At 43.0% G+C, this 57,671-nt stretch carries 55 protein-coding genes (2 of these 55 only partly in view); 24 read left to right on the forward strand and 31 right to left on the reverse strand.

Going from position 1 to position 57,671, the window contains the following annotated elements:
• Nucleotides 1-1,352, forward strand: partial view of an ABC-F family ATPase gene (locus DYB02_RS08795; protein ID WP_005453913.1) — the 3' portion only. It extends 241 nt beyond the left edge of the window; 1,352 of the gene's 1,593 nt are visible here — the last part of the coding sequence; the start codon falls outside the window, past its left edge; the stop codon is at nucleotides 1,350-1,352.
• Nucleotides 1,353-1,714: 362 nt separating this feature from the next.
• On the opposite strand, the gene DYB02_RS08800 is transcribed toward DYB02_RS08795, so the two are convergent.
• Nucleotides 1,715-2,548, reverse strand: coding sequence for a formate dehydrogenase accessory sulfurtransferase FdhD (locus DYB02_RS08800; RefSeq protein WP_005396179.1), 834 nt, complete (start codon nucleotides 2,546-2,548; stop codon nucleotides 1,715-1,717).
• Nucleotides 2,549-2,863: 315 nt separating this feature from the next.
• Here DYB02_RS08800 and DYB02_RS08810 point away from each other — a divergent pair, with 315 nt between their 5' ends.
• From DYB02_RS08810 to DYB02_RS08865, 12 genes are all read left to right on the forward strand, one after another.
• Nucleotides 2,864-3,328 (forward strand): DUF3305 domain-containing protein, encoded by a 465-nt coding sequence (locus DYB02_RS08810; protein WP_005396177.1) that lies wholly within the window; start codon nucleotides 2,864-2,866, stop codon nucleotides 3,326-3,328.
• A complete protein-coding gene (locus DYB02_RS08815) occupies nucleotides 3,318-3,947 on the forward strand; it encodes a DUF3306 domain-containing protein (RefSeq protein WP_029804055.1) in 630 nt (209 codons plus the stop codon). The genes DYB02_RS08810 and DYB02_RS08815 overlap by 11 nt, the downstream gene beginning before the upstream one ends.
• Before the next feature lie 308 nt (nucleotides 3,948-4,255).
• Nucleotides 4,256-5,917, forward strand: coding sequence for a 4Fe-4S dicluster domain-containing protein (locus DYB02_RS08820; RefSeq protein ID WP_029804056.1), 1,662 nt, complete (start codon nucleotides 4,256-4,258; stop codon nucleotides 5,915-5,917).
• A gap of 9 nt (nucleotides 5,918-5,926) precedes the next feature.
• Entirely contained in the window at nucleotides 5,927-6,553 is a 627-nt protein-coding gene (locus tag DYB02_RS08825; protein ID WP_024703673.1) for a TorD/DmsD family molecular chaperone, read from the forward strand.
• 73 nt (nucleotides 6,554-6,626) lie between these two features.
• Nucleotides 6,627-6,827, forward strand: coding sequence for a twin-arginine translocation signal domain-containing protein (locus DYB02_RS08830; RefSeq protein ID WP_005396171.1), 201 nt, complete (start codon nucleotides 6,627-6,629; stop codon nucleotides 6,825-6,827).
• A gap of 10 nt (nucleotides 6,828-6,837) precedes the next feature.
• Nucleotides 6,838-9,693: a formate dehydrogenase subunit alpha gene (locus tag DYB02_RS08835; RefSeq protein ID WP_025503774.1), complete on the forward strand. Its 2,856-nt coding sequence runs from the start codon at nucleotides 6,838-6,840 to the stop codon at nucleotides 9,691-9,693.
• 11 nt (nucleotides 9,694-9,704) lie between these two features.
• A complete protein-coding gene (gene fdh3B / locus DYB02_RS08840) occupies nucleotides 9,705-10,313 on the forward strand; it encodes a formate dehydrogenase FDH3 subunit beta (protein WP_005453840.1) in 609 nt (202 codons plus the stop codon).
• Between the two features lie 14 nt (nucleotides 10,314-10,327).
• Nucleotides 10,328-11,380: a formate dehydrogenase subunit gamma gene (locus tag DYB02_RS08845; protein ID WP_015296735.1), complete on the forward strand. Its 1,053-nt coding sequence runs from the start codon at nucleotides 10,328-10,330 to the stop codon at nucleotides 11,378-11,380.
• A complete protein-coding gene (locus tag DYB02_RS08850; protein WP_005479430.1) occupies nucleotides 11,364-11,780 on the forward strand; it encodes a membrane protein in 417 nt (138 codons plus the stop codon). The genes DYB02_RS08845 and DYB02_RS08850 overlap by 17 nt, the downstream gene beginning before the upstream one ends.
• Before the next feature lie 507 nt (nucleotides 11,781-12,287).
• Entirely contained in the window at nucleotides 12,288-16,475 is a 4,188-nt protein-coding gene (locus DYB02_RS08855; protein WP_029804057.1) for an RHS repeat-associated core domain-containing protein, read from the forward strand.
• A gap of 2 nt (nucleotides 16,476-16,477) precedes the next feature.
• Nucleotides 16,478-17,032, forward strand: coding sequence for an imm11 family protein (locus DYB02_RS08860; RefSeq protein ID WP_021449073.1), 555 nt, complete (start codon nucleotides 16,478-16,480; stop codon nucleotides 17,030-17,032).
• Nucleotides 17,033-17,371: 339 nt separating this feature from the next.
• Nucleotides 17,372-18,592: an ammonium transporter gene (locus DYB02_RS08865; RefSeq protein WP_029804058.1), complete on the forward strand. Its 1,221-nt coding sequence runs from the start codon at nucleotides 17,372-17,374 to the stop codon at nucleotides 18,590-18,592.
• 73 nt (nucleotides 18,593-18,665) lie between these two features.
• On the opposite strand, the gene DYB02_RS08870 is transcribed toward DYB02_RS08865, so the two are convergent.
• A complete protein-coding gene (locus tag DYB02_RS08870; protein WP_005453881.1) occupies nucleotides 18,666-18,845 on the reverse strand; it encodes a hypothetical protein in 180 nt (59 codons plus the stop codon).
• Nucleotides 18,846-18,965: 120 nt separating this feature from the next.
• Between DYB02_RS08870 and cobB the strand changes: the two genes are divergently transcribed.
• Entirely contained in the window at nucleotides 18,966-19,691 is a 726-nt protein-coding gene (gene cobB / locus DYB02_RS08875; RefSeq protein ID WP_005495034.1) for a Sir2 family NAD+-dependent deacetylase, read from the forward strand.
• A gap of 74 nt (nucleotides 19,692-19,765) precedes the next feature.
• On the opposite strand, the gene DYB02_RS08880 is transcribed toward cobB, so the two are convergent.
• The 5 genes from DYB02_RS08880 to potA form a co-directional block, all read right to left on the reverse strand.
• Nucleotides 19,766-20,803, reverse strand: coding sequence for an extracellular solute-binding protein (locus DYB02_RS08880; RefSeq protein WP_005453907.1), 1,038 nt, complete (start codon nucleotides 20,801-20,803; stop codon nucleotides 19,766-19,768).
• Nucleotides 20,804-21,054: 251 nt separating this feature from the next.
• A complete protein-coding gene (locus DYB02_RS08885; RefSeq protein WP_017448550.1) occupies nucleotides 21,055-22,086 on the reverse strand; it encodes an extracellular solute-binding protein in 1,032 nt (343 codons plus the stop codon).
• A gap of 106 nt (nucleotides 22,087-22,192) precedes the next feature.
• Nucleotides 22,193-22,963: a spermidine/putrescine ABC transporter permease PotC gene (gene potC / locus DYB02_RS08890; RefSeq protein ID WP_005389180.1), complete on the reverse strand. Its 771-nt coding sequence runs from the start codon at nucleotides 22,961-22,963 to the stop codon at nucleotides 22,193-22,195.
• The gene (potB, locus tag DYB02_RS08895) at nucleotides 22,963-23,823 is read right to left on the reverse strand and encodes a spermidine/putrescine ABC transporter permease PotB (RefSeq protein ID WP_005457403.1); all 861 of its coding nucleotides are present in this window, start codon (nucleotides 23,821-23,823) and stop codon (nucleotides 22,963-22,965) included. The genes potC and potB overlap by 1 nt, the downstream gene beginning before the upstream one ends.
• On the reverse strand, nucleotides 23,804-24,997 hold the full coding sequence (gene potA / locus DYB02_RS08900; protein WP_005477641.1) for a spermidine/putrescine ABC transporter ATP-binding protein PotA: 1,194 nt from the start codon (nucleotides 24,995-24,997) through the stop codon (nucleotides 23,804-23,806). The genes potB and potA overlap by 20 nt, the downstream gene beginning before the upstream one ends.
• Nucleotides 24,998-25,320: 323 nt before the next feature.
• Between potA and DYB02_RS08905 the strand changes: the two genes are divergently transcribed.
• From DYB02_RS08905 to ttcA, 4 genes are all read left to right on the forward strand, one after another.
• Entirely contained in the window at nucleotides 25,321-26,118 is a 798-nt protein-coding gene (locus tag DYB02_RS08905; RefSeq protein WP_005457395.1) for a hypothetical protein, read from the forward strand.
• Nucleotides 26,111-26,947: a glucosaminidase domain-containing protein gene (locus DYB02_RS08910; protein WP_029845814.1), complete on the forward strand. Its 837-nt coding sequence runs from the start codon at nucleotides 26,111-26,113 to the stop codon at nucleotides 26,945-26,947. The genes DYB02_RS08905 and DYB02_RS08910 overlap by 8 nt, the downstream gene beginning before the upstream one ends.
• A gap of 12 nt (nucleotides 26,948-26,959) precedes the next feature.
• A complete protein-coding gene (locus tag DYB02_RS08915) occupies nucleotides 26,960-27,619 on the forward strand; it encodes a DUF2987 domain-containing protein (RefSeq protein ID WP_005495024.1) in 660 nt (219 codons plus the stop codon).
• Nucleotides 27,620-27,809: 190 nt separating this feature from the next.
• Nucleotides 27,810-28,703: a tRNA 2-thiocytidine(32) synthetase TtcA gene (gene ttcA, locus DYB02_RS08920; protein WP_005477636.1), complete on the forward strand. Its 894-nt coding sequence runs from the start codon at nucleotides 27,810-27,812 to the stop codon at nucleotides 28,701-28,703.
• 95 nt (nucleotides 28,704-28,798) lie between these two features.
• On the opposite strand, the gene uspE is transcribed toward ttcA, so the two are convergent.
• From uspE to ccoN, 10 genes are all read right to left on the reverse strand, one after another.
• A complete protein-coding gene (uspE, locus tag DYB02_RS08930) occupies nucleotides 28,799-29,746 on the reverse strand; it encodes a universal stress protein UspE (protein ID WP_029805425.1) in 948 nt (315 codons plus the stop codon).
• Between the two features lie 179 nt (nucleotides 29,747-29,925).
• Nucleotides 29,926-30,672: a fumarate/nitrate reduction transcriptional regulator Fnr gene (gene fnr / locus DYB02_RS08935; RefSeq protein ID WP_005477663.1), complete on the reverse strand. Its 747-nt coding sequence runs from the start codon at nucleotides 30,670-30,672 to the stop codon at nucleotides 29,926-29,928.
• Nucleotides 30,673-30,762: 90 nt separating this feature from the next.
• On the reverse strand, nucleotides 30,763-31,440 hold the full coding sequence (locus DYB02_RS08940) for a sulfite exporter TauE/SafE family protein (protein ID WP_021822960.1): 678 nt from the start codon (nucleotides 31,438-31,440) through the stop codon (nucleotides 30,763-30,765).
• A gap of 8 nt (nucleotides 31,441-31,448) precedes the next feature.
• Entirely contained in the window at nucleotides 31,449-31,613 is a 165-nt protein-coding gene (gene ccoS, locus DYB02_RS08945) for a cbb3-type cytochrome oxidase assembly protein CcoS (RefSeq protein ID WP_005457379.1), read from the reverse strand.
• Between the two features lie 14 nt (nucleotides 31,614-31,627).
• Complete coding sequence (locus DYB02_RS08950) at nucleotides 31,628-33,991, reverse strand: heavy metal translocating P-type ATPase (protein ID WP_029805427.1); 2,364 nt, start codon at nucleotides 33,989-33,991, stop codon at nucleotides 31,628-31,630.
• 4 nt (nucleotides 33,992-33,995) lie between these two features.
• Nucleotides 33,996-34,472, reverse strand: a complete 477-nt coding sequence (locus tag DYB02_RS08955) for a FixH family protein (RefSeq protein WP_005495014.1) — start codon at nucleotides 34,470-34,472, stop codon at nucleotides 33,996-33,998.
• Nucleotides 34,473-34,561: 89 nt separating this feature from the next.
• Nucleotides 34,562-35,536 carry a cytochrome-c oxidase, cbb3-type subunit III gene (ccoP, locus tag DYB02_RS08960; RefSeq protein WP_005477628.1) on the reverse strand — a complete coding sequence of 325 codons (975 nt, stop codon included), beginning with the start codon at nucleotides 35,534-35,536 and terminating at the stop codon, nucleotides 34,562-34,564.
• Nucleotides 35,536-35,709 carry a cbb3-type cytochrome oxidase subunit 3 gene (locus DYB02_RS08965; protein WP_005396487.1) on the reverse strand — a complete coding sequence of 58 codons (174 nt, stop codon included), beginning with the start codon at nucleotides 35,707-35,709 and terminating at the stop codon, nucleotides 35,536-35,538. The genes ccoP and DYB02_RS08965 overlap by 1 nt, the downstream gene beginning before the upstream one ends.
• A 9-nt stretch (nucleotides 35,710-35,718) precedes the next feature.
• Nucleotides 35,719-36,339: a cytochrome-c oxidase, cbb3-type subunit II gene (ccoO, locus tag DYB02_RS08970; RefSeq protein ID WP_005457377.1), complete on the reverse strand. Its 621-nt coding sequence runs from the start codon at nucleotides 36,337-36,339 to the stop codon at nucleotides 35,719-35,721.
• A gap of 12 nt (nucleotides 36,340-36,351) precedes the next feature.
• Nucleotides 36,352-37,779: a cytochrome-c oxidase, cbb3-type subunit I gene (ccoN, locus tag DYB02_RS08975; protein WP_005477654.1), complete on the reverse strand. Its 1,428-nt coding sequence runs from the start codon at nucleotides 37,777-37,779 to the stop codon at nucleotides 36,352-36,354.
• 256 nt (nucleotides 37,780-38,035) lie between these two features.
• On the opposite strand from ccoN, the gene DYB02_RS08980 reads away from it, so the two are divergent.
• The 4 genes from DYB02_RS08980 to DYB02_RS08995 all read left to right on the forward strand — a co-directional run bounded on the left by DYB02_RS08980 (nucleotide 38,036) and on the right by DYB02_RS08995 (nucleotide 42,181).
• The gene (locus DYB02_RS08980) at nucleotides 38,036-38,392 is read left to right on the forward strand and encodes a hypothetical protein (protein ID WP_005457383.1); all 357 of its coding nucleotides are present in this window, start codon (nucleotides 38,036-38,038) and stop codon (nucleotides 38,390-38,392) included.
• 113 nt (nucleotides 38,393-38,505) lie between these two features.
• Entirely contained in the window at nucleotides 38,506-39,687 is a 1,182-nt protein-coding gene (locus DYB02_RS08985) for an FIST signal transduction protein (RefSeq protein ID WP_021822438.1), read from the forward strand.
• Nucleotides 39,677-41,407: an ATP-binding protein gene (locus tag DYB02_RS08990; protein WP_029806345.1), complete on the forward strand. Its 1,731-nt coding sequence runs from the start codon at nucleotides 39,677-39,679 to the stop codon at nucleotides 41,405-41,407. Before DYB02_RS08985 ends, DYB02_RS08990 begins: the two co-directional genes overlap by 11 nt.
• Nucleotides 41,408-41,833: 426 nt before the next feature.
• Entirely contained in the window at nucleotides 41,834-42,181 is a 348-nt protein-coding gene (locus DYB02_RS08995; protein ID WP_025625195.1) for a phage protein, read from the forward strand.
• 5 nt (nucleotides 42,182-42,186) lie between these two features.
• Here the strand turns inward: DYB02_RS08995 and DYB02_RS09000 are convergent, their stop codons facing one another.
• From DYB02_RS09000 to matP, 6 genes are all read right to left on the reverse strand, one after another.
• Nucleotides 42,187-42,447, reverse strand: coding sequence for a hypothetical protein (locus DYB02_RS09000; protein WP_025625196.1), 261 nt, complete (start codon nucleotides 42,445-42,447; stop codon nucleotides 42,187-42,189).
• A 160-nt stretch (nucleotides 42,448-42,607) separates the two neighbouring features.
• Nucleotides 42,608-42,853 carry a hypothetical protein gene (locus tag DYB02_RS09010; protein WP_025625198.1) on the reverse strand — a complete coding sequence of 82 codons (246 nt, stop codon included), beginning with the start codon at nucleotides 42,851-42,853 and terminating at the stop codon, nucleotides 42,608-42,610.
• Nucleotides 42,854-42,968: 115 nt separating this feature from the next.
• The gene (locus DYB02_RS09015; RefSeq protein WP_021823278.1) at nucleotides 42,969-43,247 is read right to left on the reverse strand and encodes a hypothetical protein; all 279 of its coding nucleotides are present in this window, start codon (nucleotides 43,245-43,247) and stop codon (nucleotides 42,969-42,971) included.
• A gap of 325 nt (nucleotides 43,248-43,572) precedes the next feature.
• Nucleotides 43,573-43,896 (reverse strand): hypothetical protein, encoded by a 324-nt coding sequence (locus DYB02_RS09020; protein WP_005457460.1) that lies wholly within the window; start codon nucleotides 43,894-43,896, stop codon nucleotides 43,573-43,575.
• 112 nt (nucleotides 43,897-44,008) lie between these two features.
• Nucleotides 44,009-44,320 carry a DUF3634 family protein gene (locus tag DYB02_RS09025; protein WP_005494983.1) on the reverse strand — a complete coding sequence of 104 codons (312 nt, stop codon included), beginning with the start codon at nucleotides 44,318-44,320 and terminating at the stop codon, nucleotides 44,009-44,011.
• Between the two features lie 10 nt (nucleotides 44,321-44,330).
• Nucleotides 44,331-44,780 carry a macrodomain Ter protein MatP gene (matP, locus tag DYB02_RS09030; RefSeq protein WP_005494981.1) on the reverse strand — a complete coding sequence of 150 codons (450 nt, stop codon included), beginning with the start codon at nucleotides 44,778-44,780 and terminating at the stop codon, nucleotides 44,331-44,333.
• Nucleotides 44,781-44,990: 210 nt separating this feature from the next.
• Here matP and DYB02_RS09035 point away from each other — a divergent pair, with 210 nt between their 5' ends.
• Nucleotides 44,991-46,628, forward strand: coding sequence for an AAA family ATPase (locus DYB02_RS09035; protein ID WP_029805044.1), 1,638 nt, complete (start codon nucleotides 44,991-44,993; stop codon nucleotides 46,626-46,628).
• 70 nt (nucleotides 46,629-46,698) lie between these two features.
• Entirely contained in the window at nucleotides 46,699-47,217 is a 519-nt protein-coding gene (fabA, locus tag DYB02_RS09040) for a bifunctional 3-hydroxydecanoyl-ACP dehydratase/trans-2-decenoyl-ACP isomerase (protein WP_005390081.1), read from the forward strand.
• 89 nt (nucleotides 47,218-47,306) lie between these two features.
• On the opposite strand, the gene rmf is transcribed toward fabA, so the two are convergent.
• From rmf to DYB02_RS09085, 8 genes are all read right to left on the reverse strand, one after another.
• Nucleotides 47,307-47,480 (reverse strand): ribosome modulation factor, encoded by a 174-nt coding sequence (gene rmf / locus DYB02_RS09045; RefSeq protein ID WP_005494976.1) that lies wholly within the window; start codon nucleotides 47,478-47,480, stop codon nucleotides 47,307-47,309.
• A gap of 171 nt (nucleotides 47,481-47,651) precedes the next feature.
• Entirely contained in the window at nucleotides 47,652-49,376 is a 1,725-nt protein-coding gene (locus DYB02_RS09050) for a DUF3466 family protein (protein ID WP_029805045.1), read from the reverse strand.
• A 7-nt stretch (nucleotides 49,377-49,383) separates the two neighbouring features.
• Complete coding sequence (locus DYB02_RS09055) at nucleotides 49,384-51,303, reverse strand: ABC transporter ATP-binding protein (protein WP_005488209.1); 1,920 nt, start codon at nucleotides 51,301-51,303, stop codon at nucleotides 49,384-49,386.
• On the reverse strand, nucleotides 51,281-51,523 hold the full coding sequence (locus tag DYB02_RS09060; RefSeq protein WP_031810488.1) for a glutaredoxin family protein: 243 nt from the start codon (nucleotides 51,521-51,523) through the stop codon (nucleotides 51,281-51,283). The genes DYB02_RS09055 and DYB02_RS09060 overlap by 23 nt, the downstream gene beginning before the upstream one ends.
• Nucleotides 51,524-51,551: 28 nt before the next feature.
• Nucleotides 51,552-53,675: a bifunctional 23S rRNA (guanine(2069)-N(7))-methyltransferase RlmK/23S rRNA (guanine(2445)-N(2))-methyltransferase RlmL gene (gene rlmKL, locus DYB02_RS09065; protein ID WP_005494968.1), complete on the reverse strand. Its 2,124-nt coding sequence runs from the start codon at nucleotides 53,673-53,675 to the stop codon at nucleotides 51,552-51,554.
• A 496-nt stretch (nucleotides 53,676-54,171) separates the two neighbouring features.
• Nucleotides 54,172-54,714, reverse strand: a complete 543-nt coding sequence (locus DYB02_RS09075) for a cell division protein ZapC (RefSeq protein WP_005494967.1) — start codon at nucleotides 54,712-54,714, stop codon at nucleotides 54,172-54,174.
• Nucleotides 54,715-54,882: 168 nt separating this feature from the next.
• Entirely contained in the window at nucleotides 54,883-55,893 is a 1,011-nt protein-coding gene (pyrD, locus tag DYB02_RS09080; protein ID WP_029805049.1) for a quinone-dependent dihydroorotate dehydrogenase, read from the reverse strand.
• 308 nt (nucleotides 55,894-56,201) lie between these two features.
• Nucleotides 56,202-57,671, reverse strand: partial view of an NAD-glutamate dehydrogenase gene (locus tag DYB02_RS09085; RefSeq protein WP_029845651.1) — the end only. The gene runs 3,372 nt beyond the window's last position; the window shows 1,470 of its 4,842 coding nt (coding positions 3,373-4,842); the start codon falls outside the window, past its right edge; its stop codon occupies nucleotides 56,202-56,204.

Raw genomic sequence — 57,671 nt, forward strand, 5'->3', positions numbered from 1 at the left:
TTATCGACACGGTAATCATGGGTCACAAAGAGCTTTGGGAAGTGAAGCAAGAGCGTGACCGTATTTACTCTTTGCCAGAAATGAGCGAAGAAGACGGCATGAAAGTAGCTGACCTTGAAGTTCAATTCGCGGAAATGGACGGCTACATGGCAGAAGCAAAAGCGGGCGAACTGCTTCTTGCTGTAGGTATTCCAATGGAACAACACTTCGGTTTGATGAGCGAAGTGGCTCCAGGTTGGAAACTGCGTGTGCTTCTAGCGCAAATCCTGTTTGCTGACCCAGACATCATGCTACTTGACGAACCAACCAACAACTTGGACATGGATACAATCCGTTGGTTGGAAGACACGCTAAACGCGCGTAACTGCACGATGATCATCATCTCGCACGACCGTCACTTCCTAAACTCAGTATGTACGCACATGGCTGACTTGGATTACGGTGAACTACGTGTTTACCCTGGTAACTACGACGAGTACATGACCGCGGCTTCTCAAGCTCGCGAACGTCTACTTAGCGACAACGCGAAGAAGAAAGCTCAAATCGCTGAGCTACAAACTTTCGTGGCGCGTTTCTCTGCAAACGCATCGAAAGCAAAACAAGCTACGTCTCGCGCGAAGCAGATTGACAAGATCAAACTGGACGAAGTTAAAGCGTCTAGCCGTCAAAACCCATTCATTCGTTTCGAACAGTCGAAAGAACTGTTCCGTAACGCTCTGATTGTTGAAAACCTAAGCCAAGGTTTTGAAGAGGACTTGTTCTCAGACTTCAATGCAATTTTTGAAGTGGGGGAGCGCGTTGCGATCATCGGTGAGAACGGTGTGGGTAAAACAACTCTTCTAAACACGCTTGCTGGTGTGCTTGAACCTCGTGCGGGTGAGTTCAAATGGTCTGAAAATGCAAACATCGGTTACTACGCACAAGACCACGCGCATGAGTTTGCAGAAGACATGAACTTAACGGATTGGATGGGTCAATGGCGTCAAGAGGGCGACGACGAGCAAGTAGTTCGTGGTTTCCTAGGTCGTATGCTGTTTGGTCAAGACGACATTAAGAAGTCAGTAAAAGTACTGTCTGGTGGTGAGCAAGGTCGTATGCTGCTTGGCAAGCTGATGATGCACAAGCCAAACATGTTGCTAATGGACGAACCAACCAACCACATGGACATGGAATCGATCGAATCTTTGAACACCGCGCTTGAGCAATACAAAGGCACGTTGTTCTTCGTATCTCATGACCGTGTGTTCGTAGACTCGCTAGCAACGCGTATTATCGAAATTCGCGATGGCAAGATTTCAGACTTCAAAGGTACTTACTCTGAGTTCTTGAAATCTCGTGGCGTTGACGCGTAATTACTCATACAGCGCTTGAAAAGTAAAAGCCTCGCTATTTAGCGAGGCTTTTTTAATTGGTCTTAATCCTTAAACTGACCGGTTAGATACGCATATATGCCGACGACACCAAATGTAATGATCATTGAGAGCATAATGCCACTGGGCGTGAGCAAAAAATTCCACAGTTGGTCATTGTCCATAGTTCACATCCTTTGTGAATGAGCTGTAGTTAGCATCAATTAAAACAAGTGTTGTTATTGTTACAACAAACGTTGCTATTTCTGGCTTATATCGCTTAGTTAAGCCTTCATAACGTGATGATTTACTTACCCCAATCGTTATAAGTTTACACTAATCGGCGGTTTTGTAATATGTTCTCGTTAACGAGATGCGCTTTCGCCTTTCACATCAAACTCAATCTTGTCCGCTCCGGTAAATACTTGGAATCGCAAACCTTTCGCACGCGCAATGGTCGTAATGCCAAATTGCTTCGCTAGATCTAACCCCATTTGAGTAACGCCAGAGCGAGAAAGTAGAACAGGAATGCCCATTTGAGCTACTTTAATCACCATCTCTGATGTAAGGCGACCTGTTGTGTAGAAAATTTTATCTTCGCCGGTCTCTTCTTTGAGCCACATCTCACCTGCAAGCGTATCCACTGCGTTGTGACGGCCGACATCTTCCACAAATGACAATACCTCATTGCCTTTGCAAACCGCACAGCCATGCACCGCGCCCGCTTTTTTGTAGGTGTCGTTGTAATGAGTCAACGCTTCAAGTGCGGAGTAGATTTCTGATTGCTTAAGCGGAACTTGAGGCACTTGGTAGTTCTCAAGTTGTTTCATCACGTTGCCATACATGGTGCCTTGACCACAGCCAGATGTGACGGTTTTCTTTTTCAGAGCGCCTTCTAAATGTTCGGTATTTTCTTTAGTAATCACCGCTGCGGAATGCGTTTCCCAGTCAATAATGACGGATTCAATCGCTGCTGGATCAGACAGGAAGCTTTGGTTTTTTAAATAACCCAGTACCAGCGCTTCTGGACGCGAACCTAGCGTCATGAGCGTGACCACTTCTTTCCAGTTCAGCATGACCGTAAGAGGACGCTCGCAAGCGATTTGCTTCGTGAGCTTTTCGCCGTACTCGTCGTACACATCGACTTCTATGGTTTGCAGGGGATTTTCACTGGTTTTAATAATATTTGGTTTCAGCACAGTCGTGTCCTAGTGATTAAGAGCGTTAGGTTGCTACGCATTTAGCTTGCGAAGTGGTTAGCAAAGCAAATCTCGTTCCAAAATAGCGGTTCCCATAAAAATTGCGAGGTTTTATGTCAACAATGCATTAAAACTGCGATATCGCAGTAATGACACATCAATAAATTTGAGTTTCAACTACTTTGGTACTTGAGTATAGCGCTGTGTATAGGATTGATTTGGCGCGGTTATTGCTTTGTAGCGATGAAATGGTTGAAAGCCAAGGTCAAAATGTCCTGTGAGTTTTCAGACCAAAATAGAAAAACTGGGTGAGTTATGTCGGATAAGAAAGATTTCGAGAACAATTACGAGAAGACTGAAGACGCATGGCCAATTGGCGTAGAGCTTGTTGAGCATGAGATCAGTACAGGGATTTGGGTGACAACCCAATGGCAGTTGACGGGATTTGCGCTAAATCCGACAGAAGAGACTCCAGATGTTTGTCTGTTGCAATTGCACAAAGACGAGCGTACAGACTACCGCTTTAACTTAAGCTCTCAGCAACCTAAACTTTTTTTAGTGATGGATAACGTCGAGTCTGGTGAAAAACCAGCGATACAGCTACTAACGGCTTCACAATCTGTCGCGGCGCAATATATGGATGGCGACAACCTTGTACTATCCAACGATATGCCGTTAGCCGTTCAGGCTTGGATGGAAGCCTTCATCGGTCGCCACGGTGAGTTGTTAGAAGTAAGACGTAAGAAACGCAAAGGAGCGGGCAGAGCAAATGGCAACTAGTTTTTTAAGCCGTTGGTCGAAACGTAAATTAGAAAAATCTTCCCAACATGATGAAGAGATCACGCCGATAGCAGAGACGGAGCAATCCGAAGATTGTGTCACAGCGCTTTCAAACGCTGACGAAAGCTCAGACGTTTTGAACGTCAACGAGGTTAGTCAGTCTCCAGACATTACCGCGAGTGTAGAGACTGAAAAGCCCGAAGAAATGTCTGTGGCGCAACTGCTGGTTTCTGAAGCTTCAGAAAGCGTTAAGAAAGCCGCGCTGCGCAAAATGTTCTTGTCCGAAGAATTTAACGTGCGTGATGGCCTAGACGATTACGATGATGATTACAGTAACTTAAAGTCACTTTCTAAAGACGTCGCAGAGACGCTGCGTGATTGGGTTAAAGAAAAAGTGGAAGAAGAACCAGACGCTGAAACGACGCAAGGATCTGAACTTAACGCTGACGATATCGCATCTGAGGTGGTTGAAGACTCAGAACTAAACGCTGAAAAAAGTGCCGGAATTACCCAAGATGAAAATGAACTGTATATAAATACAGTATCTGGTAAAAGTGATACTTTTGCTGAGGAGTCACCGCCTAACGAGGTGAGACAAAATATACCACACAAAGAATAGGTACATTTTGACTAAACACTCAATGAACCGGCTGGGACAAAATGTCTCAACCGGTTTTTTTATCCCTACTATTTGTCGGTAAAATATCTAAGTGATTGAATTTTAATTGATATTTTATTGGCATGACATTTGCTATTTGTTGCTCAATACCAATCTGGTTGAAGTTAGCACGGACGCACTGCGTAGTATTCATCGCCTATAGATGGCGGAATAAGAATGCTCATTGATAAGTTAATCAGCAGAATCTCCGGCGCTAACTACACTAAGAGATGGAAAAGACTATCCATGTTCATAAATGGAATTGAGCAATGCTGAAACAATTATTAGAACAAGCAACTTCCAATAACGGTAAAGCGAGGCTGTACGCTTTCGAAAATACCGTAGAGTTGACCAATCTTATTCCACCAACCGTAAGCTATGAAAGCGGCGGTAATACTTTGATTGTGGGTCCAACGGCAATCATCGAAAGTGCGGCAGCGCAATTGTCGCAAATGAACAGCCTAACGCTGCTTTCTACCGATGGCGAAAAGGGAACAAATCCCGAGCTTTACTACGCCAATTCGGTTCAGGTTTCAGGGTTCTTAGGTACGTTTGAAGTTCTGATTGAAAATCATGGTTCGACCAACAATCTTGCCAAGGTCGCGATCAATAGCGATCGTTTCGATATCGTACTCGATCTTTGCCTAAACAGCTGCATGTCGGAAGAAGTACCAGTACCGGGCTACTACCCAGTTGGTCGTGGCTATCCGAAACTGGCTGAAGCGTTGGAAGAAATTCCAACCTTGATGGGGACGTTCGATAAACCGAAATTCTTCCGTTTAGATACCGATCTATGTGCACACAGCTCTCGTGGCGTAAAAGGTTGCGAACGTTGTGTGGATGCTTGTCCGGCAGGGGCACTATCGAGTGAAGGCAGCGACAAAACGGGCCATCGCATCGAGATCAACCCATACCTATGTCAAGGCGTGGGTACTTGTGCTACAGCGTGTCCGACAGAAGCTATTCATTACGCATTGCCAAACCCCGAAGATACGCAAAAGTTTATTGAACGTACGCTAGCCAACTATGAGCAAGCGGGTGGTTTAGATCCTATCGTATTGATTTGTAGTTCTCGCCACGAGAGTTACAACGTGATGGCACTAAAAGCACTGCCAGATAATGTGATTCCAATTGTGGTGGAAGAACTGCCTTCGGTTGGTATAGATACTTGGTTCGCCGCGCTTGTGAACGGTGCTACTCAGGTGCTATTTGCGGCTTCGCGTTTTATGCCTCAAACCATTATTCGTGTGCTTAATAGCGAAGTAGGTATTGCTCAAGAGCTGCTCGACCAACTTGGTATCGCCAAAGAAACCATCGACATTTTGTATCTAGAGTCATTACGTGAAGGTGCTCCGACACTTTGTACCGAGTCTTTTGATTTGGCATTAGGTGATTTGCAAGGTAACAAACGTCAGCGTCTATTTACGGCGTTGGATGCGTTGTCAGCATCACGTATTCCAGTTGAGAACATTGTTGAACTGCCAGCGAACGCACCTTACGGCACGGTTTCTTGTGAAAGTAAAGATTGTACGTTGTGCATGAGCTGTGTGGCGGTGTGTCCAACACGTGCATTGCATACGGACGGCCAATCTCCGTCGCTTAAATTCGTCGAGCAAGACTGCATTCAATGTGGGCTGTGCGAGAAAGCGTGTCCAGAGAAAGTGCTGACGCTTACTCCTCGTATGAACTGGGTGAAAGAAGAACGCCAGAAAGCGGTTGTGATTCATGAAGAAAAGGCAGCCGAGTGCATTCGCTGTCACAAGCCTTTTGCTCCGCAATCGATGATCGACATGCTGCAAAACAAGCTTCGTGGTCATTCTCATTTCTCTGATGAAGCCGCCATTAATCGCATCGCCATGTGTGAAGACTGTCGTGTGATCGACATGTTTGAGTCGATGGCTGCTGATCCAATGAATCAATTGAAATACTAGGAGCTCGCAGTGGATACACAACAAGAACAAACACTGAGAACGGACATTTATCTCGTTCTATCCGCGCTTTTTCGTAGTGCGCCAAGTGAGGAAATGCTGGCGTTCTTGAAATCGCTAGAAATTGAACCGTCTGAGAGCGCGATGCAAAAAGCTTGGCTCGCACTGCAACAAGCCGCGAACGAAGCGCAGCGAGAAGCGTTAGAAGAAGAATATCAAGATCTGTTTATTGGCATTGGACGTGGTGAAGTTGTGCCATTCGGGTCTTGGCATCGTACGGGCTCGATGATGGAAAAACCGTTAGCGGAAATTCGTCGCGATTTGGAACTTTTAGGCATCGAACGAGAAGAGAACGTGAAAGAGCCTGAAGACCATATTTCTGCACTGTGCGAAGTGATGGCAATGCTGACGGGTGAAGAGGAAGAACTTCAACAAGCGGTGTTTAACAAACACATTGCCCCTTGGTTCCAATCTTTTACGCGCCAACTAGAGAACGCAGAAAGCGTGAACTTCTACAAGCCAGCTGCGCAGCTTTGCGATGCGTTTTTAACGTTAGAGCAAGTGCGCTTTAGCGTGAACACCAAAAGCAGTAAGAGCAAATTAAAAATTGATGTGAAAAACGTCACTGATTACGAGTAATCGAGCAGTACTTGGTCATATCGATAGAGAGGCATGAGTCTCCAAAGATCTACCGTAAGGTAAGGAAGCAATGATGAAAGATAATAAAGAAATAAACACAAGCCGTAGGGATCTCCTAAAAGGCTTCACAACCGCTGCCGTTGCTGGTGCTGTTGTTGCGGGAACCACAAAAGTGGCCGTTGCTTCAGAAACGGTTGAGCCTTCTGAAAAAGACGTGAAGAAGAAAGGGTATCGTGAAACTCAACACATTCGCGATTACTACGACACACTTTAGGAGATAACGGATGAAACTTGTCAAACGCTCCGACAGTGTGAGCAAAGAAACGAACCAGCTTGGCGTATCTCGTCGTGCATTCATGAAAAACACTTCGCTTGCCGCTGGTGGCGCAGTGGTTGGTGCTAGTCTATTCGCACCGGGAATGATGAAAAAAGCGCAAGCAAAATCAGTCGATCCAGAAGCGAAAACAGAAGTGAAACGTACTATCTGTTCTCACTGTTCAGTGGGTTGTGGTATTTATGCAGAAGTTCAAAATGGTGTTTGGACGGGTCAAGAGCCTGCATTCGACCACCCATTTAATGCCGGTGGTCACTGTGCAAAAGGCGCAGCACTGCGTGAACATGGTCACGGTGAGCGCCGTCTTAAATACCCAATGAAGCTTGAAAACGGTAAGTGGAAAAAGCTTTCTTGGGATCAAGCGATCGAAGAAATCGGTAACAAGGTGATGGACATCCGCAAAGAGTCCGGCCCTGATTCGGTTTACTTCTTGGGAAGCGCAAAGCACAGCAACGAACAAGCTTACTTGTTCCGCAAAATGGCATCACTTTGGGGCACTAACAACGTTGACCACCAAGCGCGTATTTGTCACTCAACAACCGTGGCGGGTGTAGCAAACACTTGGGGTTACGGTGCGATGACCAACTCTTTCAATGACATGCACAACTGTAAGTCGATGCTGTTCATTGGTTCAAACCCAGCTGAAGCACACCCAGTAGCGATGCAGCACATTCTGATCGCGAAAGAGAAGAACAACTGTAAGATCGTCGTAGCGGATCCTCGTCGTACACGTACGGCAGCAAAATCGGATCACTATGTCTCACTTCGTCCTGGTTCTGACGTTGCATTCATTTGGGGTGTGTTGTGGCACATCTTCGAAAACCAATGGGAAGATAAAGAGTTCATCCGTCAACGTGTATTCGGTATGGATGAAATCCGTGCTGAAGTGGCGAAGTGGACGCCAGCAGAAGTTGAGCGCGTAACAGGCGTAAGCGAAGACGACGTTTACCAAACAGCAAAACTGCTTTCTGAAAATCGCCCAGGCTGTATTGTTTGGTGTATGGGTGGTACTCAGCATACTACTGGTAACAACAACACACGTGCTTACTGTGTGCTTGAGTTAGCGCTTGGTAACATTGGTAAATCAGGCGGCGGTGCAAACATCTTCCGTGGTCACGATAACGTACAAGGCGCAACCGACCTTGGCGTACTTTCTGACACGCTACCGGGCTACTACGGCCTTTCTGAAGGTGCTTGGCGTCACTGGTCAAAAGTGTGGGAAATCGATTACGAATGGATTAAAGGTCGTTTCGATGACAACGCTTACGGTGGTCAAAAACCAATGAACAGTGCAGGTATTCCTGTATCTCGTTGGGTGGATGGCGTACTGGAAAACAAAGACAACATTCGTCAACGCGAAAACATCCGTGCAATGTTCTACTGGGGTCACGCAGTGAACTCTCAAACACGTGGTGTTGAGATGAAAAAAGCGATGCAGAAGTTGGACATGATGGTGATTGTGGACCCATACCCAACTGTTGCTGCGGTAATGAACGACCGTACCGACGGCGTTTACCTGCTTCCTGCAACAACGCAGTTTGAAACATACGGCAGTGTTACCGCTTCTAACCGCTCTCTACAATGGCGTGATCAGGTGATTGAACCTTTGTTCGAATCAAAACCAGACCACGAAATCATGTACCTGCTTTCGAAGAAACTGGGCTATTCAGATCTTCTGTTCAAAAACATCCGTGTTGAAAACAACCAGCCGGTGATTGAAGACCTAACGCGTGAATTCAACAAAGGCATGTGGACGATTGGTTACACAGGCCAAAGCCCAGAGCGTTTGAAAGCGCACCAACAAAACTGGCATACGTTCCACAAAACCACATTGGAAGCGGAAGGTGGCCCTGTAAACGGTGAAACCTACGGTCTACCTTGGCCATGTTGGGGTACACCGGAAATGAAACACCCAGGCACACACATTCTGTACGATACGTCTAAGACGGTTGCAGAAGGTGGCGGTAACTTCCGTACGCGCTTTGGTGTGGAATTCGAAGGCAAGAGCCTTCTTGCAGAAGACAGCTACTCGAAAGGCTGTGAAATCAAAGACGGTTACCCAGAATTCACTGACAAGTTGTTGAAACAACTTGGTTGGTGGGACGATCTAACTGCTGAAGAGAAAGCGGCAGCAGAGGGTAAAAACTGGAAGACTGACCTTTCTGGCGGTATTCAGCGTGTCGCGATCAAGCACGGTTGTATCCCATTTGGTAACGCGAAAGCGCGTGCGATTGTTTGGACGTTCCCAGACCGCGTACCACTGCATCGTGAACCACTGTACACACCACGTCGTGACCTTGTAACGGATTACCCAACCTGGGACGACAAAGATGCAATCTTCCGTGTTCCTACGTTGTATAAATCCATTCAAGAGCAAGACAAATCGGGCGAGTACCCAATCGTTCTGACTTCGGGCCGTCTGGTTGAATACGAAGGTGGTGGTGAAGAGACGCGTTCAAACCCTTGGCTTGCCGAGCTTCAACAAGAAATGTTTGTTGAAGTAAACCCGAAAGACGCGAACGATCTTGGCTTTAGAGATGGTGATGATGTTTGGGTTGAAGGTGCAGAGAAGGGACGAATCAAGGTGAAAGCGATGGTTACACGTCGTGTGAAACCTGGCTTGGCATTCATTCCGTTCCACTTTGGCGGTAAGTTCGAAGGTGAAGACCTACGTCCTAAATACCCAGAAGGCACGCAACCTTATGTTGTTGGTGAAGCCGCCAACACGGCAACCACTTACGGTTACGACCCTGTTACTTTGATGCAGGAAACTAAAGTAACCCTATGTAACATTCGTAAAGCGTAAGGAGTCTGACAATGGCACGAATGAAATTCCTATGTGACACCAAACGCTGTATCGAGTGTAACGGCTGTGTTACTGCATGTAAGAACGAAAACGACGATGCGCTTGAATGGGGCATCCAACGTCGTCGCGTTGTGACACTTAATGACGGTGAACCGGGTGAAAACTCGATCTCTGTTGCTTGTATGCACTGTACAGATGCGCCTTGTATGGCGGTTTGTCCTGCTGACTGTTTCGAGCATACAGAAGACGGCATCGTACTTCACAATAAAGATCTGTGCATCGGCTGTGGTTACTGCTTGTTTGCTTGTCCGTTTGGTGCTCCGCAGTTCCCGAAACAAGAAGCGTTCGGTGAACGTGGCAAAATGGACAAATGTACATTCTGCGCAGGCGGTCCAAACACTGAACCTGGTTCAGAAGAAGAACGCCAAAAATACGGTGCGAACCGTATCGCAGAAGGCAAACTACCGATGTGTGCATCGCTATGTTCAACAAAAGCACTACTTGCGGGTGACGCAGAGAAAGTCTCTGATATTTTCCGCCAACGTGTGGTAGAGCGCGGCGCGAAAAACGCAGGTTGGACAGACGGAAACGATCTTTCTTACGATGCGACGAAAAGCTAAGTAAGGAGAGGCACATGTTAAACACTCTTAAACGTGCGTCTCTAGCAATGCTGTCAATGATGACGGCATTGCTGCTGACTTTCGCAATGCCTGCTTCAGCAGAGGGGCAATCTTCTAAAGTGGTTCAACAGGAGATAACGCAACTTGCAGGTGCAGATTATTGGCGTGAAGTCAGAGAGGGGCAAGAAGGTTATACCACGTCTAAATCGCCAGAACATGGCGTATTAATCAGTAAACCTGGTGAGACTTGGTACATTCTAAAAGAGAAATGGATGTCTCCTGCTGGTGCTGTCGCGATTTTCGGCAGTATCGCGATGGTTATCATGGCTTACGTATTTGTTGGCCCTTTGATGCTGAGTAAGCCTCGTACAGGCAAAAAGATGAAGCGCTGGTCTCGCTTGGATCGCGCTCTCCACTGGAGTATGGCGTTTACATTCTTAACGCTTGCATTCAGTGGTTTGATGCTGGTTTACGGTAAGCACTTTTTAAAACCGTATGTTCCTACCGAGTTTTGGGGTTTTATCGTCATGCTGGCGAAGCAATACCACAACTACATGGGACCACTGTTCTTCATTTTGCTGATGTTTGTACTCTTGAAATGGTGGCGCAAGTCGATTCCAAACATGACGGATATTCGTTGGTTCATGAAAATGGGTGGCATGGTCGGCAAACACAAAGGAACGCATCCATCAGCAGGGTTCTCAAACGGCGGTGAGAAAGCCATCTACTGGTTGTTGATTTTCTTTGGCGCTATTGTCGCGGTAAGTGGTTTAGTTTTGGATTTCCCAATCTTTGGGCAAACTCGCCGAGATATGGAACTTTCTAACCTAGTTCATGCCATTTCAGCCCTGATTCTGATCTGTGGCTTTATTTTCCACATCTATATCGGTCTATTCGGTATGGAAGGTGCGTTAGAAGGCATGGTGACTGGTGAAGTCGATGAAACATGGGCGAAAGAGCATCACGATCTTTGGTATGAAGAAGTGAAGTCTAAAGAAGCGATGGGCGAAGCAGAATCAAAACCAACGACAGAGAAAGGAGCGAAAGCGAATGAACAAACATCATAACGGGATTTGGATTGCGTATATCCTGAGTTGTTTTACCCCGTTTACGTTTTTGATCTCAGGCGTTATCGCAATTATCTATGCGGGTTACCGTTTGGATAAGGGGGAAGACAGCGACGTAGTGATTTCTCATTACTACGGTCTGATTCGTACCTTCTTCCTCTACCTGACGTTTTTTGTTGTGCTGATTGTCACCGTAGCGACCTCTAACGGTGTGCTAGTCGGGGTGAGTGACTATTGGGTGAAAAGTACGTTGATCGAAGACATCGCTTACTTCATCCCTTGGGTCGGAATGGTATTCGCTGCGTTAGCTATTCTTGTCTGGTTCATCCGTATGTTCCAAGGCATGCAGCAACTGCGTAACAATCAACCTCATACTCCCTCTACAGGTCCAAATCTATAATTGAACCTCAACAACATCAAAGCCGCCTTATTTAGGGCGGCTTTTTTATTGCTTCGGTTATGCAATGGAGAGCCAGAAGCTTGTCGTGACACGCTGGACATGAGCATAACGTTCTATAGTTTGAGTCAACTTCTCTTGTGTGAGACACGGTATCTCAGTCATGCGACTATTGTGAATCTTCTTGGTGAATTTTGTTATCTGGGGAGCGAATCAAATTAACAAAAGAAATTGCTCTCTAAAAGGCAAATCGCTGAGACCTCAGTCTCACTCACACTATTGTTCATTTACTCAAGGCATTTTTAGCCGCTAGAGTACGCGACGCTCAGCAATTCTTTTTTAAAGAGCATCAAATTCGCCTTAGTGCATTCAAGTCAAGGAATAGTCGAATTCTGAAAAGGATCCGGCTTTCACACGTTTGCTTTGTATTCTCAGTACCTGCTAGATGAAAACAAAGCAAACTTGTGAAGTCAGTGGTAGGCAATAGGAAAGGACACACTCGTTACAACTATGATTCCTCAATTTGTTATCCCTCTCACCAACTGCCTTGGTCAAAGCTTTCATTTTTCCAGTCAGCCAATCCCAAAAGGTGAACACAAAAAGTTTGACTCAGAACAGAGTGCGAAGGCGTTTCTAGATGACTTCGTACCGCTTAGCTCAAGCCGTGTTGAAGAGTTGTATCATCTACTTGGTCAGTTTCCCCCAAACGTACCGGATGAAGAACTGACACCAGAGCTTTATGCGGCTGTATTTGCAAAAGCACTTGTGAATGGTTCTCTTTATGTCGCTAGTTTCCCTAAAACAAAGAAAAACGCGACAATATCCAGTGAACCAACACCGGTACCTAAGCAAGTAAAAGCAAAGTCTAAGCAGAACAAAGCACATACATCTTCTAAAACCCAAGCTAAGAATTCAGCCTCTGCAAAGCCTTTACAGACGGGCAGCGAATGTCATGAAAAAGCGGGAGATCCGGTTTCTCTAGTAACGGGCGAAGAAATATTAACACTCAATGATGTAGAGCTTCCCAATGGCTTCGTTTGGTCAAGAACGTATCGCTCATCCAAAGCTTCCCGAAATCAAGGTCTTGGTTACGGTTGGCGACATGCTTTTCAATTTGAACTGAAAGAAGTCACAGATGAAAAGCACAACGTCACCTCATGGGAATTTGTAAGTGATTCTGCTGACGAGATTGAATTTGAACCAGTTGAGCATGGTTCAACAAGTTATCAAGTCTATGTCGGAGCAAGCTGTCATTTCCTAAATCCAAATACACGAATTGTCACTCTCTCTAGTGGTGATCAATATCGTTTTGAGTTGGTAGAAGACATTTGGCTATTAAAACAAATCCGCAATGGAATCTTTTCGACGTTCCAACTTCGTTATTCAAGAAACCACCGCCTAGTAGAAGTTGCACATAACAAGCGACCAGTTCTTGAGTGTCAATATGATAAACAAGGGCGCCTTGTTGAATTGCTGAACGCAAAGACAGAACAAGTATTAACAACATATATCTATGACGAGCAAGACGATCTTGTTGGTGCGACGAATGATTTGGGTTTGACTGAGCGATATGAGTATCAAGACCAACATTTGATAGCCAAACGTGTTCGACCAACAGGGTTTACGCATCACTTTGAATGGTCGGGAGAAGGCTCGAGTGCTAAGTGCATTAGAAACTTTGGTGACTCAGGTATTTATGATTATCGATTCCATTATGAGGGTGCAAAGTCCTCTTATTCTGACTCTTTAGATAATGAGTGGACTTTCATTCATGATGAGCAAGGTCATCTGCTCGAAAAATCGAGCCCGACAGGAAGAACGTGGCAATGGCACTATGATCATTTAGGGCGTAAAGAGAAAGCGGTATTCCCAGATAACTCGACAACACAGTACCAGTACAATCAGCAAGGCCAATTAATTTCCAAACTGCACTCTTCCGGTGCTCAAATTCAATATGGTTATGACAGCTTAGGTAAGCTTGTAAAAACGGTATCTCCTGATGGTGATCTTGAAAAGGCCTATTACAACAGTCTTGGCCAACGAGTGTGGGATATCGATGCTCTAGGTTGCGTAACGGAGTATGAATACGATAAACATGGTCAAGTCGTAAAGAGAGAGTCTGAAGATGGTAAGAAGAGCCGTTGGTGGTGGGATAAACAACAAAGATTAGTCGCTCATGAAGTAGATGGCACTTTACTTCGCTACAGTTATGGCGCTACCGATTTAGTTAATGGGATTGCGTATCCCGATGGATGTGTTGCCCAGATTTCCTATGATGATTACGGACGCCGCACATCGATAAGATATTTCAACGACGAAGACAAAGTCGGTTACAGTGAAGAGTACGCTTATGACGAGTTTAGTCGTGTTGCACAGATACACACACCAGAAGGTGTCACGTCTTATCAATGGGGAGCTTTGGCTCAACAAGAAGCGGTAATCTTCCCTGATGGCAGCCATATTTCCTACGAGTACGATCAACAACGTAACCTAACGAAATTAGTTCGAAGTGATGGTCTAGCGTTTGAGTTTTTGTACGACAGTGAAGGTTTACTATCAGGTACCGTTGGATTTGATGGGCTACACAGCCAATTCAAATACGACTCTATGGGAAGAATCATCCGAAAAGATGTTGCAGATAGGACCGTTTTATACAGCTATGACGATGCTGGCTTTCTTCAGCATATTAAAGCGGGAAATGGAAAAAATATTGTTGAGAATCACTTTAACTATACGTTAGGTGGAAGACTGACTTTAGCCTCTAATCGTCATCAAACTCTACAGTATCAATATTCCTCATTTGGACATTTAACTAAGCGTATTCAAGGTCAATTTGAAATCGGTGAAGAGTTTAACCGAGTCGGACAGCGTGTTTCGCAAACCTTACCTGACAAGACGTCACTTAACTTTTCATACGACACCAATGGTAGGCTTTCCGAAATCCGGTTTAGCGATGACTCATTACCAAAAATTGAGTTCCAATATGATGTTATGGGGAGGCTTTCTGTCACTGAAACTGAGAGTTTCAGAGAGAGCAAACTTTATGACGGTGTCGGTCGATTAGTCGAGCAGCAATGGTCAGGTAGAGAAAAAAAATACATATACAATGCACAGAACCGAATCTCTTCAATTTTAGATAATACTGCAGGGGCAACTCACTATCAGTACGATACCCTCGGGCACGTTACAAAGGTTAGTGAAGCCAGTTCGACTTCAACATTTGAATCAGATAGCTTTGGAAATCCCGCTTTGGCTGATTCTAAGGTAATGAGTGACCGCATTGAAGCTTATGCAGGTGTTCATTACAAATACGACCAACAAGGTAATCAAGTTAAACGAGAAGGCGATGGCACGGTTCAAAAACGTGTGTTTGACGCATTAAATCAACTGGTAGAAGTACATGGTGATTCGAGTATTAGTCACTATGAATATGATGCATTAGGCCGTAGAACAAAGAAAATTACTCAACATGGTATCACGGAGTTTCTTTGGGAAGGTGAGCGTTTACTCGGAGAACGCACTGCCGATGGCTTTCGTTGGTACTTATATCAACCAGAAACCTACATCCCATTGGCTGTGTTAGAAAATGGCTCAATTTATTTGTATGAATGTGATCAGGTTGGTAAACCGGAACGACTAAAAGACAGTGCCGGAAATATCGTTTGGAGTGCAAGTTATGATGTCCATGGATTTGCTTCTATAGACGTTGAAGAGGTGAGAAATCCACTTCGCTTTCAGGGACAGTATTTCGACCAAGAAACCAACTTACATTACAACCTCGCTCGGTATTACGACCCTAAGCTAGGACGTTTTATCCAACAAGACCCGATATCTATTGCTGGTGGCATTAACCATTACCAATATGCAGTCAATCCTATCCAGTGGATTGACCCAACAGGTTTCCTTTGTGAAGAAGGGCTAAAACGCTTACAGCAAATGCTGGCTGATTATCAGGCGCAAAACAACGTTCCCCAAGAGGTTTGCGATCAGATTTTAGAGGCGGCAAAAGAGTCATCCGTCGGAGAAGATGGTGTTCGCTCGCAAGTCAAAATCCGCAAACCCAATGGTAAAAACAATATTCGATATGAATACGATTTAGACCATATTGATTGCAAGAAAAACGAGATTACTTTTTATCGCCATATCAATTATTCAGATGGTATTAAACGCAAAGTTCAATATGTTGTAGGCATAGAAGAAATTGTCCAAATCATCCCCTTGAATAAAAGCCAAAGTGGGAGTGTTGCGAATCCTAATGGCGGTTCTTTAGACAGAGATTGTGGGCTTAAGTTAAATAACGAAATAGTTGGCGGGGTACCTGCAAACCATGCTGGACACCATCAAATTAGTATCAATATTGCTCAGGAATATCCTGTAATGCATAGAGCTGCCGAACTTGGTTACAACATTAACAGAGGTACAAACGGGATTGCACTTCCGACTAATATTGAAACATCTGTCGAAACAGGTCTTCCTTTACACGTGGGTAGACATCTAAGTGCAAGGCACGAAGGTTCAGCTGATGCTTTAGTTCGACGAGAAATGAGAACGTTGCAAACTAAGTATGATCGTGGTTTTATCGATGATATGACTCTTGTAGATGAAATTGGAAAAACAGAAAGTAGAATTAGGAATGCTCTGGAAAAGAATGAAGTTCGATTGCAATTGGATGATCCGCACTGGAAAAGTAGGAAGTAGTAATGACACTTAAAATTTGGACCAACAAGGTAGAGAGAGATTCCGATTTTACTCAAGGCAAAGTAACGGAGCCTAGTGTATTAAGAGGGTTGAATCTGACGGGAGGCGTTGTCCTAGGAGACAAATGGCCAAACGTTACTATTGATGTCATATCAGATGACAAGCCTGCGGATAGTTTTCTTAGTGGTCCTTTATTAATCGTGAGTCGACGGTTAGCTGATTTAATTTCTGAGCACACACAAACGAGTGAAGTTGAATTCCTACCGATTGAGGTTAATTACCACGGTAAAAATTTTGGTGAATACTGTTTTTTAAATGTTCTTGCGATTTGCGACTTACTGGACAGAAATCATTCAATATTTAGTGAGTTTGATGGAGAGATTGATTCAATTGATCGAGTTGTCCTTAAGAAAGACATTGAAACGCAGAAAACTATATTTCAATTGGATGCTATCGAGTGGTTGTTATGTGTTGATGAAAAACTGGCGGAACTAATCGAGAATAAAGGTTTTTCTGGAGTGGCATTTAAGTCAGAAAGTGAATGGCGTCCTTTTTAGATCTCCGCGGGTAGTTTGTTTTGAGCCATCTCTTATGAGGTGGCTTTTTTGCGTTTATGGTCAGAGTTTACTAATTAAACGCGTACATGTTGTGCGCATTATAATGGTGCGTAGACCCTACATTGGTGCATTTGAATAGATAAAATCAATACAAATAAATGTTTTTGATTTCATTTAAGGCTTTATAAAACAATGAATTAAAACCTAATTGTTAGAAGAGTAAATTATGGAACGGTAATTGCTGTGTTAGACGCTTTGTGAATTTCATTCACCAAATTGGTGATGAGTTTAACTTTGATGCACAGGATGAGTGCGCTACAAATAACGGAGATAAACATAATGAGTGTAACTGCTGATCAGGTACATGGCGTTGTACAAACTCTCACACAAAGTTCCGATACACTTTTTCTATTATTGGGTGCCATCATGGTTTTTTTGATGCATGCTGGTTTTGCTTTTCTTGAAGTGGGAACCGTGCGCCAAAAGAACCAAGTAAACGCACTCGTTAAAATTATTGCCGATTTTGGTATTTCTGCGATTGCTTACTTTTTTATTGGTTATTGGGTTGCTTATGGCGGCACGTTCTTTTCTGATGCTCAAACCTTATCTCAAGATAATGGCTACGAGTTGGTTAAGTTCTTTTTCTTACTGACCTTCGCTGCGGCGATTCCTGCTATTGTTTCTGGTGGTATCGCGGAGCGAGCTCGTTTTTATCCGATTCTAATCGCAACATTTTTCACTGTCGGCGTCGTATACCCACTATTTGAAGGAATGATCTGGAACGGAAACTTTGGTGTTCAAGCTTGGTTTGAAAGCACCTTTGGTTATGGCTTTCACGATTTTGCAGGTTCGGTTGTTGTGCACGGCGTTGGTGGATGGATTGCGCTGGTGGCTGTTACTTTTTTAGGGATGCGTAGAGGTCGTATCCGCGCAGGAAAGCATACGAACTTCGCTCCATCTAATATCCCATTTTTGGCACTTGGGGCTTGGATTCTCTGTGTTGGTTGGTTTGGTTTCAACGTTATGTCCGCTCAAACTCTTTCTGGAATCAGTGGCTTAGTGGCGATGAACTCGTTGATGGCAATGGTTGGAGGTATCGTAGCTTCATTACTTGCGGGTAAAAATGACCCTGGCTTTATTCACAATGGCCCTTTGGCCGGTTTGGTTGCGGTTTGCGCGGGGTCAGATTTAATGCATCCGCTTGGTGCATTAGTGACAGGTGCCGTTGCCGGGGTTTTGTTTGTGTATCTGTTTACATACCTGCAAAACCGAACCAAAATCGATGACGTACTGGGTGTGTGGCCTTTGCATGGAGTATGTGGTGCTTGGGGCGGGATCGCTACAGGAGTTTTTGGTCAAAGTGGATTTGGTGGAATGGGCGGTGTTAGTTTCGCGGTTCAAGTTTTAGGGACATTTCTTGGCATTTCCATTGCGGTTTTAGGTGCTCTTGTGGTCTATGGCGCAATCAACGCTCTAACAGGTTTAAGGCTTTCAGAAGAAGACGAGTTTAATGGTGCGGATTTAGCGATTCATAAAATATCATCTACTAACGAAGACTAATTTAATCGAAAAAAGAGCGGTTTGATGCCGCTCTTTTTTAAACTATTTGCTTCAAACCGATATACAAGCCGTTTTAACAGTTGCCTTTTTTAGCTTGACCAGGAGGGCAAAAGCTACCATTGCCATGCGGCCCATGATTGTCATCATTTGTGCTGACTTTTACTTTTACGTCGTCAATTTCACCTTCCACATTTGTCAGCTGACAGCCTGCTAAAGTCGTAAGTAATATAAGCGCCAGAGATACTTGTCTCATTGCGATTCCTCTCAAAATGTAATTCTAATAGTGACCATTACGACCATGGTCTAATCCATATTACTACAGTTGCTATTCTTTCAGTGTTAAGCTAATGAAAAAGAACAACAAGGATAAGTTATGAATTTCCCTTATAGAAATATTGTAGTACTTACTGGAGCAGGTATCTCGGCTGAATCTGGTATTCAAACATTTCGAGCCCAAGATGGCCTGTGGGAGAATCACCGAATTGAAGATGTAGCAACACCTGAAGGTTTTGCTCGAGATCCAGACCTTGTTCAGAGTTTTTATAATCAACGCCGTCAAAAGCTTCAGGATGAAGCGATCAAACCGAATGCTGCGCATCTTGCTCTTGGCCGTCTTGAAGCGGAATTAGAGGGAAAGGTGACGGTCATTACGCAGAATATTGATAACCTGCATGAAAGAGGTGGCAGCCAAAATGTGATTCACATGCACGGTGAGTTACTTAAGGCTCGATGTAGTGAATCTAACCAAGTTATTGAACATACCGAAGATATAAAAACTGGTGAGCTTTGCCATTGTTGTCAAATTCCATCACAAATGCGCCCACACATTGTGTGGTTTGGCGAAATGCCACTGAGAATGGGAGAGATATACGCAGCACTGGAAGAAGCTGATTTGTTTGTCTCTATCGGTACTTCGGGCGTCGTCTATCCGGCCGCTGGGTTTGTGCATGATGCTAAAATGCATGGCGCTCATACTATAGAAATTAACCTTGAGCCAAGTGCGGTTGAAAGTGAATTTGAAGAAAAACGCTATGGTAAAGCAAGCGTTGAAGTACCGAAGCTTGTTGATGAAATTCTTGCTTTGGACACGAAAGCATAAAAACTTAAACCCAACTATCAGATACAAAAAAAGCGGCTCATGAGCCGCTTTTTCACATCTTTAAAACTAACGAATTAGTTGTTTACTTTTAGCTTTTGGAAGTACTCATCGTACATTACGCTCGCTTCGCCAACTTCATCTTGCCATGTACCGCTGTCCATTACTTCTTGCGGAGGGAAGATGCTTGGGTCGTTAGCAAACTCTTTTGGTAGCAGCTCATGTGCCGTCTTAACTGGAGTAGGGTAACCAATCTCTAGTGCAATCTTAGCGGCGTTCTCAGGGCGTAGTAGGAAGTCGATCATCTTATGAGCAGCATCTACGTTTTTCGCGCCAGCTGGAATTGCTAGGCTGTCCATCCAGAAAATGGTGCCTTTTTCAGGCCAGATGATGTCGATATTCGCACCTTCTTGACGAGCCATGTAAGCAGAGCCGTTCCAAAGCATACCAAGAGACACTTCACCTGCAAGGTAAGGGTTTGCTGGGAAATCAGAGTTGAATACCAATACGTTTGGCATTAGCTTTTTCAGCTCTTCATAAGCTGCTTTGATTTCATCTGGGTTCGTTGTATTTGGTGAGTAACCAAGCTTTGTTAATGCAATGTGGAAGACTTCACGAGAGTCATCCATCAGCATTAGTTGGCCTTCCCACTTGCTATCCCAGAAATCGTCCCATTTAGAAACAGACGATTTATCTAGCATATCTGCGTTGATACCAATGCCCGTCGCACCCCAAATGTAAGGGATAGAGTAGTTGTTGTTTGGATCAAATGGTTTATCTAGGAAGTTGGTGTCAAGATCGCTAAAGTGAGAAAGTTTCTTTTTGTCGATCTCTTGCAGCATACCTTCTTTACGCATTTTAGAAACGAAGTAGGTAGACGGTACTACCAAATCGTAACCAGAACCTTGCGTTTTTAGCTTCGCGTACATACTTTCGTTAGATTCGTATGTAGAGTAGATAACTTTGATGCCAGTTTCTTTTGTAAAGTCTTCAAGAACTTCGTTTGGAATGTATTCCGACCAGTTGTAGAAATACAGTTCTTGATCAGCCGCCATTGCAGGGGTAGCGATTAGCGTCGCTGCACATAGAGCGCTTGCGTAGAATTTACTTTTCATTTGTTTTCCGTTTTGTTTAGCGATTGGACAAATCAATACTAGTCGCAGTTATTAAGTTGAGCCAAATCGCAATAAGCACAATCCCGTTTATTTAAATCAATTTATACCGAGCCTTTTTTAGAGAAGCGATAATTCTGTGAAACTGAGCTAAATAAACCTAGCAACGCATAATTATATCAGTCAATTACAAAAATAGGCAGCGTATCGCTGCCTATTTTCAGTTAGTCGATGCCTTAGTAGGCAAGATCAGATTATTGACCCGCTTTCAGCTTCAAGAAGTAGTCTTCATATTTCACTGTCATATCACCAACCGAGTCTTGCCATTCAACACGGTCAAGATCTTCTTGAGAAGGGAACAGCGGTGCTACGTCTTTAAACTTCGAGTTTGATTCTGTAACGGCGGTTAGGTAGCCAGTGTCACGAGAAATTTGCTCTGCGATTTCAGGGCGTAGTAGGAAGTCGATCATTTTGTGCGCTGCTTCTACGTTTTTCGCGCCAGAAGAGATTGCGAAGTTATCAACCCAGCCAATACCGCCTTCTTTAGGGAAGACTAGCTTAAGGTTTAGACCTTCGTTTTGCGCCGCAGCCGCACTGCCGTTCCAAAGCATACCAACGCCAACTTCGCCAGACATGTATGGTGCACCCGGGTTATCAGAGTTAAATACTAGAACGTTTGGCATCAGCTTTTGCAATTCAGCGTATGCTTCGTCGATTTGCTTTGGATCTGTAGAGTTACCTGAGTAACCCAATTTACGTAGGGCAATGTGGAATACTTCACGAGTATCGTCCATTAGCATTACTTGACCTTCAAGCTCAGGCTTCCATAGGTCTGCCCAGCTTTGGAAGTCGTTTGGATCGTACATATCAGCGTTAACTGCTAGACCTGTAATCGCAACAACGTGTGGAATAGAGTAGTCGTTATTTGGATCGTAAGGCTTATCTAGGTAGTTCTTATCTAGGTTGCCGAAGTTTTTCAGCTTAGTCTTATCGATCTTTTGTAGCATACCTTCATCGCGCATTTTTGCTACGAAGTAAGTTGAAGGTACGACTAGGTCATAACCTTGGTTATGAGTTTTTAGCTTTGCGTACAAAGTTTCGTTCGACTCGTAAGTCGAGTAGATCACTTTGATACCTGTTTCTTTAGTAAATTGCTCTAGGATATTACTATTGATGTAAGGACCCCAGTTCATAAATACCAATTCTTTATCGTCCGCTGCCGCTGAACCTGAGAACAGAGAAAGCGCACATGCACTACCAGCTAATAGAGTAGCCCATTTTTTCATTGACGTTAGCTCCAAACCAAACGTTGTCCAAATCATTTTGGACGGTAGATAGAAAAACAGAATGGCATGTAACCATTCTGTTTCGTGATGTTAACGGATGCGGATTTTACTTTACTTTTTCTCTTGCTAGCAACTGAGAAATTACTACAAGAACCAAAGATACAATCAACATGACCGTTGCTAGGGCATTCACTTCCGGTGAAATGCCCACCTTAACCATCGAGTAAATTTTCAATGGTAGGATTTCGTATGTTGGGCCTGTTACAAACGAGCTGATAATTACGTCGTCTAAAGACAGAGTAAAGCTTAGTAACCAACCTGCAGCAACCGCTGGCTTCGCAAGAGGAAGGATGATCTGTTTTAAGATAACCCATTCACTTGCACCAAGGTCTTTTGCAGCTTCCAACATTTTCACATCAAAGCCGTTCAAGCGGCTGTAAACGGTTACCACGACAAATGGTAAACAGAATGTGATGTGCGCAATCAATAGAGTAAAGAAACCAAGCTGCGCGCCTAAAACTAAAAACAGCGCCAACAATGAAATTGCCATCACGATGTCTGGTGACATCATTACAACAAACAGCATGCCGTTTACCGCACCTTTACCTTTAAAGGAGTAACGGAATAGGGCAACGGCCGTCAAACTACCAATAATAGTAGCAGCTGTTGCAGAAAACACCGCGACATTAAGTGAATGCCACGCTGCTTGCATAAGGCTGTCATTGTTCACTAGGGTTTCGTACCACTTGGTTGTAAACCCGCCCCATTTCATACCAAATTTGTTGGCATTAAATGAGTTCACGATCAATACGATGATTGGTAGATACAAAAATGCATATACCAGCGCCATAAAGCTAAATCTAACTGTACGTCCCATTAGTCTAGCTCCACCTTCTTATTCAATAGTTTGCCTGCTCTGTAGTAGGCGTACAGCATGATTGCCATTGCAATAGTAAGTGCGATACTGGTTGCCGCACCGAATGGCCAATCACGAGCGTTTAATACTTGGCTCTTAATTACGTTACCAATTAATAGGTTCTTCGCTCCGCCTAGAAGGTCGGAGATGTAGAACATACCTAACGCAGGAAGAAGTACCAACAAACAGCCACCAATAATGCCAGGCATCGTTAACGGCAAGATCACTTTTGTGATGGTTTGCAGTTTGCTTGCGCCTAAGTCTTTTGCAGCCTCAATGTAGGTGTTGTCTAGCTTCTCGATTGCCGAATACAGAGGCAGAATCATAAACGGAAGCAAAATGTAGACAAGACCAATCATTACCGCTGTTTCGGTATACATAAGACGCAATGGCTTATCGATAATATCCATTGCCATTAATGACTTGTTCAAGATGCCCTGTGTGCCAAGAACAATCTTCAAACCGTAAGTACGGATAAGTGAGTTTGTCCAAAATGGTACAATCACAAGAAACAGCATAAACGGGCGCCATTTCTCAGGCATTTTCGCCACGATGTAGGCAAATGGGTAGCCGATGATTAAACACAACAACGTCGCAATGATTGCCATGTAGAAAGAGTGCATCAGCACTTTTGCGTACAATGGATCAAGTAAACGAAGGTAGTTGTCGAAAGTAAAAGTCAGTTCAATTAAGTTCGCTTCATCACGCGTTAAAAAACTTGTACCGATAATCATTAGGTTTGGAACCAACACGAAAAGTGTTAGCCAACCAACAATTAGGGTAATGATTGCGTTCTGAAGATTAATCTTCTTGCTTATCATTGAGTACTACCTCCCAGCTCTCAACCCAAGTGATAGCGACTTTTTGGCCGAGAGAGTGGTCCACATCTGGATCATCTTCGTTAAAGAACTCGCTAACCATCACACGCATGCCTGAGTCCAGTTGGACAACAGAGTCTAGCGTCATACCTTTATAGGTACGTTCAGTGACGTGACCAACAATGCCTTTTTCTTCAGACTCTTTGATCTCTTCGATACGTAAGTCTTCAGGGCGAAGCAGCACTTGTAGTTTGTCACCTGCTTGTGCTTCTTTGTCGTAGTAAACGACAGACTCAACACCTTCGATTTCCGCACGGATGCGTTTTTCATCAATGCGTTCAAGCATTGTTGCGTTGAAGACATTAATCTCGCCGATAAAGCGAGCAACAAACAAGTTTTTAGGTTCTTCGTAAATTTCACGTGGTGAGCCATCTTGTTCGATAACACCATCGCGCATAACGATAATGCGGTCAGACATCGATAGAGCTTCTTCCTGATCGTGAGTAACAAAGATAAAGGTAATACCAAGTTGACGCTGAAGTTGTTTCAACTCAATCTGCATTTGTTTACGAAGTTTGTAATCAAGAGCAGAAAGCGATTCATCAAGTAGCAGTACTTTTGGCTTATTTACAACCGCACGCGCGATCGCGATACGTTGTTGCTGACCACCAGAAAGTTGGTGCGGCTTACGCTGCGCCATTTTTTCTAGACGGACCATACGTAGCGCTTCCATTACGCGTGGTTCGATTTCTGCCGCAGGCGTTTTTTGCATGCGTAGGCCAAATGCCACATTATCGAATACGGTCATGTGAGGGAATAATGCGTAACTCTGGAATACCGTGTTGACGTGCCTATGCTCTGCAGGAACTTGCGTTACATCTTGGTCATCTAATACGATTTGACCGTTATCTGCCGTTTCAAAACCAGCGATCATGCGTAAAACCGTCGTTTTACCACAACCAGATGGACCAAGAATCGTCAGAAACTCACCATGATTAACATCAAGATTTAAATTACCGATGATTTCCTTTCCATCGAAACTTTTGCTGATACCAGATAAACGAATAACTGGCTTTCCTGCTTGCTGTTTAGCGTTCAACGTCTGTATTTCTCCCACGTTAAAATTGGGTTTACGCCAATTAGTGTGACATAAGTCATTCACTTTTGAGGCGCGCATCATAATCACCAAAATTGTGAAATTAAAGCATTTTCTTATCTTGAAACAGAAAAAATTTTGCAGGCAAAAGTAATCATTCCTTACCATACTGTTTTTAAGAGGTTATTTGCCTTTTAAACACAGTTTGGTAGGGCTTTGTCATTAGCAACAATTGCTTTCAATTTCATAGTTTTGTGAGTGGTCAATTATCAACCAAATAGTAGATATTGCAAGGATAGAACGTCAGTTCTGATTTTAGACGTGGAAAGATTTCTTTATAATGTTGGCCACTTTAATTGACTGGTATACCAGTAAAAAATTCACAAGTTAATCTTGGATAATATATGAATAACGATTTTGAAAAAGATTTCAATCTTGGGGGGAGTGTAGAGCGAGCTTTGTCTGGCGACTACGAACTAAAAGCGAGTGCTGTATTTAGTGAAGCTTGGCGCGCAACCATTCAACACTTTTTATCGTTCTCACCAGCGATTATTCTTTTGCTTTTTGTCCAATTGGGGATTTTCTACATTGCACTTCAACTTCAATTGGGCGACCCAAGTGTCATTCTCGATGCGATAGAAAATCCGGAAGCATTCACCGCTAATATCGTTTCTGCTATTTATATCGCTAACTTTAGTTATGAAGTGATCAGCGCACCAATTTATGCTGGGATCAGTTTGATGGCGATGAGTCATGTAGCAGGGTTAAAAACCAAAGTTCGTCATGTCGGTAAAGGTCTGCAATTTACCGTTCCTGTTATTATTGCAACGCTGTTCAGTTTAACGTTGCAAGGTGTCGCGGGAATGATCCTTCCACCGCTTTCATTATATTTAGCAATGGCGTTTAGTCACTCTATCTTACTGATTTGCGAGAAAAGAGTGCCACCTATGCAATCGTTATTATTATCACTACGTGCGATCAACAAGAAGATTTTTGTTGTGGCAGGGCTTTACATGGGCGTTATGTTGATGTTTATTGTTGCGGCTATGTTCTACGGTATTGGCTTTATTTTTGTCTTGCCATTCTTCTTCCATTTGAAGGGCATCCTTTATCGAGAAATGTTTGGCATCAAACTTAAGATCGTAGCAACACAAAAAAATGATAACGATCACGATGGTAAATCTCAGGTGTTTAATGCCTAAATCTTTAAAATTAATGACTTTACGAGTGGCGGCTGCCTGTATAGCCGCCACTTTTATTTCGGTAGGTCCATATTTGCATTACGACCACCAGTTCAAAAGCGTGAATGATCCTAATGTTGTTCAAGGTCCGGTGAAACATCCTGATTTGTCGCACTTGCCCTACATTGAGGACATTCCAGACTTTAACTCTATCAAAGACGCCAAAGAAAAAAAGGCGGCATTTTTCGATTTCTTACGGCCTAAAATCGCACTAGAAAATCACAGGATTGAAAAAGAACGTGCTTTTCTAAGCTCTCTTGAGATTGGAGAAGTGTCGCCGGACGAAGAAGCTTACGCAGAAAGATTAGCGCAGTTATATGGTTTTCCTCTTCATGATGGTCATGTTGATGAAGCTTGGCTGACTGAAATGTTAAAGCGAGTCAATGTTTTACCAGAAGCATTAGTGCTAACTCAAGCTGCCAATGAATCCGCGTGGGGTACCTCTCGTTTTGCTACTCAAGCAAACAACTTGTTCGGCCAATGGTGTTATAAACAGGGTTGCGGAATTGTGCCTGCTCAGCGTGCTGCAGGAAAAACTCACGAAGTTCAAAAATTCGATTCAGTTCAGCAGTCAATTCATGGCTACTTTATGAATGTGAATCGCAATCCAGCTTACGCTGACTTACGTGATATTCGAGCTATGTTGGCAGATAAGCACAAAAACTTGTTATCCGTGGCGACAGCATCAGAACTCACTCATGGACTGTTGTCTTACTCAGAGAGAGGCATTGCATACGTTAATGACTTACGCTCGATGATTCGTCACAATAACGCCTACTGGACTCAATAAAATAATAATCGAATGAAAAAGTTAAGCTTAATTTTAGGAAGTGCAGCACTCTTGCTCTCGTCACCGATAACGCATGCTCAAGAGTATATGTTTACGTATTCCAAACTGTATACTCAGTTAAAAAATAACACTAAAGAAGGGCATGATGACGTTAAAGTCGGTGTGTTCTTCGTCGATGCCAGAACTAAGCAGCTGTGTACGATTGAAAAAGCATGGATGGAAAAGGAAGAACACTACGAAGAGTTTGTGATTCCAGCGTCGAAAGAACTGCCATTACCGATCGACAAAAATCTAAAATCCGCAAATCCTTTGGTATTCGTACACACCCCTAAAGATAGCCGATGTGACTATTCTTTAGTTGTTATGACGAAAGAACCGTTACAGGGTAGCGTTTCTTACGAGCAACTGAAGCCATTAATGCCTCAAATGCAGAGCATGTTAGAGGATTTAGGGGGGATGTTTGCTGGATGGTTCACACCTGAAGTACAAGGCGTCACAATGGAGTTTGCCAACGAACTTAACGGTAAGATCGTTTTTTCAAATGGACAAGAGAAGGCGATTGTTAACGGTAAAGTGCAGGTTGCTTTGAGTGAAATTGGCGAAGGTGGAACAATAACGTTACCGGAACCAACGATGAGAGTGCTTCCTTATTTGCCCCAAGCAAAGAAATAGCACTATCTCCACTAAAGAGCCGCATTCGCGGTTCTTTTCCTATTCCATGATGATAAATCAGCGTACTTATTTTCTTATCCTTCAATACAAACATTTAATCCTGCTGCAAAAGCCCGTATAATCCACGCCCCAAAGAAACCCATGTTAGGAAGTCCTACTGTCGATTTTATCGGCGATGTGAGAGCCCGCAATGAACCAGAAAGATACAAGAAAAGAAACCCTTGAATTCAACAAGCTTCAAAAACGTTTGAGAAGAAATGTTGGAAATGCCATTACAGATTACAACATGATCGAAGAAGGCGATGTTGTCATGGCATGCATAAGCGGTGGTAAAGACTCATTTGCGATGCTCGATATCCTGTTGAATCTACAAAAAGCGGCACCAATCAAATTTGAAGTGGTTGCTGTTAACCTAGACCAAAAACAACCTGGTTTCCCAGAGCATATTTTGCCTGAGTATTTTGAGACGCTGAATATTCCTTACTACATCGTAGATAAAGACACATACTCAGTAGTTAAAGAAAAAGTGCCAGAAGGTAAGACAACGTGTGGTCTATGTTCTCGTCTACGTCGTGGTACGCTTTACTCATTTGCTGAGAAAATCGGCGCAACAAAACTTGCACTTGGTCATCATATGGATGACATCGTAGAAACGATGTTCTTGAACATGTTCCATGGTTCTCGTTTGAAGGCAATGCCACCAAAACTACGCTCTGATGATGGTCGTAACGTGGTTATTCGTCCGCTGACTTACTGCCGCGAAAAAGACCTGATCAAATACGCAGAGCACAAAGATTTCCCAATTATTCCTTGTAACCTATGTGGTTCTCAAGAGAACTTGCAGCGCCAAGCAATCAAAGCAATGCTGATTGATTGGGATAAGAAGACGCCAGGACGCGTAGAAGCGATTTTCAAATCAATCCAAAACGTAAGCCCAAGCCAATTGGCAGACCGTGAGTTGTTTGATTTTGTAAACTTGCCGCTAGATCGTGACGGTAGCCGCGAAGAGTATGAGTTTAGTGAAGCAGTCGTTTCTTCAACTAACATCGATGAATCTCTATTCATCGATGTAACGAACATCTAGTAAATAGGAGGCAACAATGCCTCCTATTTTGTACTTGCTGAAACCGAAAATAAAACGCCCCAAAAGAGGGGCGTTTTTATATTTTATTATTTGCTCTACGTTGCGGTATTTGGATCGAGAGGGCTGATATAACCTTTTGGTTTTAATGCCAGTACATCACAGTTAATCTTATCGATCACATGCTCTGCCGTGTTACCGATAAAGACCGCTGAAAGACCCGTACGACCAGTCGTACCCAAAATCACCATTGCTGCATTTAATCGCTCCGCTGCTGCAGGAATGACGTCTTCTGGTAAACCTTGTTCTATGATGGTTTGTTCTTCGTCGATGCCATGTTTTTGTCTCAATGCTTTCATTGCGGTGAGATGGTGGCCACGAACCGCATCCGTGTAGGTCGTTGGGTCAAATTCAGGCAACTCAATCGTAATGTTAGCCGGTGTAACAGGATAAGCGTTGACGAGATACGGTTCAGCATCGAGACGGTTTGACATCTCTTTGAGGCGTTCAACCATCGCGTCGTTCAAATCAATGTGAGTTGGGTTTTCTGACCCCACGTGTACAGAAGCGAGAATATTAGCTTGCTCCGGCCAATCCGAGTTCTTGATCAAAAGTACAGGGATAGGGCATTTACGTAATAAATGCCAGTCTGTCGGCGTGAAAATCACAGACTCTAAAACATCGTGTTTACGTGTCCCTTTGATTAGAAGATCGTGCCCACCAGCATATACTTCAGCAATGATTGCTTCGTAAGGACGGTTGTGCCACACAACGCAAACATCAAAATCGAAGCTATCGTTTAAGTACGGTTGAGCAATCTTACGCATCCACTGCTCACGTTGATGGATAACGCCGCGACGCATCGCATCTCTTTCATCGACTGACAGCATTGAGGTCATGTCATAGGAAAAATCGTAGATGGATAAGAAGAAGGTGATTCGGCTTCTGGATACACTCTTTTGAGCTAATTGAACCGCTCTAGCGAGTGCAGGCTGTTCATCATTATTGATGTCAGCAACAACAAGAATCTTACTGTATATACTCATAACTAAGCCCACTTATGTTGCGAAACCAAATACTGAAAACAAGTTAAATCAGTAAATTGGAGACTCTTCGTATATTTTTACTGTAGCTTAGTTTGGGGAACTTTTTGAGGACTTTCGAAGGGATTTTATGAGAAACATGATGTAGCTCATTTTCGAGCTACATCAATAAGTAAGCGAGATTACTCTTTTGTTACACCGGCAAGTTCCATTAGCGCATCATGATCTAATATGGTGATGTACTTACCTTTAACACTCAGAATTTCAGATTTTTGGAAACGACCTAATAGGCGGCTGATGGTTTCAACCGTTAGGCCTAAGTAGTTACCAATATCGCCACGAGTCATGGTCAAACGAAATTCTCTTGGGCTGAAGCCACGTTGAGAGAAGCGAGTTGACAGGTTGTACAAGAAAGCAGCTAGACGCTCCTCAGCATTCTTCTTAGAAAGCAGAAGAATCATTTCCTGGTCGCCTTTAATTTCGTTACTCATTAAACGCATGATTTGCTGACGAAGTTTAGGCATTTTGCCTGATAGGTCGTCAAGGATCTCGTAAGGGATTTCACAAACCATTGATGTTTCAAGAGCTTGAGCGAAACTAGGGTGGCAGTCACCGGTAATAGCGTCAAAACCAACTAAGTCACCAGCTAAGTGAAATGCTGTGATTTGCTCATCACCTTGTTCTGTGATTGTGTAGCTCTTAATCGTGCCAGAACGGATAGCGTACAAAGATTTAAGCTCATCACCTGCTTTAAATAGCTCTTGTCCTTTTTGGATAGGCTTTTTACGCTCGATGATTTGGTCCAACTGGTCAAGTTCAGATTCATTCAGAGTGAATGGGATACACAGTTGGCTAATGCTACAATCTTGGCAATGAATCGCGCAACCGCCTGATTGGATACGCTTTGTTGCAGGTTTTTCAGAAATCATAACAACCTTTCACTATTTGATATACATCAATATTTTAGCACCGCTTAATCCTAAAGGATAGCAAAAATATCGGTGGTATAGAGTTTTGCGTTATATGAAACCAAGCATCTGCATGGCACCCGCGGCAGTATACGCGCCATAGACAATTAAGATTAATGCTGAGATGTTTCTAAATATTAATGATTTTTGCAGTTTCTGAAAATGGCTAGCTCCGTAACCAACAGCGAGCATGGATGGCAGCGTTCCCAAACCAAAAGCTAGCATGATTAGGCCGCCATTTACTGCGCTACCGGACACCGCCGACCATGTTAATGCCGAATAAACTAACCCGCATGGTAACCACCCCCAGACAAAACCAAAGGGCAGTGCGTGTATTGGCTTTTTAAGTGGTAAAAGGCTTTTTCCAGCTGGAGAGATAAACTTCCAAAGGTGCTGGCCAATCTTTTCTACGATGAGTAAACCTTGCCACCATTTCGCAATATATAACGCAACCAAAATCATGAAGATTGCGGCAACAAAACGCAGCCACGCAAGAGATTGAGCTAAGCCGCTGAGTTCCGATAACCCTGATATTGCACCTCCGACAAGTGCGCCTATTAAGGCGTAACTGCTGAGTCGTCCAAGGTTGTAGAATAAAGGTATGGTTGGGGAGGATTTTGAGCTTGAACTACCTAAGGAAAGTAGGGATGCGATACCACCACACATCCCCATACAATGGCCGGCCCCGACAAGGCCGATAAGCAAAGCACCTAAAAAATCAGGATTCATAAAACATACTACGGTTTCTTATTGTCTGATTGTTCTTCTTCATCTAATAAAATGTTGTGTCCTTGTCGCTCAAGATCTTCAAACTGGTCGCTTCGAACCGCCCAAAGAAAAATAGCGACAGCAACGCAAACAAGAACAATCGCGATTGGAATTAAAATATAAAGGCTTTCCATAAGTGTTCTCTTGTTTACTTCTCTTTTAGAAGTCGCAGTGAGTTAGATACAACAATGATTGAACTTGCTGACATCCCAACAACTGCGATATAAGGCGCAACTAATCCTGCAACCGCTAACGGCAAAATTAACAAGTTGTAGCCTAATGACCAAGCTAAGTTTTCACGGATAATCTTTCTTGTACGAAGAGCCAATAGGCGAGCTTCCAATAACTTTTCTAAGTTATCTCCAAGAAGCGTCATATCTGCTGATGCCTTTGCAACGTCAGTACCACCGCCCATAGCCACGGATAAATGGGCTCCCGCTAGAGTAGGTGCGTCGTTTATGCCATCACCAACCATCATGGTGATATCACTGCTATCAAGGCTCTTAAGATACGCGAGTTTGTCTTCTGGTTTTGCAGATGCGATCACATGCTCGATACCAATTTCGTTAGCAACAGGCTGTGCGTTTTGAATAGAATCACCAGTAAGTAAGGTTGTTTTGATGCCAGCTTCAGCAAAACGTTGAATAAACGCCTGACTTTCTTTGCGAATAGGATCGTGATAATAAAAAGTTGCAGCGTGTTCGTTGTTTATTGACAAGTAAATGGCATTGCTTTCTTTTATGCTCGAATCTAGCACAAACGAGGAGCTGCCAATTTTTACCGTCTTACCATTCCAAATCCCTTCGATTCCTGAGCCAATCACGTTTTTAACATCTGTTACAATAATCTCGTCATTACTGAAACCGGTAAATGAACGCGCAATAGGGTGGTTTGCATGAGCTTCAAGAGCAGATGCAAGGGCCAGACTTTCCGCTTCAGAAAGCTCGTTGAATGTGCTTGTACGGCTAATCTCGATGTCACCTTTCGTTAAGGTTCCTGTCTTGTCGACGACGAGATGATTAACTTTGCAAAGCGTTTCGAATACATGGCCTTTTCGCAACAGAATGCCAAAATTGCCCATTCGTGAAGTCGCACAAGTTAGTGCGGTCGGTGTAGCAAGGGATAATGCACAAGGGCATGTAGCGACGAGAACCGAAAGCATAATCCAAAAAGCATCATCTGGTTTGGTTTGGTGCCAATAAAACCAGGTTCCAGCTGAGATGATAAGAATTACACCAACAAAGTAGCGTGCTACGACGTCAGCAACTTCTGCAATTTTTGGCTTCGAATGCTGTGCTTCATCTTGAAGGCGCACAATATTTGAAATCATCGAGTCTGCTTTTGAATTGGTGACTTCCAACTCAAATGATTCATCTCCGTTTAATGTACCTGCATAAACAGCATCACCTTCTTTTTTTACGACATGAATAGACTCACCAGTCAGCATTGATTCATCAATATGAATACGGCCAGAAATAACTTTGCCATCAGCAGGGATATGTTCGCCAGGGAGAACGCGAATGCGATCACCAATCTTCAGCGTTTTAACTGGAATTTGTTCGCCGTCTAGTGTTGTTGCAATGGCAGGGATAAGCTTGAGCAAGTTACCGCTAGCAGCAGCAGCTTTGCGGCGAGCGCGCATTTCTAAGAATCGACCCACTAACAAAAAGAAGGTAAACATCGAGATAGATTCAAAGAATACTTCGCCTTGCTCAGTTACTGTCGCAACTAAACTCGCAACATAAGCGAAAATCAAAGCGATCGAAACTGGGACGTCCATGCCTAGAGTTCGCCCTTTAATGCTTCGCCAAGCATTAAGGTAAAATGGTAGGGCAGAGTAAAGAAGAACTGGTGTAGCGAAAATCAAACTTACCCATCGGAAGTAGTTTTTAAATTCAGGTTCCAAATCGCCAAACACTTCTAAATACAACGCCACAGCAAGCATCATTACTTGCATCGTCGCTAAGCCAGCAATACCCAATCGGTAAAGGTACTGCTTCATCATTCGGTGATAAGATGCTTCTTGTTTGTCTGCTTCAAATGGCGCGGCTTTATAACCAAGCTTATGAATAACTGAAAGCAGTTCACTTAACTTAACTTGAGTTTTGTCCCACGCCAGCAAAGCTCGGTTTGTTGTCGTATTTACCCGTATGGAGACTAAACCTTTAGCGCTGGATACTTGCTTTTCAATAAGCCATGCACAAGCGGCGCAGGATACACCTTCGAGAGATAATGTTACTTCAGATACATTGTCATGGTTACGTACAAATTCTGATTGAACGTCTTCATTGTCATAGTGGATCAGAGCTTGAAGTTGTTCTGGAACGAGGTCTGCTTTTTCAGCGGGTGCGGTTCGGTACTGGTAGTAAGAAACAAGACCGCTATCTACGATAGTTTGTGCGACAGTTTCACACCCCGGGCAGCACATCTCACGAACTTCGCCAAGTATTTCTACTTTAAAATCCGTGTTTGCTGGTACATCTTCACCACAGTGGTAACAGGATTTGCACATAAAATTACTTCATTAATGAGACAGAAACTGCTGGAAATTCGACTTTGCCTTGAATCATCCATTGCTTATCGTGTGGTTGAAGTTCAACAAACCACGGGCCTTGTATAGCGTCTTCAGTGGTAAAACGATAGTTGCCAGATGCATCTGCGGTAACTAGCTTCGTAAAATCACGATCGGGTAATGTACGGTGAGTAAACGTTGCTGTAAGCGCTGGGTAGTGCGTTAGCGCTCCTTTCGTAAAGCCAATTACGATATTGTTATTTAGAGAAGAAATGTTCGCATTAAGACCAAGGTCACGAGCGACGTTCATTTTACTGATGTCGATATTTATGCCTTTGCCTTTTTTATAGTAATCCTCAGCAACAAGAGAAACAGAGTTGTTTGAAAAGACGACTACCGTGGCGATTGTCCAAACGACTACCGTAAGAGGAAGGATGATTAGGAACCACGGCCAGAATTGTTTATACCAAGGCTTTACCATAAAAAAGTTCTCAACAGCTAAATGAAAAAATGTAAGGCATTAAATTTAAAGGAAAGACAGCCCCTGTGAAAGGGGCTGTTATTGAAATGTTACTTATTGTCTGAGTTGCTTAAACTCCAGACATAAGAGGCAACAAGTTGAACCTTATCCTCACCTAGAATGTCCTTCCATGCTGGCATAACACCAGAGCGGCCATTCATTACGGTTTCAGTTACGGCAGCACGCGAGTCACCAAATAGCCAGTCTTGGTCAGTTAGGTCAGGGGCACCAACTGCTGGGTTACCTTTACCATCTGTACCATGACACGCTGCACACACAACAAAGCGAGCTTTACCTGCTGCAGCTTCACGAGCGTTAACTTTACGACCCGATAGGCTTAATGTGTAACTTACTACTTCTTGGACACCTTGCTCACCAAGCGCATCTTTCCATGCTGGCATTTGACCAATACGGCCATGCATGATGGTTGTTACGATTGCTGCTGGCTCACCGCCATATAGCCATGCGTCATCAGTTAGGTTAGGGAAACCTTTTTGACCGCGAGCATCTGAGCCGTGACATTGTGAACAGTTTTGCAAGAACAAACGTTGACCAACTTTTAATGCTTCTGGGTCTTGCGCGATCTCAGGAACAGGGCGTAGACCATTCGCATTATGAGCAAGTTTACGGAATGCTTCGCCGAAGTAGGCATCCGCATCATCCAGTTCTTTTGCGTATTGGTTGAGTTGTTTATTTTCTTGTGCCTGTGCAATAGCTTCTTTTGACTCTTCAAGCGAACGAACGGTTTGAGCCGAACTTTGCCAGTTTAAAAAGCCTTTAAAGCTACCTAGACCTGGGAACAGGGCTAGATAAACTGCAGCAAACACAAACGTGCTTACGAAAAGGTAAGTCCACCATTTCGGTAGAGGGTTGTTTAGCTCGCGAATACCATCGTACTCGTGGCCCATGTCTTCCCCTTCCTCGACGCCCATTTTATCTTTGGCGCACCAAGTCAGGAGGATCGCACAGCCTACTAGCGTACCGATAGTAATCACGATAATCCAGAGACTCCAGAATGTAGTCATTACTTCTTCACTCCTTGGTTATTTGGGGTCGTTTGTTCTTCGTCAGCAAACACCAAGTTGGCATCTTCTTCGAAGCGTGCTTTACGCTTCTTGCTAAATGCCCACCATACGATGCCGATAAAACTCGCGAAGAGCACTACGGTATAAATACTATGAATTGTACCGAAATCCATATGATCCCCTTACTTCATTGCATGACCAAGAGACTGAAGGTAAGCGATGATTGCATCCATCTCTGTTTTACCTTCTACTTCTTTAGCCGCATTCGCGATTGTTTCATCTTCGTATGGAACACCAAACTGATCGCGGAACACTTCAAGTTTCTTCTGAGTCAGCTTGCCATCTAATACGTTCTCAGCAAGCCAAGGGAAACCAGGCATGTTTGATTCAGGAACTAGTTCGCGAGGGTCAAGTAGGTGTACTCGGTGCCACTCATCAGAATAACGACCACCGACACGAGCCAAATCAGGACCTGTACGCTTAGACCCCCAAAGGAATGGATGTTCCCACACACTTTCACCTGCCACAGAGTAGTGGCCGTAGCGTTCCGTTTCAGAGCGGAAAGGACGAACCATTTGACTGTGACAAACGTTACAACCTTCACGGATATAGATGTCACGACCTTCCATTTCCAGAGGAGTGTAGACTCGTAAGTTTTCTACACTTTCTGTGGTTTGCTTTTGGAAAATCAAAGGAGTGATTTCAACAAGAGCACCCCAACTGATTGCAAAAACAATAAAAATAGCCAACAAACCGACATTACGTTCTAGAATTTCATGGCGATTATTAGAATTATTACTCATTCTTAAATCTCCTTATGCCGGATGAGGGATAGCCTTGAGGCTTTCTTTTGGCGCACTTACCGTTTTGTACGTGTTGTATGCCATTAAGAACATACCTGATAGGAAGATGAAACCTCCTAGGAAACGTACAAAGTAGAATGGGTAAGATGCTTCAACTGACTCTACGAAGCTGTAAGTCAGGGTGCCGTCAGAGTTAACTGCACGCCACATCAAGCCTTGCATCACGCCAGAGATCCACATTGCTACGATATAAAGAACCGTACCAATTGTTGCTAACCAGAAGTGGACGTTGACCAGACCCACAGAGTACATGCGCTCTTGGCCAAACAGGCGAGGGACTAAGTGGTAAACTGAGCCGATTGAAACCATTGCAACCCAACCTAGCGCACCAGAGTGAACGTGACCAATGGTCCAGTCTGTGTAGTGAGATAGTGCGTTTACTGTCTTAATCGACATCATCGGACCTTCGAAAGTAGACATACCATAGAAAGACAATGAAACGATTAGGAATCGTAGAATAGGGTCGTAACGAAGCTTATGCCAAGCACCAGACAACGTCATAATACCGTTGATCATACCACCCCATGAAGGAGCAAATAGAACAAGAGACATCACCATACCCAGAGACTGTGTCCAGTCTGGTAGCGCAGTATAGTGAAGGTGGTGAGGACCTGCCCAAATATATAGAGAGATCAATGCCCAGAAGTGAACGATAGACAGACGGTAAGAATAAACAGGACGTTCAGCTTGTTTAGGTACAAAGTAGTACATCATACCTAGGAAACCAGCGGTGAGTAGGAAACCTACCGCGTTGTGTCCGTACCACCATTGCACCATTGCATCCACCGCACCGGAATAAATCGAGTAAGATTTACCCAGTGATACAGGGATAGCCATGCTGTTCACGATGTGAAGTACTGCTACTGTGATGATAAATGCACCGAAAAACCAGTTCGCCACATAAATGTGGGAAGTGTTTCGTTTCACTAACGTTCCAAAGAACACCACTGCATATGAAACCCATACAATCGCAATAGCGATATCAATAGGCCATTCTAGTTCAGCATACTCTTTACCTGAGGTAAAACCTAGAGGTAGAGAAATCGCTGCGGCTAGGATAATTGCTTGCCAACCCCAGAAGGTGAAGGCAACGAGTGGGCCACCAAAAAGACGTGTTTGACATGTACGCTGAACAACATAATAAGATGTTGCAAACAGGGCACTAGTACCAAACGCAAAAATTACCGCATTAGTATGCAGTGGACGTAAACGACTGTACGTCAACCACGGCGTATCAAAGTTTAGCTGTGGCCAAACTAATTGAGCGGCAATCAAAACACCAACAGCCATACCAACTATGCCCCATAAAATGGTCACAAGGGTAAATTGGCGAACGACTGTATAGTTGTAGTTTTGTTCAAGCTGCTTTACTTGGCTCATTTGCATGCTTCCAATTTCTAATTAACTACACTTTACTTCCAACACGACTTGCGTCGTAACACCACCCAAGTAAACTCTAGAACTCAAGTGTTATCATCACCTTATTTCTATTGCTGACTTTAATAAAAAGTGGCATTTTCAGCGTGACACTATACTTGAATTAACAATTCAATGACAGAGTAGTAACCTTACTGGAGCTCTGGAAATCATTTTTTATTTAAAAAGTTTGAAGTTTGTAACAAGGATATTAGTAATTATGCCTGCACAAAAGTTAACAAAGGCGAGACTTGCACAAATCTTAATCATGCTCAGTCTTTTAGTTGGTGCGTTTTTCTGGAGAACCTTTACGCACGAGACCAGCACAAGCGTTGACTGTTCACAAAAAGAGCGATGTGATGTAACAATTGGTGAAGATAAAATCACGATTAATCGTGATTCGAGTGGGATTTTGATTGAAACAACTGAAAGTACAGGTCTAAAAATTGATCTGAATCAATCTGGTGTGTTTGATAGTATAAGCGACAATCATTATAGAGCTGAATGGAATGCTATATCTGCAACCAAAACGATTAAGCTCAAAATAAACCAAAATATTGTCTTAGTGCATTTATAAATTAGATCTGACACGAGATAATGGCATCTTCTTTGTGAAATTCGAACCTTCTAGCCTAACGATAATTTGTCGTAATGGTATAACAGTAACGTGACAAACAATAATAAAAGCGTATGCAGTGCCAATCAGTATTTACCCATATTACCGACGAATATTTAGCAGTAGAGAGGCTTCGCTCAGACCTGAGGCAAGAACACTTGTCTTATATCATCTGTTATTACACAGAAGAATACGACTTCAGAGCCATTCGCTCTGCCTTTCTTAGATATTTCCCTGGTGTTCCATTCCACGGTTCAAGTTCATGCCAAGCCATTATGACCGATCAGGGTTTTCACGTTGGGCCTGTCATAGCGGCTATGGCTATCTATGACTCAGGCCCACATGCTTATGGAACCGGTATTTCTAATTGTGAAGAAAATGAGTGTGTCTCCATCGCTCTAGATATGGCTCTTCAAAATGCTAATCGAATTGGCGAAGTACCGAACTTAATTCTTCTTCATGCAACTCCTGGGAAAGAAGAAAAGATTATCGAATTGATCGACGAACGCTTCGGCACACTTGTTCCTATCATTGGCGGTTCTGCAGCAGATAACCACATTGAGGGAAAATGGTCAGTGATTACAGCGCAAGGCCATGAAAAGCAAGGGATTAGCCTCACACTATTTTACTCCTCTAATCCCGTTGATATTGCTTTTAGTGCAGGTCACACACCAACCAACATCAAAGGCATTGTTTCCAAAGCAAAAGGACGGTGTTTACTGGAAATAGATGGTGAATCAGCACTAGATACTTATCGAAAGTGGACTCGTCATCAAGAAAACCTAACTAGCAAAGAAAACCTACTCTTTACCAACTCCAGCGCTTATCCCTTGGGAAGAGTTGCCGGACATTTGTACGATAGACCTTATTACAAGCTTTCCCATCCAATACGTGAGACCGAAGATGGGGGGATTGAGCTATTTACCCAAATTTCGGTAGGGGAAGAGCTTACTTTGATGAAAGGGAGTAGGGAGCATTTAATCGCTCGAGCGGCAAAAGTCGTGAATGCTGCATTTAACCAAAAATTAGAAGAATCTCGAAAAATTGGTGTCATAAATATATTTTGTGCAGGACCAATGTTGCACTTAATGCAAGACATGAATAGCGTTTGCGAACAAATTAATCAGGAACTGGAACACTTGCCATTTATATGCCCATTTACCTTTGGTGAGCAGGGAAGATTTATCGGCGGCGAAAATGGACATGGAAACTTGATGATCTCATCAGCGATTTTCCATAAACCTTATGAAAGATAAATATTTAGACACATACCAACAAGAAGCATTACAAGAAGCGTTAGTTGAGCTAAAGCAGACCAAACAACGGGAAAAATTGCTTGCCGATGAAAACAAAGCGATTCTTTCAGCAATCTCTGCAATGAGCGAGGCAAAAAATCGTAATGAAATTTTTTCGGGGCTAAACAGCGTTCTAAAAAAGTACATCAGTTTTGAAGACTTTATTGTCATCACGCGCGATGACAGCCGTTATCCGTTCAAGACGTTAATCTCAACCAATAGCGTGTTTGATAAGGTAGAGTGGTTACACGGTAACACAATGGAGCGCGCATTAAACGGCGAGTGTATTCTATTATTCGAGCCAACGAAATTGTTAGAGTTTGAGAACTTAAATAGCTTTGTTAAAACACATGTTAACTCCGTAATTTTAACGGGCATTCGTTCGGAAGTAACACAAAGCATCATACTATTAATTGGAGCTCAAAAAGAGCATTTTAGTATTGAAAACAAAGAGACTCTAAGGCGCTTTAGACCCCTTATAGAACGTGCTGTTATCGACATAGAAACAAAGGAAAAGTTACAACGTATTGTTGAGGTAAGAACGACTCAACTTGCAAGAGCTCGTGAAGAAGCAGAACTAGCCAACCAGTCAAAATCTGAGTTTTTGGCAATGATGAGCCACGAGATCAGAACGCCTCTTAACTCAGTTTTAGGAATGCTAGACATCCTGAGACAATCTACCTTATCAGATGAACAATTTGATGCCCTCAATCAAATGGAATGCTCCGCTGAGCTTCTTCTAGCCATCATTAGCGACATTCTCGATCTTTCAAAAATTGAATCCGGTAGCTTCCAATTAAACGAACAGTGGATACATTTAAATGACACTGTAACTTTTGTAATTTCTCAGCAAAAACAAGTAGCTATAACTAAGCATCTTTCTTTTAACTTTGATTGTCAGATCTCATCAGACAAACAGTATTGGATTGATTCGACGAGGCTGTCACAAATTCTCTTTAATTTGATTGGGAATGCCATTAAGTTTACGGACTCAGGAAGTGTGTCTGTTTCTGTCGCTGAAGAAAATGACGAAATTGTAGTTTCTATATCTGACACCGGAATTGGAATCTCGAGAGCAAAACAAGCCCATTTGTTTACGGCATTCCATCAAGGTGATCGCTCAATTACTCGAAGGTTTGGTGGTACAGGTTTAGGGCTTGCTATTACCAAGCACTTAGTTGAAATGATGAGAGGTGAAATCTGTGTAAAAAGCCGCGAGAATGAGGGTTCTGACTTCACCATTCGAATTCCAGTTCTAACACGTTACAACCAAAGCCGTCCTGTAAAAATTGAGCATAATAGACCAAACAAAGCTCTAAACTTGCTTATCGTCGAAGACACTCAATCAAATCAACTTGTCATTAAATTGATTCTTAACAAGCTTGGCCATAATGTGCATATTACAAGCCATGGCGCAGAGGCGCTTACATTTCTTGAAGAAAACGATAACCGAATTGATATGATCTTGATGGATGTCTCGATGCCAGTAATGGATGGAATAACAGCAACTAGGCTGATTAGAAAGAAAGGAATTACAATTCCAATCGTCGCTTTAACAGCGCACGCGCTAGAAAGTGATAAAGATAAGTGCTTAGACGCTGGCATGGATAGTTTTGTATCAAAGCCAGTTCGCAGGCAAGATATCTATGAAGCTATACAATCATTAATAGAAACGGCGTAGTCATTAATATGGATCTTAACAATCGATAGATTATTAAGATCTATATTAAGTATTTTATGGTAAATACTGATTATGTTTAATCAGCTATCTAAAGTTAGCTCAAATTTAAAATCTGAAAGAGATAGGAGAGCAAAGTAGAAAGAATCTGACGTATGGTTATACTTAATTTAACATAATATACATAATGCGCACCAAGGGGTAGTTTGTTAACAAAGGCTAACTCTTTGATTAAGGCTTTCATAAGTGTCTGATAACCAAGCCGTAATTTTTTATTTTGTCGATTTCCATAACGCAAGTTACTTGTACTATTCGTGACGTTCGTTTTGTGCAATCAACGAAAAACCACTATAAGCCTGACCGCCACATAATGTTGCGTTCGGTAACGCCCAAAACAACAAGAAAAATAATTTTAGTCAGTTATTCAATATGCGAGCGTTGTCATGTTTCGTTCCTATCAATCCAATGGCAGAAAAACTACTGTTGATTAAAGCGCTTGGTTATTTGCCTAATGATTTGCGTTGGTCTGGGTTTCGTATCTGTGAAAAACGAGCTGTGTTTATCACACCGTCTGGTCGTGAGTTTAGCCCTAAAGAATTGGAAAGCTTTGTGTTCTGGCGTGACGAACATCGTCAGTTTGTGGAAATGTACGGACACTTCGAATATCCCAAGATTTACCCCGCTAAAGAAAACGTGCTGCCGTTTCGTGGCGGCCGTAGAATGAACGCCGCAGAATGGATACCTAGTAAATTTAGAGGTAGAAAATGGAAAATTTAGGCGGATTATACTCCGCCTTTTTGAGATTTTGCCCACTCTAGAATTTTTGCGTACTGCCTATCTTCAGCCTCTTTTTTAGTGCGACCATAACACTCTTTAAATGTCTTCGGCTCTATAATTTCTTTGCTAGGTATAACTTTTTGAGTTTTAGCAGATGCCCAGTAATGATAAATGTCACCTAGTGGTGGAATTATCGGACCCACAATTATTTTATGTTCAAAACCTAAGTCATTCAGTAAACTAATTGCTAGTTTGCGGTTATCCACGCTTTTACCTCTCTACCTTCGGTTGTTTTTATCTTTCGCTCCACATAACCCGCAGCCTTCAATTTCTGCAATGTGTGTGGCTCTTTGGGATTGCGTAGCTGATAAACTGGACGACAAGTCTTGATGTCCTCACCAATAAACTCTAACAAATCTCTTACGTCTAACACTTGTTTTGCTCCAACTCGGCTGTTTGCAATATATGCGCTTGCAATAGATTTGCACAATCTTCGAGATTTTCTTCATCTGCCACCTCATTAAGAATTTCAAATAGCTGATGGTTGTCCAATTTCGGATATTCACTCCTAAGTTGCTGATAAAAAAGGAAACCTTGCTTGTTAGATATCAGCAGCCTACCACCATGAAAAAAATCCCTTAGTTGTATGCTACTTGTGGTAAAAAGTTTCATCGAATCTCCCATATTCTTTTTTAAAAGTATAAATATTCAATGCGTTACCAGCAATACAGTTTGTCCTTTTGCATACATAAAAGCCCTCAAAAATAGAGGGCTTTTATGTTCACTTTCAGTTCGCGCACACTTCTGCAGCATCCTTAGGCATCACCCAGCCATGCATTTCTTCTGATAGAACAAAACGTAGGTCATCAACTGTCATACTTTTAACTACCGAAGGAAGCCAATGGAATTTATGGACAAGATAGAAATAAACGGCATCCATGCCATCTAGTGATTTATAACCTTTTCGTTCTGCTAGGAAATCCCCGAATACATCTAATGAAAATGCCAAATCCGTATCAACTTTATAAATTTGTCTTCTTGTGAGGTAGTGTTGTTTGTCTCTCATTTGTGGTTCTCCAATAATTGAAATGTCTAGGAAGCTCCACATTAGTATGATTTATTGTACATATCCACTCCGCCCAAATTTTTCGCACACCATTGCCACACAAAAAAGCCGAACCCCATCGCTAAGGGTTCGGCTTTTTTAGGCTTCTGCTTTGGTGGCTTTCATTTGAAGCCTGTCGAGGTCAATCGATCCGCCAAAAGTATAGGCGCCCTACTCGCTGTGTAAATCGTCATTAATGACGTTTCGAACCAGTTCGCAGGGTTACGGATTATAGAAAACCAATTGATTTGCGGTAACTCGGTCTTGCTTACTTTAAACTGAAGGTTCACGAACCAGTTGTTATATGTATGCGGATATATTTTTCAGGATATTTGTAACGATATCGCTTACCGGTTTTTAAGTTTGAACGAGCAAAACGGCAAACTTTTGTATCTCCGCTTCCAGTAACTCGTTTTACTATTGCTACTTTTCCTTTATGTTCCATTTCAATCATTAAATCGCAATAACCATCATATTGGTCGAACTGCTTATCGACTTTCTTTTGTAGAGTCGATTTGATTTTCTTAGCCACTGGATTTGTTTCTGAGTCATCGGCCAATGTTGACGCTGTGGGTAACAATAATAAAAATAAAGTGACAACGTATCGCATTCTTAAATCCATTTTTGATAAATGGACTGATTGTAATTTTTTATGCGTCAAATGCTAAAACGGGACACAATTTTGCGTCCCGTTTAACGTAGATAAGTAATTGATATGTCGGCTAAGCTTGTTTCTTGCCTTTATTAGCTTTGAAACCTTGATGAGGAAAAACATTTCGAATTCGTTGTTGAACTTTCTTTGGTACGTCTTTAGAAAAGACCAACCTCATTCCGGAGCGTTGGTTGTACACTTTGAGTTCACCAGTAAATGGGTCATGTTCGCCAATATCTTGTAAGTTATGTTTAAAAGATGGAGGTATATGCCCTTTTACCTTGCTCAAGTGGCCGTCATCAAAACTCACTTTTAACACGGGTCTATCCACGGCGATCAACCAGAATATGACGATTGCAGCAATTAATATCACATATAGCATCTAACACTCCTTAGCTGGATAGTAGCTTACTCAAGTCTTCTTTGATGGACGTAACTTTCTGGCTTGCTTTTTCACTTCTTGAGGCTTCTGAAAGTAGATATTCAATGGCATCAGACAGCGTACACCCCAGTTCATTAGCTCGATTAGATAATTTTTCCCAAACACGGTAATCAAGATCGATCGATTTCTTTTTGGTGTGAACTTGTTCTGCGTTGAAGTGGCGCTTTCGTTTTGCGCGAATTGCCTGCTTGAGTTTGTTCTCTAGCTCTTCAGACATGTGTTTTTCAATCCAAGCTAGCACTAATGTAGGTTCGTGCTCTATGCGTCGTAACTCGGCGACAGCTGCATCAGCTTCACTTGTATCAATATGTCTGGTAATCGCTTCACCATCTTTCCATTTTTTGATTAGATACTTCCACTTCCATCCACACTCTAAATTTTCAAGTTGCTGATATTTCATTCTTTCTGACTCATAAAGCTAACCTGGTGACAGCGTAACCCAGTTATAGTTATTCATCAATGAAAACTCTTTGAAGTATCGATGTTGATCACTCATTTGTCCAAATGATACTCAACGAGTTATTTGCATTTACAACTACACCAATTGGCACTAGGGAGTTCAGAGCCCTTTCGTTATAATGACCGCAATATTGAATAATGATGAAATTAAATGAATCAACTTAATTGGAAAGACGTGACTCCTTCGTTCGAACAGTACGAAGACATTTTAAAATCTGCCTCCTCTCTACCTAAGAAGAAGTTCGTAGAACTTCAACCAAGACTCCTCGCTACTGTTGAACGATTCAAGAAAATCAAAGGCTTGACTCGAGTTTTGGTAATAAACTGTGCAGATAATACGGTTTATCGTAAGTTTGTTTGTGACGTGGTCACTGATGGTTTAGAGCCTACAATAATGACAGAGTCTTTGGACGCAAAGCTCTTGTTTGATCGCTACAGTGTTGATTTAAAAGGCGATGTTGTAGTTGAAGCTGGATTACTTTCCAAGGCTAACGGCGGGTATTTGATTTTACCAGCGAATCTCATTTTGGCGAATCCCGGATATTGGCCGAGCATTAAGTCTGCCATTCAAGGAAAGCCAGTAAAACCCTTGAATGTAAGCCCTACTCGACTACCTATTTTAACGGCCGATGAAAAAAATTTTGACGTTAAGATTATTGTTACTGGCGATCGTAATCAACTGGCCGACCTTGAGTATGTTGACGAAGATTTTTCAACCGGCCTAACGATGTATACCGAGGTTGAAGAAGATATCCACTTATCTGCAAGTAACTTAGAGTTGTATGTAGGTTTGGTGAATTGGATTTGTTCGGAGTACGGCTTCCCATCGTTGGATGAAGGTGCTTTTCAACGGTTACTATTAGCAGGCATGCGTTTAACTGAGGACCAACATTATTTGCCTTTAGGTGTGATGTGGCATTGCCAACTACTTAGCCTAGCTGCTCAGTTTAGCGATCAAAATATCATTGATTATGTGGCGATAGATAAAGCCATCGACGATAAATATTATCGAGAGTCTTACCTTCCTCAACGTGCAGTTTATGACATTCTTGACGGCCAGGTCATCATTGAGACTACTGGCGAACAAGTCGGCCAAATTAACGGACTCACGGTTATTGATATGGCCGGGCATCCTGTCTCTTATGGCGAGCCAGCGCGAATTTCATGTGTTATTCACTTTGGAGATGGTGACATTTCCGATGTTGAGCGCAAAGCTGAACTTGGAGGTAATCTTCATGCGAAAGGCATGATGATCATGCAAGCATTTCTAAGCTCTGCTTTGAATTTGGATGAGCCACTGCCTTACTCTGCGTCTATTGTTTTCGAGCAGTCCTATAGTGAAGTGGATGGTGATAGTGCTTCATTGGCAGAGTTATGTTGTTTGGTAAGTGCACTGTCTGAATCACCGGTTAATCAACAAATCGCGGTGACTGGCGCGGTGGACCAATTTGGTCGAGTACAAGCAGTAGGCGGTTTAAATGAGAAGATCGAAGGTTTTTATCAAGTTTGTAAACACCAAGGCTTCACTGGTCATCAAGGCGTTATTATGCCTAAATCGAACTTGAAGCACCTCGCTTTACATAAAGATGTCATAGAAAGCATTAAGAATGGTGAGTTCCATATTTGGTCGGTTTCTACCGTTGATGAAGCAATACCAATTCTAATGGGCAAATCATTCAGAGGCGAAGATGATAGCGTCATCGGCAAGATCGCCGAACGTATTGAAAATTTTGAAAGACATGAGCATCCAGAAGGAATTGTGCAGCGCATCAAAAACTGGTTTGTCTAGTACTGATCGGAGTTGTTTAGCGTACACGTGTTCACTAACATGCATCTGTCAAAAATTGGAGTAATTGATAATGCAAAACAAACGTGATTCTTACAACCGTGATGATCTTCTTGCTTCTAGCCAAGGCGAGCTTTTTGGTCCGGGTTACCCACAACTTCCTGCACCAAACATGCTAATGATGGACCGAGTTACTAAAATGTCTGAAACAGAAGGTGATTTTGGTAAAGGTTTAATTCTTGCAGAGTTGGATATTACTCCAGATCTTTGGTTCTTTGATTGTCACTTCCCTGGTGACCCAGTAATGCCAGGCTGTCTCGGTCTAGATGCCATGTGGCAGCTAGTGGGCTTCTTCTTAGGTTGGGTCGGCGGCAAAGGCAAAGGTCGAGCTCTTGGCGTTGGTGAAGTGAAGTTTACTGGCCAAATTCTGCCAACTGCTAAGAAAGTAACGTACGAAATTCATATGAAGCGCGTTGTGAACCGTAAACTAGTGATGGGTTTAGCAGACGGCCGCGTATGCGTTGACGGCAAAGAAATTTATGTTGCGAAGGATCTTAAAGTTGGCTTATTCCAAGATACTTCGAGCTTCTAATTACCCTTCTCTATAAATTTTTAAGGCCCCTATCTACGAGAAAAGGCTCTCTACGAGCCCTTTCGAATCCTTCTGTTGTATGTGGAGAGTTATTTATAGAGACCAGATTGTTTTTCATCTCTGGCATCACGCCAACCACCTAACCAATACGACCGAGCGTCTACTTGTTGATACGGGCAAGCCTCTTGAGACCTTCCATTCAACCCAGCTTTATAGCCTTGAGATTGAGCTCGTTCTAGGCGATCACGCTTTTGTCTCTTCATAGTTAATTCCTCATACAGGTCCATTTACTAACGTACAGCTGTTATTGTGAAACTTTGGTGGAGTTTTTATGACTCCACTTATAAGAATCGATCAAATTGCGCGATTTCTCAAGGCATAAAAAAAGCAGAGACTCAATTCTGTGAGCCTCTGCTTGAATTAAAAATTACTGACTATTTTCTACGGAACCCAAACAAACCAAGCATGGTCAAAGCTAACCAACCAAGGCCTGCGCCTTGACGTTCAGCGCTGTCTGATTCCACGCTTCGCGCTACGATATCTTCTTTCGTTTGGTTAGGAATTGGCATTAATTTCACTGCAACAATTTCTTCAGTACCATTACAAGAAGCGTTATGCGCTGTAGAGTTATACCCGCCTGCACATTTCATAGCAGTAGCCGATATTACACCTGCATCATTAATATCTGTTGCATCAATAATACGGAATGCGTTATTTGCCTCTGAATATTCGCCACCGTTTGTCAATGTATCTAGGAACCACGCTTTACCATCAAACAGTGTTTCAGCTCTCACATTGTTTGCATCATCTTGGATGTATGGATAAATGAAACCACGCTTACGACGAGGTTTGCCATCATCTTCACGGGTAGATTCCGCATCTAACTGACCCACAATTTCGTTGTAAGCGTTGATACCACCCATTTTACCGCCCGCACCGTTGAAGAAGATGCCCGTCGTTGGGTAAATAGCACTGAGAGATGCAGAGCGAACATCATCAACAATAAACAAACGATTTGGCGCAGAACCCGTTGGCATCAAATACCCACCGGAACGTTTTGCTTCACCGATAGCTACGAAGTTTGAGTTTACATCAGTAAGTCGGGAGTTGAGGTGAACTGTTTCATCGCCCTCTTTTTGTCTCGCTCCTGCAACCACTTTGCTTTCCCAGGTGACGTTGGCAATGGAGGTTTCCGATTCTAACTTGCCAACAAATACGGTCGCGTTTAGATAATTATCATTGGCATATGTGTTGTAACCAACACCATACACGGTCGTACCATCTACTACGAGATCACGCATGCTCCCTTGAGCAAGTCTTTCGCCGTCTTTTGACGTCCCACTTTGCCAAGGAACTTCACTGATAACTTTAGTTTGATCCCAAATAGCGGCTTTGGAGGTATGGTGAGTGCCATTAGTATTACTTGCAGTTCTGGATACGCTTCCAACCGTAAATACACCATCCGTATTCCATGCGTGGCTTTCTACTACACTCGCTTCGCTATCTCCAGTAACAATATTTGGAAGAACGGGAGCTACGATGGTATTGCGCGTTTTTAAAGAAGATGAGTCTTCTTTGATACTCTGGTTACCGACAGCCTTACCGTCAGCTGTTAGGCTATTGATGATATTGTTGTATTCGTTTACGTAAGCGCTACCGTCATTTTCGACAAATGCTTTAGCATTTGGGGTGAAATCTCTACTTAGCTCTTTACTCCATGGAGTCCAGTTTACTGAAGCCCATGATTCACAGGTAGAATAGCGAAGTTGGTTAAAACAGTAGCGCTCAAAGTCCTTATACTCTTGGATGTAGTAAAACCCTGCATCCATCGCAAAAGGGATTTCTTCGCGGTAGCTATTACCATCAACTTCTTGGCTTGCAGATATTGGTGTCGTACGAGTTTCAATAGCAAGCTTAAATTGCTCTGGAGTGCAGTTTGCCGTCGCATCAAAGCAACCTAGGGCAAATGGAGAGTCTGTTGACGCATCGATTACATCACCCTGTTGAATGGCAACACCATAAGCGGTTTGATAATCAACAACATCGCCGTTCACTTCTGGCGATACTTCAAGGACTTGATACAATGCTGCGTTTGCGTTCATTGCGGTACCCACCATCAAAGCGACAGCGGTTAACTTGAATTTGTTACTACAATTCATTGAATTCTTAACTATCCTGTTGCATTGCTTCGAGTTCTTCCCATCTCTCGAATGCGATTTCTAACTCCTGCTCTAAAGCAGCAAGTTGTTCCAATACCGGTTGAGTCTGCTCGACTGGCTTAGCGAAAAACTCAGGGTCATTCACTTGTTCTTGCAGAGTTTCAATATCCGATTCTAACTGTTCTAGCTTAGCTGGAAGAGCTTCTAATTCTCTTTGCAGCTTATACGATAACTTCTTAGAGTTGTTCTTAGGTTGAGTTGTTTTGGGAGTTTCCTCAACCACTTTCTCTTTTTTCGCTGGTTTTTCCGTCGAAAAACGAACTGCAAGTGCTTGATCACGTTGCTGCTTCGCATCGTGATAACCACCCACGAACTCTTCGATTACACCATCACCTTCAAAAATCCAGCTAGTCGTTACTGTATTATCAACAAACTCACGGTCGTGACTTACTAACAGCAACGTACCCTGATAATTGGCAAGCATTTCTTCTAAAAGTTCCAACGTTTCTATATCCAAATCGTTGGTTGGCTCATCAAGAATAAGTAAGTTATTAGGTTTCAGTAAGATACGAGCGAGCAACAATCGGTTTTTTTCTCCGCCAGATAAGGCTTTAACTGGCGTGCGAGCGCGCTTTGGTGCAAACAGAAAATCTTGAAGATAGCTTAAAGCGTGACGCTGACGACCACCTACCATTACTTCCTGCTTACCGTCCGCTAAGTTGTCGATAACAGTTTTCTCAGGATCGAGGATCTCACGGTATTGATCGAAGTAAGCGACTTCAAGCTTGGTACCACAATGTAAGCGACCCGATTGAGCTTCTAGTTGCCCAAGCAATAACTTCAGTACGGTACTTTTACCACAACCATTTGGACCAATAAGGGCAATACGATCGCCGCGCATGATGTTGAAGCTGAAGTTATCAACAATTTGCTTACCGTCGTAAGCAAAAGACACATTCTCTGCTTCAAAGACGATTTTGCCTGAGCGTGACGCATCATCGATATTGAGATTAACTTTACCCTGCACTTCTCTGCGGTCGCGACGCTCTTCACGAAGTTTCTTAAGTGCGCGTACTCGTCCTTCATTACGAGTACGACGCGCTTTAATACCTTGTCGAATCCACACTTCTTCTTGAGCCAGTTTCTTGTCGAACTCAGCGTTTTGCATCTCTTCAACACGAAGCATCTCTTCTTTCTCAAGCAAGTAATTGTCGTAATCACCAGGGAAAGAGGAAAGTTGCCCGCGGTCTAAGTCGACAATACGTGTCGCCATAGATTTGATGAATGCGCGGTCGTGGGAAATGAAGATAATTGAACCTTTGAAATCTTTCAGGAAGTTCTCTAGCCATTCGATGGTTGTGACGTCCAAATGGTTGGTTGGTTCGTCAAGTAGTAATACATCAGGGTCACAAACTAGAGCGCGAGCTAATGCCGCCTTGCGTTGCCAGCCGCCAGATAAGTCACGAAGTAAGGTGTCTGGACTTAACTTTAGGGCACTAAGTACGTTTTTAACTCGGTCATCAAAACGCCACGCATTTGAATGATCCAATTGTTCTTGAATTTTTGCTAAGCGGTTGATGTTCTTTTCGCTTGGGTCTTGCGCAACAAGATCAAGAAGATCATGGTAGATCTTAAGCTGTTCGCCAATTTCCGCTAAGCCACCAGAGACATACTCATAAACAGTACCTTCTTGGTTACGCGGTGGATCTTGCTCCAAACGAGAAACAACAACGTCTTGTGTTATTTGAATTTTGCCGTCGTCCAGTAAGATGTCGCCAGCAAGTACTTTCATCAACGTTGACTTACCGGCACCGTTTCTCCCTACTAAACAAACACGCTCATTTTCCTGCAAAGCAAACTCTGCGCGGTCTAATAGCGGATGATCACCGAAAGCAAGTTGCGCGTTATGAATGGTAAGTAATGCCATTATTTTCCAACCAATTTTTGAGTTCATCTAAATCGAACGGCCAGTTCAACTCAGAATCTTGATATTTTAATACGGGAATCGTTACGCCGTAACGAGAAAACAGATCATCATCGAATGCGATATCGATAATATCTGTTTGTTCCGCCAGGCCGACCTGGCTTACTAGAGCAAATGCCATCTCACAAAGATGGCACCCCTCTGTGCTATACAATGTCAGCACTTATACGTCCTTATACTCAATCGTTTCTTTACTCTGCGTGTGTCACTAACCAGCAGTTATGGATGTGTTTGTTTCGAGAAAAATCCAAAGGCAAAGTTTGCGATGAAATATTCTGAGCTTTTAGTCCTAGCTCAGCCAACCCTTCTTCATCCATCTTAAAGTGACGTTTATTGTTCGAGAACACAATCGTACCGCCTGCTCGTAACAAACGTTTCAAGTTCGTCATTAGCTTGATATGGTCACGTTGCACGTCGAATGACGTTTCCATACGTTTTGAGTTTGAAAACGTCGGTGGATCAATAAAGATAAGGTCGTATTCGCCTTTTGCATTTTCAAGCCACTGCAGACAATCAGCTTGCTCAAAGCGATGTTGGCGTCCAATACAACCATTCAACTGCATATTGTCTTTTGCCCAGTTCAGGTAAGTGTTTGACATGTCTACTGTCGTTGTTGAACGAGCTCCGCCAACTGCCGCGTGTACTGTTGCACTACCTGTGTAAGCAAATAGGTTCAAGAAATCTTTGCCTTGAGCCATTTCGCCTAAGCGACGACGTGTGATCTTATGATCTAGGAATAGTCCCGTATCAAGATAGTCGTGCAAATTCACGATCAGCTTCACGCCGTACTCGTTCACCTCTAACGTTTCAGATACCTGACCCAACTTTTGATATTGGCTGCGACCTTTCTGCTTTTCACGAACTTTAAGGACAACTTTGTTCGCTTCTACGCCTGTCACTTGAATCGTTGCGCGAATGATATCCGTCAAACGGCGTTTCGCTTTCTCTTCAGGGATATTTTTAGGTGCTGCGTATTCTTGAATCACGATTTGATCGCCATATACGTCAATCGCTACGTTATATTCAGGAAGGTCTGCGTCATAGATGCGGTAGCAATCTAATTTCTCTTTACGAGCCCATTTGCCAATTTTGCCAATGTTTTTCTTCAAACGGTTTGAAAAATCAGGAGCGATTTGAGTATTGGTATCTGCACCTTTTACTTCATCGGCACTACGTTCTGCGATGCTGTAGTTTTTTTGGTGACACGGTAACGCACCATTGTTTAATTTGAATTGCTTATCTGCACGCATGCGAAGACAGCTCAGCAACTCATCTGAACTAGAGAAAATAGACGCTTTGCAGCCACCAAATTCTGCTTTCAATTGGCCACCAAACGCGGTGTAAAGCGCAATCAGACCTGGCTCTGTACCCAAACGTTCGCCGTAAGGTGGGTTAGATACAATCACACCATTTTCAAAACCTGCAGGTCGCGTAATAGTTGCCGCATCGCCTTGAGCAAACTCAATCAGTTCCTCAACCCCTGCTCTGCGAGCGTTCTCTTGTGCAACTTTCAGAACTTTCGGGTCGTTATCGAAGCCAAAAAACTTAGCGTCAACTTTCTTGACGCCGCGTCTAGCCTGAACGTTTGCTTCTGATTTGATTTCAGCCCATGTATCTGGCTCAAAGTCTTCAAGTGATTCAAAGCACCATTGCTTTCGTTTTACACCAGGAGCCATATTTGCAGCCATCATTGCCGCTTCAATCAGTAACGTACCAGAACCACACATTGGATCGAGAAGTGGCTGATGACCGTCCCAACCACAACGCATAATGATCGCCGCTGCTAATGTTTCACGAAGTGGTGCACGGCCAGATTCCGGACGGTAGCCACGTTGATGAAGGCCACTGCCTACCATATCAACACCTAAGATAGCTTTATCTTTGTGAAGGCGAACATGAACGCGAATATCAGGACGTTCTTTACTGATGTTTGGTCGAGGTAAGCCTTTCTTCTCAAAGCAATCAACGATGCCATCTTTTACTTTCATCGCGCCGTACTGACTGTTGCGGATCTCGCGGTTGGTACCGTTAAAGTCCACAACGAAACGCTTAGAACTGTGGAATTGATTCACCCAGTTAATTGACGAAGTAGATAGGTATAGATCCATGTCGTCGTTACAAGTGAATTCAGATAAAACACGTACAAATCGTGATGCCAAGCGGCTCCACAAACAACAACGATAGATTTGCTCATTCGTGGCTTTAAATTTTACGCCCGCCTGTACTGGTTTCGCGTTTTCAATGCCTAGTTTAGTCAGTTCTTCAACAAGCAGGTTTTCCATGCCGTTTGAAGTTACCGCGAGATATTGATTCATAGTGTTCTTTCGTTAATAAAAAATGGCCTTAATTATACCTGACTTTACGATCAATGCCTCGTTTTTAAAGGCGTTTTTAGTTTCACCAGAGCAAACAATCACCAATCACTTGATCTGAAACTTCCTACATTTCGAGCTGAGCATTTCTTTTCCCATTCTTTTAGCTAACCAAAAACCTTACCTTAAAGAAGAAGTGAATACTTATTTATCTTAAATTTGGTATATACCAATAGTAAAATTATGTTGTAATTTACTTACCAATTGCATGTATTGGGGAAGAAATGGGGGAATGTTAGGCGATAAGTTGCCTAATATTAGTGATCGCTAAGATTAAAAAAGTGGAATAAAAGTGACCAGCTTCATAGTTATGTGCTTAACAACGCAGTGATTTCAGCCGATTAATAAAGGTATTTGAAAGGAGAAGGATAAAAAAAATCGACCTGAGGCGGTCGATTAAGGCAAACAAAGGAACGAAATAAAGAAAACTTAAAGAGGTTTAACCCACCATAGCCATTGGAGCCATGACAAATAAATGATTCGCACAAACCATTCTGTCGTGCATAACTTTTATTGGTTGTCCAAACTGCAGCGTTTTATGGCCATCAAGAATGAACTCTTCTTGACCGACATACGCGCATAAGCTTGAAGCTTCGCCAGGTTCTAAAACGATGAAAACACCTTCAGAATAGCGGTTAGATAAAAACACCATGTCCCCTTCTTCTGGTTCGTGCCCTGTTGATTGAGCATCGAAGAACCAACTCTTAGGCTGGACTGGTTTATGGAAGCGTTTCGCAGCTACACAGTAAAGTGTTAGCTCGGCCTGACGGTACTCATTGATATCGAGACAACGAATGCGTTCATTAAACGTTTGAAACGCACTCGCATCGTCGACTGTAAATTCGTTTTTTGAGAAGGCACAGTTGACCAACAGCTTACGGGATAGATTGGTTTGGAAAATCATTTCCTCCCCCAGATCCAGCATTAAGCAAGCTTTGTGCTCGTCAAAATACCAATTCCATTTGTCGCTGGGTTTAAGCATTATTCCGTTCTCTCTTGACTAGTGAATCAATGGTAAAGAGGTAAGACGCTTAATTACCTACTCATGATTTTCTAAATTTTACAAACGAACGGACAAAAAAAAAGAGGAAACGAGTTCCTCTTTTTTCTGAAATAAGCGTTGAATTCTCAGCGATTTATTTGATGAGTGCTACAGATTTTTAACAATATCGCGTACTAGGCCAGGACCATGGTAGATAAAGCCAGTATAAACTTGTACGAGTTGAGCGCCTGCCATCATTTTCTCTTTTGCAGCAACATAAGAGTCAATGCCGCCAACACCAATGATAGGAAGTTTGTCACCCAATGCTTCGTGCAATTTGCGAACAACTTCTGTTGAACGAGATTGCACCGGACGACCGCTTAAACCACCTGCTTCATTTGCGTGTTTCATACCTTCAACTACTGTTCGATCCAGTGTAGTGTTTGTTGCAATAACACCATCGATATTGTTTTTCAGTAGTGATTCACAAATCTGAGTGATTTCATCATCGTTCAAATCAGGGGCAATCTTAAGTGCTAGTGGAACGTACTTGCCGTGTTTTTCTGCAAGCTCTGATTGTTTCGCTTTAAGCTCTGATAGTAACTCGTCGAGTGCTTCACCGTATTGTAGAGAGCGAAGCCCCGGAGTGTTTGGAGAAGAAATGTTTACAGCGATGTAACCAGCGTATTCGTACACTTTCTCCATACAAATCAAGTAGTCCTCTGCCCCGTTCTCGATTGGTGTATCTTTGTTTTTACCAATGTTGATACCAAGAACACAGTTGAACTTTGCTTTTTTCACATTCTCAACCAGATGATCCACACCTAAGTTGTTAAAGCCCATTCGATTGATGATGCCTTCTGCTTCAACCAAACGGAACAAACGCGGTTTGTCATTACCTGGTTGAGGACGAGGAGTCACTGTGCCAACTTCAACAAAGCCAAATCCCATCGCATCGAATGCTTCAATACATTCCCCGTTTTTATCTAAACCAGCAGCAAGACCCACTGGGTTACGGAATGTTAACCCCATGCATTCTACTGGACGGTTAGGTAATTGTTGACGATAGAAAAGATCGAGTGGTGTGCCGTTAAAGCGTTGGAAGTTCTTGATTGCAAGATCATGTGCCTTTTCGGCATCAAGTTGGAAAAAGCCAGTTCTGGCTAGACGGTAAAGCATTGTGCCTCCGAAAGAAAAAAGCCCCGTGTAAACGGGTCAATATTATTTACTGTTTTTTATTGTAATTCAATGAAAATGAACGAATTAAGTAAAATTGCATCTTGATTTAGAAGTTTTTTCATAAAAACAAAGAATTAGCGTTTTTTTGCTGCATTGAAATATTCAGTTTCTAATGGAAAAGCAATCGATTTCAGCAGAAGTTAAGTTTTAAAATTTAGTTACAATGTCACGTTAATGACCGGAATTTGGTGTTTGCGGATACAAAAAAGCCTCGCATTTACGAGGCTTTTTCTAATAAGTTAACTCACCTACTCGTTTGAAGAGCAATTCAAATTAAGCAGTACCAGTTCACGAAGAGCTACCGAGAATTTGGCAAATTCATGTACAGAACCGACTTTGAACTCATTAAGGATGCTTTCCCAACGATGAAGTGATTGTTCGTTTGCTTCCATCCACTCTTCAAGCGCTTGCATTACATCAAGATCTTCGTTTGCACACGCACAGTTGAGAACTTGCGCTGTCAACTGACGTTGTTGCCAATCTAGGTCTTCACGGAATGCTGCGCGAGCTAGAGCTTGCCAGTTGTTGTCGACAGCTTGGCTATTGATTTGTTTCAAGAACCAGTGCAACGACAAGCGATCGCCAAGGTTGAAGTATAGCTTCGATGCTTGTTCAACCGTTTTGCCGGTTTCACTTGCAACCGATGAAATATCCAGTGCCGATTGAAGGCTCGATAGACGTGCTACTTGATGGGCGAGTTTTTCTTCTACCCCACGCTCCATCCATTTTTGAGCCAACTCATTGTGCTCTTCCACTTCAGATTCAACCAGCATGCTATCAAGAGTTTCAGTAATGACATTCACATCTTGTTTGTAGATTGCAATCAACTCACCAACGGTAGATTTACCGCTGCGATTACGCAGTAACCAACGAGCAATACGACGTAGTGCGCGGCGTACGTAGAACATGATCTCGTACTGCGCATCTGCCGTTGCAACGTTGTCTAACGCGCGAGTTTGCTTAAGAATTTCAGCAAGATCAAATATTTCACGAGCTGCACTGTAAGCGTTTGCAATATCAACAACACTTGCGCCCGTTTCTTCTTGAAGACGAGTGACGAAGTTACAGCCCATTTCGTTAACCATTTGGTTTGCTAGCGCAGTCGCGATAATTTCTGCACGTAACGGATGGTTAACCATTTGATCTTTATAGTTACGGCGTAACTCACTTGGGAAGTACTCAACCAGTTGTTTTGCATGGAATTCATCATTTGCAATGTCATCCGTCACGAGCTGCTGTTTCAGAACCATTTTGCCGTAAGCGACAAGCACCGATAGCTCTGGACGAGTAAGACCTAGACCCTGTTTTTCGCGTTCCAGCAACGTTTCATCATCAGGAATGTACTCAAGTGCACGGTCCAAGTACCCTGCTTTCTCCATTGTGTGGATGAAACGAATCTGTTCTTTAACGATGCCAACGCCTTGTTGCTCTGTCACTGAAATGGACTCAGATTGACGGTATGCATCATCCAGAACGATTTCACCGACCTCTTCTTCCATAGATTCAAGAATTTGGTTGCGTTGTTTAACGGTAAGATCGCCATTTGAAACCAGTCCGTTCAAGAAGATCTTGATGTTTACTTCGTTATCCGAGCAGTCTACACCGCCCACGTTGTCAACAAAGTCGGTGTTAACTCGACCACCGTTTAGTGCGTACTCGATACGACCAAGCTGAGTCATACCTAAGTTACCACCTTCACCAACCACTTTTGCACGCAG

This window comes from Vibrio parahaemolyticus (genome assembly GCF_900460535.1).
Taxonomy (GTDB): Bacteria; Pseudomonadota; Gammaproteobacteria; order Enterobacterales; family Vibrionaceae; genus Vibrio; species Vibrio parahaemolyticus.

Bases quoted from the DNA above. Each gene is read 5' to 3' on its own strand.
- DYB02_RS08810 (WP_005396177.1), top strand. From the start codon at position 2,864: ATGTCGGATAAGAAAGATTTCGAGAACAATTACGAGAAGACTGAAGAC.
- DYB02_RS08815 (WP_029804055.1), top strand. From the start codon at position 3,318: ATGGCAACTAGTTTTTTAAGCCGTTGGTCGAAACGTAAATTAGAAAAA.
- DYB02_RS08820 (WP_029804056.1), top strand. From the start codon at position 4,256: ATGCTGAAACAATTATTAGAACAAGCAACTTCCAATAACGGTAAAGCG.
- DYB02_RS08830 (WP_005396171.1), top strand. From the start codon at position 6,627: ATGAAAGATAATAAAGAAATAAACACAAGCCGTAGGGATCTCCTAAAA.
- DYB02_RS08835 (WP_025503774.1), top strand. From the start codon at position 6,838: ATGAAACTTGTCAAACGCTCCGACAGTGTGAGCAAAGAAACGAACCAG.
- fdh3B (WP_005453840.1), top strand. From the start codon at position 9,705: ATGGCACGAATGAAATTCCTATGTGACACCAAACGCTGTATCGAGTGT.
- DYB02_RS08845 (WP_015296735.1), top strand. From the start codon at position 10,328: ATGTTAAACACTCTTAAACGTGCGTCTCTAGCAATGCTGTCAATGATG.
- DYB02_RS08850 (WP_005479430.1), top strand. From the start codon at position 11,364: ATGAACAAACATCATAACGGGATTTGGATTGCGTATATCCTGAGTTGT.
- DYB02_RS08855 (WP_029804057.1), top strand. From the start codon at position 12,288: ATGATTCCTCAATTTGTTATCCCTCTCACCAACTGCCTTGGTCAAAGC.
- DYB02_RS08860 (WP_021449073.1), top strand. From the start codon at position 16,478: ATGACACTTAAAATTTGGACCAACAAGGTAGAGAGAGATTCCGATTTT.
- DYB02_RS08865 (WP_029804058.1), top strand. From the start codon at position 17,372: ATGAGTGTAACTGCTGATCAGGTACATGGCGTTGTACAAACTCTCACA.
- DYB02_RS08870 (WP_005453881.1), bottom strand. From the start codon at position 18,845: ATGAGACAAGTATCTCTGGCGCTTATATTACTTACGACTTTAGCAGGC.
- cobB (WP_005495034.1), top strand. From the start codon at position 18,966: ATGAATTTCCCTTATAGAAATATTGTAGTACTTACTGGAGCAGGTATC.
- DYB02_RS08880 (WP_005453907.1), bottom strand. From the start codon at position 20,803: ATGAAAAGTAAATTCTACGCAAGCGCTCTATGTGCAGCGACGCTAATC.
- DYB02_RS08885 (WP_017448550.1), bottom strand. From the start codon at position 22,086: ATGAAAAAATGGGCTACTCTATTAGCTGGTAGTGCATGTGCGCTTTCT.
- potC (WP_005389180.1), bottom strand. From the start codon at position 22,963: ATGGGACGTACAGTTAGATTTAGCTTTATGGCGCTGGTATATGCATTT.
- potB (WP_005457403.1), bottom strand. From the start codon at position 23,823: ATGATAAGCAAGAAGATTAATCTTCAGAACGCAATCATTACCCTAATT.
- potA (WP_005477641.1), bottom strand. From the start codon at position 24,997: ATGCGCGCCTCAAAAGTGAATGACTTATGTCACACTAATTGGCGTAAA.
- DYB02_RS08905 (WP_005457395.1), top strand. From the start codon at position 25,321: ATGAATAACGATTTTGAAAAAGATTTCAATCTTGGGGGGAGTGTAGAG.
- DYB02_RS08910 (WP_029845814.1), top strand. From the start codon at position 26,111: ATGCCTAAATCTTTAAAATTAATGACTTTACGAGTGGCGGCTGCCTGT.
- DYB02_RS08915 (WP_005495024.1), top strand. From the start codon at position 26,960: ATGAAAAAGTTAAGCTTAATTTTAGGAAGTGCAGCACTCTTGCTCTCG.
- ttcA (WP_005477636.1), top strand. From the start codon at position 27,810: ATGAACCAGAAAGATACAAGAAAAGAAACCCTTGAATTCAACAAGCTT.
- uspE (WP_029805425.1), bottom strand. From the start codon at position 29,746: ATGAGTATATACAGTAAGATTCTTGTTGTTGCTGACATCAATAATGAT.
- fnr (WP_005477663.1), bottom strand. From the start codon at position 30,672: ATGATTTCTGAAAAACCTGCAACAAAGCGTATCCAATCAGGCGGTTGC.
- DYB02_RS08940 (WP_021822960.1), bottom strand. From the start codon at position 31,440: ATGAATCCTGATTTTTTAGGTGCTTTGCTTATCGGCCTTGTCGGGGCC.
- ccoS (WP_005457379.1), bottom strand. From the start codon at position 31,613: ATGGAAAGCCTTTATATTTTAATTCCAATCGCGATTGTTCTTGTTTGC.
- DYB02_RS08950 (WP_029805427.1), bottom strand. From the start codon at position 33,991: ATGTGCAAATCCTGTTACCACTGTGGTGAAGATGTACCAGCAAACACG.
- DYB02_RS08955 (WP_005495014.1), bottom strand. From the start codon at position 34,472: ATGGTAAAGCCTTGGTATAAACAATTCTGGCCGTGGTTCCTAATCATC.
- ccoP (WP_005477628.1), bottom strand. From the start codon at position 35,536: ATGACTACATTCTGGAGTCTCTGGATTATCGTGATTACTATCGGTACG.
- DYB02_RS08965 (WP_005396487.1), bottom strand. From the start codon at position 35,709: ATGGATTTCGGTACAATTCATAGTATTTATACCGTAGTGCTCTTCGCG.
- ccoO (WP_005457377.1), bottom strand. From the start codon at position 36,339: ATGAGTAATAATTCTAATAATCGCCATGAAATTCTAGAACGTAATGTC.
- ccoN (WP_005477654.1), bottom strand. From the start codon at position 37,779: ATGAGCCAAGTAAAGCAGCTTGAACAAAACTACAACTATACAGTCGTT.
- DYB02_RS08980 (WP_005457383.1), top strand. From the start codon at position 38,036: ATGCCTGCACAAAAGTTAACAAAGGCGAGACTTGCACAAATCTTAATC.
- DYB02_RS08985 (WP_021822438.1), top strand. From the start codon at position 38,506: ATGCAGTGCCAATCAGTATTTACCCATATTACCGACGAATATTTAGCA.
- DYB02_RS08990 (WP_029806345.1), top strand. From the start codon at position 39,677: ATGAAAGATAAATATTTAGACACATACCAACAAGAAGCATTACAAGAA.
- DYB02_RS08995 (WP_025625195.1), top strand. From the start codon at position 41,834: ATGCGAGCGTTGTCATGTTTCGTTCCTATCAATCCAATGGCAGAAAAA.
- DYB02_RS09010 (WP_025625198.1), bottom strand. From the start codon at position 42,853: ATGAAACTTTTTACCACAAGTAGCATACAACTAAGGGATTTTTTTCAT.
- DYB02_RS09015 (WP_021823278.1), bottom strand. From the start codon at position 43,247: ATGAGAGACAAACAACACTACCTCACAAGAAGACAAATTTATAAAGTT.
- DYB02_RS09020 (WP_005457460.1), bottom strand. From the start codon at position 43,896: ATGCGATACGTTGTCACTTTATTTTTATTATTGTTACCCACAGCGTCA.
- DYB02_RS09025 (WP_005494983.1), bottom strand. From the start codon at position 44,320: ATGCTATATGTGATATTAATTGCTGCAATCGTCATATTCTGGTTGATC.
- matP (WP_005494981.1), bottom strand. From the start codon at position 44,780: ATGAAATATCAGCAACTTGAAAATTTAGAGTGTGGATGGAAGTGGAAG.
- DYB02_RS09035 (WP_029805044.1), top strand. From the start codon at position 44,991: ATGAATCAACTTAATTGGAAAGACGTGACTCCTTCGTTCGAACAGTAC.
- fabA (WP_005390081.1), top strand. From the start codon at position 46,699: ATGCAAAACAAACGTGATTCTTACAACCGTGATGATCTTCTTGCTTCT.
- rmf (WP_005494976.1), bottom strand. From the start codon at position 47,480: ATGAAGAGACAAAAGCGTGATCGCCTAGAACGAGCTCAATCTCAAGGC.
- DYB02_RS09050 (WP_029805045.1), bottom strand. From the start codon at position 49,376: ATGAATTGTAGTAACAAATTCAAGTTAACCGCTGTCGCTTTGATGGTG.
- DYB02_RS09055 (WP_005488209.1), bottom strand. From the start codon at position 51,303: ATGGCATTACTTACCATTCATAACGCGCAACTTGCTTTCGGTGATCAT.
- rlmKL (WP_005494968.1), bottom strand. From the start codon at position 53,675: ATGAATCAATATCTCGCGGTAACTTCAAACGGCATGGAAAACCTGCTT.
- DYB02_RS09075 (WP_005494967.1), bottom strand. From the start codon at position 54,714: ATGCTTAAACCCAGCGACAAATGGAATTGGTATTTTGACGAGCACAAA.
- pyrD (WP_029805049.1), bottom strand. From the start codon at position 55,893: ATGCTTTACCGTCTAGCCAGAACTGGCTTTTTCCAACTTGATGCCGAA.